Genomic DNA, 46520 nt, shown 5'->3' on the forward strand with positions numbered 1-46520 from the left:
TGCCCTATTATTTTGTCATTTAAAAGGGGCCTACACTCTTAGCGTTGGATTTCTCCAACACCAGAAAGTGTAGACCCTCAATTCCGGCCATCGCGTTCGATAGCAGTAGGGCGCAGGTGACGATGAGAACGTTCCGTTTAGACAAGCAAATTCTTCTTTCCATTAGTAAGTACGGCCAAAAGCAGCCAAATTCTACCTTGCGCCAATTACTTACGGAATACAAATTATTATGGACTTAATTTGCCGTTCAGTTTGCCAATTAGGAGGGTTAAATTAAGTAAATTACCCGGGAAATTAGTTATTTTAGCGCTGGCGGTAAGCTGCCACTAAGTAACCCCCCCTGCGGCCAGAATCACTGATAAATCAAGCTTTTTGAATAGCCAGCAGTCTTATTACCCGGGCAATTACGCATTTCCCGGGTAATAAGCATGAGTGGACACCAAATTCTGTAACACTATATCCGGATAGACCACAAATTGGCTCTCGCCAGCGTAATTTAACCGCTAACGGGAGCCAACTTATTTTGAACTATCTATCACTGTAACAATGGGTAAACTGCGCCCAGCAACCCGGCGTCATTCCGCAAGCCAGCTGCCATGACCTTACCCAGAGCCTTGTCGCGAATGCGATTCAAGCTGCCATGCTGGGTGAGCAAGCGGTCCATCGTGGCCGCTAGATCCGCCATAAACTGCGGGTTCGCGCTGATCCCGCCGCCAATGAGAATCCGGTCCGGGTCGAGCGTCGCAAACAAGTTGATGCACATGATACTAATATCGTGCAGGAAGCGGTGATACTCGGTGTACGCGGTGTAATCACCAGCGGCGCTGCGCTCCAGCACGACCCGCGCGTCAGTCACTTCTTCCGCATCCGGATCAACGCGCTTGTGTGCCGCGTTATACCGCCGCAGCAGGCCCATCACTACGGACGCGCTGAAGGTCAGCGAGGCGTCTTCCAGGTCGCCAGTCGCATCGTCATCACGGGTAACCATCCACCCTAGTTCTCCGGCCATCCCGTGGGCGCCACGGTAAGGTTTACCATTGATGACAATACCGCCACCGATCCCAGTGCCGAGCACGATGCAGACGTAATCGTCAATTCCCTGGGAACTGCCCTGCCAGCGTTCAGCTAGGGCCGCGGCATTAGCATCATTTTCGACCACGACCGGCAAGTCCGTCTTGGCTGCCAAGGTGCCGCGCAGGTCGAACTCATAGAATTCCATCAAAGCGCCACCGGTCACCAGGTAGCCATCGCGCCGGACGATGCCAGGTGCACTAACACCGACCCCGACAATTTTGTGCTCAGCCTGATAGGCACTAACGGCGGCGCACATCTTCCCGATAATCTCATCGCGCGCGGTCGGCGTCGCGAAGTGCCCCCGCCCGCTAATATTGCCCTGATCATCCACCAGCGCGTACTTAATGCTGGTCCCGCCAATGTCAAAAGCTACATATTCACTCATCCTAATTCCCCCATTTGTGATTACATTCATTTGTCGGCTTAATTGTAACGCTTACATAAGCCGATGCCACTACGTTGATTACAAAACGGCCGCGGTTTTGCCCGCGGCCGCTTGCTCATGTTTGTTATTACTGACTAATTAGTTACTGCTTCATTTGGTTTCGGGGCTAGCAGCTTTAAAGTGGATCGAGCTAACCGTGTTCTTGAGTCCGATGACAATGCCGCGTAAGCCGGTAAGGGCAAACCCAGCACCGACCAAGCCGATTACGAGCCGCAGCGGCAAGAGGCTGGTCCAACCGGCAGTGTGCCCCATCCCAACCGCAATCATGATCAGCAGCATGCCGAGGAAAATCCCCGCGCCGCCCTTCCATTCCTGAGCGGTACCGTGGTCCAACATGTAGGTGTGAAACTGCGCCACCGCATCCGCATCAGAGGTTAAGCGCGGCTGCCGGTCACTACGCGTGTAGAGTACGTTGTAAAACATGCCCTTGCTCAGCCGCCCCGTGACCACCTGATCCGCGGCGTTGCGCGCCGTATCCGGATCATTTGTGATGACCAACGTTGCCCGGTAATTTGCACCATCTGGGGCTTTACGGGCGACAAAGTGGTAGCGTGCACCCCGGACCCGCTGCAAAATGTAGCCATTGCTTGCCGCGTGGTTCAGGAACGCTTGCTCCTGCTCAAGATTGTTCCGGATAAAATGATATCTAAACATTGTTGTCGCCCTCCTTGCAGTTACTTAGCGATTGCCGCTAACGCCGTTTTCAACACGTTCGCGCCGTTCATCATGCCGTAATCCTTCATGTCGATGACTTGAACCGGAATCTGCACCTTCTGCTGGATGCCCTTCAGCAGGTAACGGACTTGCGGTCCCAGCATCAGAATATCTGGATGCTCCTGCTCGATTTCTTGATCAATCGAGTCAGCGGAAGTGGCGAAAATTTTGACATCATCGTCCTCCGCCGCAGCGGCCTTTTGCATCTTGTTCACTAGCAAGCTGGTGGACATCCCGGCGTTGCACGCCAGCATGATCGTCTTATCTGCCATAACTAACACTCCAATCTATTTGGTGTACGGTGGCTTAACGTCGCCCAAATCTTCACCGTTAGTCGCAATCACGTGCTTGAACCAGTAGAACGAATCCTTCTTCTTGCGATCCAGGGTCCCTTCACCGGCATCATTCTTATCTACATAAATCATGCCATAGCGCTTGTCCATCTGACCGGTGCCAGCTGAGACGAGGTCGATGAAACCCCATGGTGTGTAACCCAAGAGGTCCACCCCGTCGACGTCGACCGCCAGCTGCATCTGCTTGATGTGTTCGCGCATGTACTCGATCCGGTAATCATCGTGTACGTGCCCATCAGCAGTCAGCTTGTCAATGGCCCCAAAACCATTCTCAACAATGAACTGCGGAACGTCGAAACGATCCTTGAGCCAGTTCATCGCGTAACGCAGGCCTTGCGGGTCGATCTGCCAGCCCCAGTCAGAGGCCGGAACGGTTGGGTTGCGTACGACATCCTCATGCTCGTCATAACGGTAAGAATCGGGTTCATCGGCCTTGGCCGCGACCGCCATCGACATGTAGTAGGAAAAGCCGATGTAATCGACCTTCCCCGCCTGCAGCACGTCGCGATCTTCCAATGTGATATCTAGGTCATAGCCGGCACGTTCTTGGTAACGTTCGAGCCAGCTCGGGTAGGCACCCTTGACCTGCACGTCCGCGAACCAGTAACGGGACTGCATCGCCCGTTCGGCTTTGAAAATATCGGCTGGCTTCGGGCTAGCTGGGTAGAGCGGCACCATCGCAATCATCGCCCCAATTTGGAACTGGGGGTTGATTTTGTGACCAATCTGAACGGCCAACGCGCTGGCAACCAGCTCGTAGTGCGCGGCCTGGTACATCGTTCGCTCCGCATCCTCGCCGGGCTTGATCTGCAAGCCGGAGTTCGTGAACAGGGCAAACGGTGACTTGGTGTCCGTCTGGTTGTTGATTTCGTTGAAAGTCATCCAGTACTTAACTTTATCCTTGTAGCGCTTGAACACAACCTCGGCAAAGTGGGCGAAGAAGCCGATCACTTTGCGGTTGCGCCAGCCGCCGTACTCCTTGACTAAGTGGTAAGGCATCTCGAAGTGGGAGAGCGTAATTACCGGCTGAATGCCATTCTTCAACAATTCGTCAAAAAGATCATCGTAGAACTGCAAGCCAGCTTCATTGGGCTCTTCTTCATCCCCGTTTGGGAAAATCCGGGTCCACGCAATCGACGTCCGAAATGCCTTCAGGCCCATGTCCGCGAACAATTTTATATCGTCCTTGTAGCGGTGGTAGAAATCAATCGCATCGTGGTTCGGGTAATTCTTACCAGGGATAACCCCATCCGTAATTTCGCGTTCCACACCGTTAGCACCAGCAGTCATGACGTCGGCAACGCTGACACCCTTGCCGCCTTCTTGCCAGCCACCTTCAAGTTGATGGGCAGCGACCGCGCCGCCCCATAGAAAATCATCACGTAACTTAGCCATATTTTTACTCCGTTTCTAATGCGAACTGTTACTTTGCAGCTTCTGTCTTAGCACCACCATTAGCTTCTTCAGCAGCCAGGTTGTCCTGTTCCTGCTTGTAGAGCACGTTGTCGTAACGACGGATGAATGGCAGGTAGATGAAGAAGGTCATAACCAGCATCAATGCCTGCCAAATGGCTGTCTTCCAGCCACCGACCAGGAATCCAGAAACAATCGCTGGTGTGGTCCATGGTACGTAAACACCATTGAACAGTGGAATGAGACCGATCTTGATGACAATGTAGGTGAGACCCATGGAGATAGCTGGCGTGATCATGAATGGGACGACCAGCAGTGGGTTCATAACGATTGGTGCACCGAAGAGAATTGGTTCGTTAATGTTGAAAATAGCTGGGGCAATTTCCAAACCACCCAAAGCTTTAAGCTGAGCGGACTTGGCGAACCAGAGCATGTAGACAACCATCCCGATGGTGATACCAGCACCAGTAACGGTCCCGAACTGGTCAAGCAGTGCCTGGGTGAAGATGTGACCACCGTTAGCAATGGTCAGCTTGCCAGCCTTGAACAAAGTAGCGTTTTGGGTACCGTTGGAAAGCAGGATCGCGGTCATAATGCCACTGATGATTGATGAACCGTGAACCCCAAAGAACCAGAGGAAGGAAATCAGCAGTGGTGCAATCAGCGCCCCGGCTAGTGAATCGGTGATCCCTTGTAGTGGTGTCTGAATGACGTTGTAGATCCACTGCAACATTGAGGTGTGGGCAAAGTGGTCAAAGCCCATGTAAACGAGTAACCACATAACGATCAGTGCACCGGCAGGAATCAGCGCGGTGAATGAGTTCGCAACGTTTGCTGGAACCTGTTCAGGCAGCTTGATGGTGATCTTGCTCTTAACGAACCAGCAGTAGATCCAACCAGTAATCAGGCCGACTAAGATAGCGGCGATCATCCCTTTACCAGCAAGCCAGCTGGTGTCGATGAAGCCGGTGAGGTGCCGCACGTTCTTGATCAGTACCTTGCCAGTAGGGCTCATGATTGGTGCGGTTGGCTGGAGAACGATCAGGAAGCTGATCAAACCGGTAATTCCGGCTGGTAATGGGTCAACACCCTCGTTCCGAGCCCACTCGTAAGCAATCCCGATTACGGCAATCAATGCCATGGCGTTGAACGAGAAGTTCGTTGCCTGGTTGAAGTACGGTACCAAGCCGGTGCCGTTCATCCAGGCCGCCCATGATGGAATTGGTAATGAACCGAGAATCAGGAAGATGGAACCAACAATGATGAAGGGAATGACATAAATCATCCCGTTCTTCAGAGCGGTAATAATTTTGCTATTGGTGAATTTCATCACGCCTGGCAAAACTTTGTCATTAATGAAACTATTCATAATTTTTGCTCCTTACTGCGCAGCGATTGAGTTCGCGTACGCTGAATTAACTTGAATAAAAAATTTCCGTGGTTCCGATACAGAATCTAGAATGACTTCGGCCGAAATCATTTGTGATTTATGATCACGTAATTAGTGTATGCGCTAACAAAGGTCCCTGTATACGGTTTCGCGGCCGTTAGGAACAGTTCCGGAAAGTAAAAACACGTCACATTCCTGTGACGTGTTCCGCATCTGTTCTTTAATTGTCGCATTATGTCACGGTTGCTCGTTGGTGTCTTTACCATCAGGCTTATCAACGAGTGCCTGCCGCTGCCGGTCCTCATCGATTCGGTGGGCAATCAGCTCCTCCAGATAAACAACAGGTACCTGCGTCGTAAAATTAAGATCACCGTGTTTTAACTCCGGCATGTAGTAACTGATCACGAGGTCACTCATCCGCGCCAAGCGTGAATTGCCGTGGTTCGTGACGGCAATGATCCGCACATCCTCAGGTTGCACCTTCGTCACCAGCTGAATGACTTCCCGCGTCTCCCCAGACACTGAAAGCAAAATCAGCACGGTCTTGGGCGGCAGGGCGTTGCCAAAGGGAAAGGGCTGGAACACGTCCTCGATCGGCAAGGCCAGCTTGCCGGCGTTCGATAGGTAACGCGCCCCGTACTGCGCCAGTGAATTCCCGGTTCCGATCCCGTAAAAAAGAACCATTGGGGCCGCCTCGATCATTTCGATGGCCTGATCAATCAGTTTGTTGAAGTCGGTCGTGTTCACTTTATTGAAGAAATCAGCTAGCGGCACGGTAATGTCGTAACTGTCGGCGGGCTTGTTGTCCAGCATGTTGCGCCGGTGCTGCTTGATGGCAAAACGGAGCTCAGAGTAACCATCGTAGCCCATTTTGTTGGCGAAACGGATGATGGTGGTCGTGCTGACGTGGGCCGCTTTGGCTAGCGCCCGAATCGGCATCCGTTCGACCTCCTCTTGGTGACGGTTAATGTAGTTGTAGATGACGGTCTCTAGTTCATTGAGCGTTTGTAATTTATCGTATGGAAACAAACCCGCTCCCCCCTTCTGAGTCTAAGCACTGATGTACTGCTACCTGGCCAATAGTAACACAGATGGCAATCATTCTTTAACGTTTACACGTTGCAAAAATGCAGCTAAATCACGATTTTGATTGTCATAATAATCATCAGTGTACCTTTTGCTATTGCCTACCGTTGCCAAAATAAAAGGCCACTTCGTTTAAAGTGGCCTAGTTAGTTAGCTAAACTGTTAATAAATGCAATTAATCGTTTTCCTTTAGCCACTTGTCCAGGACGCTGATGAATTCATCATGCTGGTCCAGCAGGGCCAAGTGGCGGCTGTTGGCGAACAGGTGCCACTTAGCGCCAGGAATGTGGTCGTAAACGGACTTGGCGATGAGTGGCGTGCACAGGTCGTCAGTCCCGTTGGTCACGAGCACTGGTACGTGAATTTTGTGCAGCTCATCGGTGAGCTCAAAATCGCTGATGGTGCCATTTTCGGTGAACTCGTTTGGACCCTCAGCGATCCGACTGGCCCGCTTGCCATTAGTCTCGCGGCGCAATGGCTCTGGTGAGTTCTCATCCGGGTCGTCCCAGCAGTAACGTTCCATGTAACGGTCATTAGCGGCCAAGTACTTGGGACCGGTGAAATCGCCGGTGCGCTCGGCTTCGGCAATCGCCGTGCGGTCCTCATAACTGAGGTAGGAAATCAGCCGGTGCTGTTCCTTGGTCCAGAGCTTAATGGATGCAGGTGAGCCGTCGATCATGACGCTCTTCACGCCCTTCTGATCGTAACGGGTCAGGTAGAGCATTTCGAGCATGCCGCCCCAAGACTGACCGAGCATGTGCAGTTCGTCCAGGTGCAGGTACTTGCGCAGGGCAACCAATTCTTCAGCCCAGGTTTCCTTGACGTAAACAGCAGGGTCTTCAGGCAGTGAGGACTTCCCGCAGCCAACCTGGTCGTACATGATCAGCTGGCGGCCAGTCTCCGCGTAGTCGTCGATCAGCTCAAAGTAATTGTGGGATGAGCCAGGGCCCCCGTGGATCAAAAGCAGTGGCGCCTTGTCGGGATTCGGGTCGCCGACAATCCGGTAGTAAGTCTTGAAACCGTGAAACGGCATGTAGCCTTCTTGAATATGCATCTGCATCAGTCCGTCCTTTAATGGTGAATTTGTACTTCTGCCCTCGATTGTACTACTAAGTAGCCCAGACGGCGGTGCTGATTGTGAAATATCTTGCTTGTTCATCAGCGCCTGAGCCGCGGAACTTTAGTTAGCTTGCTAATAATATTTTTATGATAATTTGTGGACATATTCGCAGTGGGCCATCCCCGGCACGTCCCGCCACGCAACCGGATACCCTGCCCCGTGCGCGCAAAAAACCGAGTCGGGCGTGTTATCGAGGTCCGCCACTGGCTGGTAAGCCTTAGCCGCAATCACTGCCGCGGCGTCGTGAGCGGGCTGATAGCTCGCCACAACGCAATCGAGTTGTCCCTGTCCGTGGGTGTACGCGGCCACTTCCGCCGCATAATCCCGCATCGTGGCCACGGGGGCCGTGCCGCTGATCTGCAACTGACCGCCCGCCGCGACTGGTTCCGCAAACGTTCCGTGCATACGCTGAATATCCGTCAGCGCCCGGCCCACCTGCGTTTGATCCACCGTGAGCGTGAACTGATACCACGGCTCCAGCAACTGGCAAGCATTCCGCGTTGCCAGTTCCATCAGTCCCTGCCGCAGTGCCCGCCAGGTGGCCTCCCGGAAGTCACCACCGACCGAGTGGACGTTGCTGGCCCGCCCGGTCACGAGCGTCACCTTAACATCCGTTAGCGGCGCCCCCGTTAACACGCCCAGCTGCTCCTTGGCCCCCAAACTAGTCAAAACCTGGTGTTGCCAATTACGGCCCAGCACCTCTAGCGGACAGTCAGCAGCGAACATCAGGCCACTACTAGGTGCGACCGGCTCCAGCAACAGGTGGACCTCCGCGTAGTGGCGGAGGGGCTCGAAGTGGCCGACCCCCTCAATGGGCGCCGTGATGGTTTCCTTATACAAAATACTGCCTTGATCAAAACCGACCTGAAGCTGGTAGCGCTCCTGCAACAGCTGCTGCAAAACTTCCAGTTGCACCGCACCCATGAGCTGCACCCGCAGTTCCTGCAGGTGCTCCGACCACTGCACGTGCAACTGCGGATCCTCATCCTCCAGCTGCCGCAAAGCAGCCAAAACTTCGTGCAGATCTTGCCCCTGCAAATCCACGGCGTAATTGAGAACCGGCTGCAGCACCGGCTTTTGGGCGTCTGCTTCTGCACCCAGCCCGCAGCCCGGATAAGTCTGCGTCAGCCCGGTGACCGCACACACCGCCCCGGCGGGAACTTCAGGGACGACATCAAACTTCGCACCGTTGTACACCCGGAGCTGGTTAGCCTTCTCGCCGGCATGCAGGACGTCCTTGGTGTGCAGACTGCCGCCAGTCACGCGCAGCCAGCTCAGTCGTTCACCCTTGTCATCGTGGCTGATTTTGAACACTCGCGCGGCAAAATCCTGGGGCCACGTTTTCTCCGTTGTCCAGTGCGTGAAGCCAGCTAAGAAGTCCGCGACTCCGCTCAGCTTCAGCGCGGCGCCAAAGTAGACGGGGAAGACAAGCCGCTGGTGAACCAGCCGGCGGACGGTGTCATCCGCCAGTGTGTCCGTGGCACTGAACTCATCCAGCGCGGCGGCGTCTTGGAGCGCAATGTCCTCGGCCGCACCCGCAGGCAGTGCCGCGCCGGTAAAAGCAACGCAGCCCTCCGCCAGTTTTGTCTGCAGTTCAGCGAGGATCTGTTGCCGGTCAACATCGGGGGCGTCCATTTTGTTCACAAAAATAAAGGTCGGCACCGCGTACCGCTGCAAAAGTCGCCACAGGGTGCGAGTGTAACCCTGCACACCATCAGTCGCGGACACCACCAGGATGGCGTAGTCAAGCGCGCTCAAAACCTGTTCCGTCTGACTGGCAAAATCCACGTGCCCCGGCGTGTCGAGCAAAGTCAGGGCCAAATCGGCAGTCTGCAGCTGCGCCTGGTGGGCAAAAATGGTGATCCCGCGCCGTTTCTCCAGGGCGTCCGTGTCCAAAAAGGCGTCCCCTTTGTCCACCCGGCCCACCTGCCGCAAGGTGCCACCGCGGTATAGTAAAGCTTCAGAAAGGGTGGTTTTACCCGCATCAACATGCGCAACGATTCCGGCTACAATGTGCTTCATTTCGCTCGCTCCTTTAGGCGGCATCCCGCCCCAGTTAGGTCCTGCTGCTAAGTCTACGGAGATTGCGCGGGGAAAACAAGATATGCACACATTATCAAGCAGCACCAGCGGGTTCAAGTCAAAGAACCGCTGCTATCTACGCAGTTGGTGGGGTCAAAAATATCGGTGTACTTATTTAATAACATGTGTTAGCGTATCCATAGAAGCGACTCATGTTCAGTCACTAAACACTTTGGAGATGTGCAAAATGAATATCGTTCTCAGCATCATTTGCTTCGCACTGGCAATCTGGCAGCTATCCGTTTCATATCATTATTTCAGAGTCTTGCAAACTAAGGGCAGTGCCGGAACCTCAGCTTTTTCCCTGCTGGGTTTGTGGCAGGGAATCGTGGTTGCAGTGATATTCGTAATCATCGGCGCAACCGCAATCTCGGGGTTCTTCAACCCCCTGTTCAAGTGATGCTGGTAGTTATGCCGAGGTTAATTCACCCCGAAAATAGCACTGCTTTGCTTTCTTTAAACTAATAACCAGTTTGTCAGTATCAAAAAGCTCGTCAAGCGTGAAAACTTGACGAGCTTTTTCGGCAAATACAATGCCTTTCAGAAATTTCGACACCACGCTGCTATACTAATCCAGCGTTTCTTCCAGAACTTTGGTCAAGACCTGGTAAAAAATTCAAACCGGTTGTTCTTTCATCCCCTACCAATGATATTTCCCATTTCTACACAGATGTAGTAGAATACAGTTGTAAAAGCAACTAAGCACCCATTTGGGAGGAATAACTCATGACAGATACACACGAAATCGTTACGCTCATTACCGGTGCGGACAAGGGTATCGGCTTTGCCACCGCGGAAGGCCTAGGCAAGCTGGGCCAACACGTACTCGTTGGCTCCCGCAATACCGAGCGCGGTCAGGCCGCAGTCGATAAGCTCACCGCTGAGGGCATCAAGGCCACGCTCATTGTTCTAGATGTGACTGACAAAGACACCATTAAGCAGGCGGTGGATACGATCAACAAACAGTTCGGCTACCTCAGCGTCCTCATTAACAACGCCGGGATCGCGCTTGACCGACACCAAGTCCCATCCAAGCTGTCCACCGACGTCATTCGCAAGGAGTACGACGTCAACTTCTTCGGCATGATTGATGTCACCCAGGCCATGTTGCCACTACTGAAGAAGGACACACCCGCCAAAATCATCAACCTGTCCAGTAACATGGGCTCATTTGGCCTGACCACCGACCCGAACAACCGCCTGTACAATGTGTCGGCGGTCGGTTATCAGTCCTCCAAGGCCGCGGTCAACTTCTTCACCGTTGACCTCAGCAAGGAACTCGCTGATGAAGGCATCACCGTCAACTCGGTCAACCCTGGTTGGACCGCCACCGAATTCGGTGGCCGGCCTAAGGATGCGCCTAAGATTCCCGGCATGCAGGACATCGCCGATGGGGCCCGTCAGTCCATCAAAATGGCCAGTTTGCCACGCGAGGACAAGACAACCGGTACCTTTTCTGAATTCGAAGGCCAGATGCCTTGGTAAGAGCACGACAAAACAGCCAGCGGAAATTTTTCCGCTGGCTGTTTTTTTGCTGCAATTTTTATTTCAGCGGGTAGGTCAACACGTACTGCGTGTCGTAACGGCCGAAACCGCGCTTACGGTATTCCAAACACGTTTTCCGTTAAGACCAATATTTAGCTACCTAAATTAATCAGTTAGTGTAACCGTTGAAGTTGCACCATCAATGGTAACATCTGCTTCCTTGAAACTGAGCGCATAGAAGCTAGAGTGCGCGGCATACTGACCATTTTGCGGATACTTTGCGCTGTACAAAGCAACTTGGTCCTGACTAGGGTTGATCTGCTGCACATCAGCCTTGCGCACGCGGGCAAACCCGCCTTTACCAAGCTGTGGAATCGCAAATGCAGCCTGACTGTGCGCAGCAATTTCTGCCACTTTTTGTGACTTAGGGTTCGTCATGAACAACATTTGCTTGCTCTGCGCGTCGTAGGCACCCAAAACGATGCGCACATCTGGAGCCGCTCCATCTTCAGTCAAGGTCGCAACGGCAATCTGCGTTGCGTCAGTGAGAATTTTTTCCAAATCTGTTTTATCTGCCAAAATAATCCCTCCGAATATTAGTTAACAACTAGGCGGGCACAAAGCGTTCGTCTGTCTAAATGGTAAGCGGCAACATGCGGGATTGCAAGGATTGCGCAAATTAACGGCTGCGCTTACACTTAGCCTGTCGAAGGAGGAATCAGAATGACTACAATTGCCCGCCCGCTAATCACCGTTACCAACATCATTTGGAGCTACGATGCCACTACCAAACAGGTCAACGTGCTGCTCATTCGCCGCAGTGACGCACCCTTTGCCAATTATTGGGCGCTACCAGAAACCGCCCTGCGCACCGACGAAAGTGCCCACGAAGCGGCCCTGCGGCTGGTTCGTGAAAAAATTGGGCTCGCCCTGCCCGCTGTGCACGCTGAACAACTGGCGACCTTCACCGCTCCAGACCGTGTTCCCGGTGAGCGGGCCCTTGCGTTAAGCTACATGACCTTCCTGCCGCAGCGGCCCCAGCTCGTATCGGGGAATGGTGCTAACGACGCCCAGTGGTTTGCGTTGGGCCGGCAGCCAAGCGGAACCTTTACCTTCAGCCACCAAAAGCTGCAGTTCCACACCCTGCAGCCCAATGAATACCTCCGCGACCAGACGCCAACGACCGGACTAGCTTTTGACCACAACTGGATCCTGACCGTTGCCTGCACGCGCATCGCCAACAAATTGGACTATCAACCCACCATTCTCTTAATTTTAGGTATCGCTTTCACACTGAAACAAGCTCGTCACATCTTCGCCGCGTTTGGGCATGACGAGCCTGACAACTCAAACTTTTTACGCGATCATGCCAATTTGTTCAGGCCAACGGGCACAACGACGCGGACCGGTGTGGGCCGGCCAGCTAAAACATATGTCTTGACAGTGTAAAGACAGGGGTGTAATGTCAGTGCCATATTATAAAAGTCAAAAGCACTTTTATTATTTTGGAGGGCACTATCATGCAAGCAAAGAAAACTACTGCACCATCTGTTTGGAAGTTTAAGCTGTCGACCCAGGTCCTGGTTTTGATTCCAGCCGCTGTCGGCATTAACTATGTTGCTAAGGCCTTCGCTGAGGGCTTGAAGTTGCCCCTCTGGCTCGGTTCACTGGGCACATATTTAGCCAGCATGCTCGCCGGCCCAATTGCCGGGGCGATTAGTGGCTTCATCAACAACATTATCTACGGCCTGACGCTTTCCCCAATCTCAACGATTTACTCCATTACCAGTATCGGCATTGGGATTGCGGTCGGCTGGTTGTTCCGCAAGGGCTGGTTTAGTTCTGCCAAGAAGGTTTGGATCGCCGGGATTATCATCGCACTAGTATCCGCAATTATTTCCACCCCGCTGAACGTAATCTTCTATGGTGGCCAGACCGGGGTCGTTTGGGGCGATGCACTCTTTGCGGGCTTAGTCGCACACAGCACCCCCGTTTGGATTGCTTCGTTTATTGACGAATTTGTTCTCGACCTGCTGGACAAAATCGTCGTTGGCTACCTCGCCTACCTGATCTACAAGCAGTTACCGCAAAAGCTGATTTACTCCTTTAAGGATTAGAACGATGAGTAACGCAGAGAGTTCCGTGGGCATCCGCAGCAGCTGGGCCCAAAATGTTGACCCAGTCACCAAGCTGTTACTGATTGCGTGCGTGCTGCTGGGGAGTTTGCTTTACAAATCATTAAGCTATTCGTTAATAGTTTTGGGCCTGAGCGTCATGCTCGTCGTCGCCGCACGGATCGGTCGCAAAGCACTGAAGCTGATTGCATTTAGCCTCCTGCTAATTGCAACGATCGTCGTGATTCAAGGCTTACTGTACCCATTAAACCAGACCGTGGCGGTAACGATTTTTGGCCTGCACTTCTACCGTGAAGGCTTGCTGTACGCCCTGATGCTGAGCAGTCGCCTGCTCAGCATCATTTTCGTGACCAGCTTTTTCATCTTTACCACGACAATTGGCGAAAACACGCATTACCTGGAGCAAATTGGGGTGCCTTACCACACGGTTTATGTACTGATTTCGGTCTGCTACATTTTGCCGCAGATCAATCAGAACATGCACCACATTCAGGTGGCCCAGCGCGCACGCGGCGTGAATCCGCAAAGTAACGTGGCGCAGCGCGTTCGGGCCATCGTGCCGATTCTGGTGCCACTGATTACCAAAACGCTGATGCAATCGGTTGAACGCTCCACCGCGCTGCAACTGCGGGGCTTTAACAACCCGCACCGCAAGCTAACGGGTGAACTGACCTATTATCAAGCGGAAAACGCCCACCGCGGATTGATTTTACTGGCAGTGTTAATAATTGGATGGAAAATATGGACAATCATCAGCAAATTAATTTAAAAAACATCACCGTTTCGTACCCCGGAACCGAGCACCAGCAGCTAAAGAACCTCACCATCCAAACGCCAGCCCAGCAAATCATCGGTATCGTCGGCCCTAGCAATTCCGGTAAGACCACGCTTTGCCGCCTGCTGAGTGGCATTGTCGACCGCCTCATGCACGCAGACGTGACGGGCGAATTTAGTTTGGGCACCGTTAACCCCGCTGACCACTGGACCGAAATCAACCGTTACGTCGGTTACGTTTTCCAGAACCCCAGCGACCAGTTGAGCGGCATGGCGGAGACGGTCTATTCGGAAATGGCTTTTAGCCTCGTTAACCTTGGTGCAACCGCGGAAGATATCGACACGCGGGTGCGACAGCTCGCCCGGCAGTTTCACCTCACCACCCAACTCGACCAAGACCCCACAACGCTGTCTGGCGGGCAAATGCAGCGCCTGGCGATTGCGTGTGCATTGGTGACCGACCCGCCGGTGCTGATTTTTGATGACCCGACCAGCCAGATGGATCCGGCGGGGACCCAGCAATTCTTTGACTGGCTAACTAGCGCCCGCGGTAAGACTATTTTCATCACGTCCACCAATATCGACGCACTGTGCAACACGGTTGATTCGCTCTGGGTGTTGAACGCCGGCACACTCGTCGCTAGTGGGACTCCGCGCGCGCTCTACAACCATGGCACCGTGAACGACATCATCCCCGACCCAGTTGCTTTGCAATTGGCCCGCAAAATGGGCTGGGCTTTTACTGACGGTGAATTCCCGGTCACGCGGACTGAATTAATGGAGGTCAGGCAATGAGCATTGAAATTAATAAGCTGCACTTTGCTTATCCGGACAGTGATTTTGCCTTGCAACTACCAACCCTCAAGCTGGCGGCTGGCCTAACCGCCATCGTCGGCCAAAATGGTGCCGGTAAGTCGACCCTGTTTAAGCTCTTGCTGGGCCTGCAGCCAATGCAAGCGGGCACGATCACCATCAACGGGACTAGCGGCGAACAATTAGTCGGCAGCGCACGTTTACACCAAATCGGCATGCTCTTTCAAAATCCTGACGATCAGCTTTTTAACGCCACCGTTGCCAAAGAAGTCGCCTGGAGTGCCCGACAGATTACTAAAGACCGGACAGAAGTCGACCAAATCGTTCAGAAGACGCTCGCGCAAGTTGAACTGCAGGATTTGGCGGCTGCAAATCCCTTCGATTTATCATTATCGGACCGTAAATTGCTGGCGTTTGCGACCCTCCTTGCGACCAATCCGCAAAGCTACCTGCTAGACGAACCGATGATTGCCTTGGATTGGCACAGCCAAGCCATCGTGCTGCGCATCGTGAAAGAGTTGGCGCAGGCAGGGCACCAAATCATCGTCTCCACGCACGACATGGACTTAGTAGCGGCGAATTTTGGCCGGGTCATCACCTTCGACCACGGCAAAATGCTGTTTGACGGCGCGCCAACAGACTTGTTTGCAGCGCCGGCCATCATGGAGCAAGCGGGATTGCTGCCACCACAGATTATGCAGATCTGTGCGCAATTGGGAGACACAAACGTCTACCTCACGCCAGACGACTATGTAAGCAAGCACCAAACTGCGCAACTACAAACTCAGCATTAGCCATTAAGAGCCGCAAACTGCCAACATTGGTAGTTTGCGGCTCATTTATTGTCAAAAATATCTTGCTTACTTGTGGTACGGCCGCCCAGCATTGATCATGAACACCCGGTAGATCTGCTCAATCAGCACCAACCGCATCAACTGGTGGGGCAAGGTCAGCTTCCCGAAGCTGAGGGTGTCGTTAGCCCGCTGCATAACCTCTGGCGAGAGACCCAGTGAGCCGCCGATCACGAAGGTAATGTCCGGGTGCCCATATGTCCCGAGATCGGCGATTTCCTTGGCGAAAACTTCACTCGCCCGCTGCTTACCCTCAATGGCCAGGGCGATGACGTACTCCCGGTCCTTGATTTTATCCAGGATGCGCTGGCCTTCCTTCTCCTTGACCTCGGCCATCTCGGCTTCAGACAGGGATTCAGGGGCTTTTTCGTCCGCAACCTCGACGATTTCCACCTTGGCAAAAGCGGACAGACGCTTCTTGTATTCCGCAATTCCCGCCTTGAAGTATTTCTCCTTCAGCTTACCAACACCAATGATCTTAATATTCACGATTTCCACCTCACGAGCATTATACCAGAGGCAAAAATAGCCGGTGTTTCGGTATAGTTACTAAAGGCAACTACATCACCAAGCGAAAACGGTTTCTAGTCGATTTTAAAAAATCGTGTCCACAAAAAAAGCCGTCAGAGCGGTATTTTCGCTCTAACGACCTTACTTACGCACGCTTACGCGGTGGTAAACCCGCAATCAAATCGCCATTTTCTTGGGCGTATTCCTTGATGCGGTAGATTTGTTTCCGGTTGATGCCAACCGCCCTAGCAATCTGCGTTACCGGCAGGTTGTCAGCCAACATCGTCAGCACGTCTTGGTAGATGGCGCGTTTGACGGGGTTCGGTGAATCCGGTGCGTATTCTCGCTTACGGCCCCGTTCACCATGGTGCGGTGTTGAAACGCTCAAACCGGCGCCACCGCGGTGTTCACGGTGCTTTGCGAAATCAGCAATGTCCCGGATCACGCAGGTCAACTGCCAGCGTTCGCTGGCATCATGAACTGACGCAAAGCTAGGGAAATTCAGGATGTTGAGACTAACGTTGCGTCCGCAAATTGCGTCCAGCGCATCGCTCAGGTTAGCATTAGTTTCGCCCAACTGGAGGAGACTAGCGACCACAATCTCATCGCCTGTGTGCACGTACGCCAGCATTTCACGGAACCCAGGTCGCTCTAGTGGTGGTAATTCGACCGTATCCGCGAATATTTTACGTGCGTTCGCTGCCCGCAGATTCGCAAAATCGTCATCTTTGTATTTACGATTAGATTTATTCCAACTGTATCCGATTATGATGATTGTTCGCCTCCTCCAAAGAATTCAATTAATGCCTTATTAGTATCTTTATCATAAATGTCACATAAAACTATGTCAATAGTTTGCTTAAATTAGTTCAAGACCAAATAGCACGCTACTGCCCGTATTACGGCGCTCTTTGGCCTCACTCACACTTAACATTTTTTCATAATCTCAATTGTTAACTAATCGATTTTGTCCCACAAGTAAAGCCAGTGCCGGTTCGCTTTTACTAAAGCACCGAATAATTCATATATTTTCCAATCAATTGTTCGTTAAGACTGCATTTACATTTCTTGCTGCACCCCTATTTCTTAAGGTCCGTAAGAAAATTTTGAAAAATAAGTTGTCGCGGCCCTTTTTAAAGTGCAAAATTATATTGTTAAGCCTTCGAAAGGATGGTCCCATGACCGCTGTCAAAACCATCGTCAAAGATCGCGTGTTTCAGATAGCAGCAGCTTTTGCTATCTTGAGCCTTTTCTTAGCTCGCCCGCGCATCGCAGACATTAACTTCACGACTCTATGGTCTCTCCTCGCGATGATGACCATCATTCAAATATTTGAGTACCTGCACGTACTCGACTTCTTAGCGTACCGATTAACGTCCGGGGCACATTCCGCCAGACAACTAACCTGGTTTTTCGTCATGTTGTCCTTCGTTGCGGCGATGTTTCTTACTAATGATATGGCGGTGCTGACGTTCATGCCGCTATACCTCCGCGTCGCCAAGAAAATGGACCTGCCGCAAATCGTGCCCGCGACGGCAATTGCCATCGCCGCCAACCTCGGTAGTGCCATGACGCCATTCGGTAACCCGCACAACATCTTCCTGATGACGAAATTCCATATTTCGCTACTCGACTTCTTACTATGGGTCTTGCCGCTGCTAGTCATCGCCATCATTTTCCTGATTGGCCTCACGCTGACAGTTAAGCCCAAGAAGATTCCCGTTGTGCCAGTTCAGGACTTGCGGATCAACCCGCGCCTCACGACCATCACCTGCTTGGTCGCGGTGCTCGTGTTCGTTGCCGTCTTTGGCGTCCTGCCCGCGTGGGTGGCCGCAATCGCAGCCGTCCTGTACGCATTACTGCTGGATCGCAAAATCCTCGCGCACGTCGACTACGGGATCATCTGCACCTTTGTCTGCTTCTTCATTATTGTAAGCGACATTCAGCAGGTTCCCGCAGTCGTCAGCACCTTGCACACGCTCGAGCACGACCCTATCTCCGTTTACCTGACCGGGATCGCGACCTCGCAGATCATGTCCAACGTACCCGCAACGGTGCTGGTTGCGCAGTTCACCCATCACGTCGCAGCCCTGTTCTACGGAACTAACGTCGGGGGTCTGGGTACGACTATCGCCAGCCTGTGCAACCTGCTCGCATTCAAGCAGTTCCGCGCGCACGCAAGCAGCGATGTGAAGTCCAAGTTCTTCGTACCATTCACGGTCATCAACTTCATCGCCCTGTTCATCATCGGTGGGGTCGGGTTGCTTGCCGTCATCTACTTCAGTTAATAATTGCCATGATATTGGTAAAGCAACACCCGCATTCCAAACGGAAAAGCGGGTGTTTTTTGGTCAAGTCGTTGTAAAACGTCAAATTCATATTCGCACCTTATTTATGTGGCATCTCGTTAAAGAGGCATAGTCAGGTAGAGCTAGTGTTACAAGTATTCAGGCTAGTTGACAGCGGCAACTAGCTGCGCTTTAATGAAAACAAATTTCGAAGACGGTGTTGGCGTAACTGTGGGGGGTACAATGGCATTAGGAGTATGGTTGGGGCGCTTAGTCACCTCAATATTTTTCGTGGCGGGCTATTTGACCTACTACGATTCAAAAATATATCTACGTCTACGTGGCGGCAGTGATCGCTGGCAGCGCCTAATCAACCGCACTTTAAGCCAACTGATTCTAGTCGGCCTGTTGGCGTGCCTGCAAGCTGCAATTTTAACGGTGCGCCAGGGCAGCGAAATGTACGCCAATTTAGTGCTGTTCGCCGCGGCATACCCATTGCTCGATGAAACCACTACGCTCCCAGATTACTTATGGCACTGGGCACTCTTTAGTCTTATCTGGTACATTAATCATCCCTTCCAGGCGCAATTGTTTGTCTTCGTTGCCGGCTGTTTCGTTATCCTATGCGTAGCCGTTCGCCGCTTCCAATACCAATTCCACTACAACGCCGTTCCTAACCTAATTTTGTTCAGCACGCTGGGTATTCTTACCTGGACGACCCACGTTGGGATGACCCCCAGTTCTAGGTTGAGTTTCATCCTCATCTTCATTGCGATGAGCTCTTACGCCTACACCTACATTCGGCGGGTGCACGTCCACACTCAAGAACGGCTAAAGCTGAACGAATCCATAATGTATGACACCTTAACTCACGCCTACAGTCTGTCGCGACTGCGCAAAAATGCGGTCGCGGAGTTTAAGCATTGCCAACAGGACCAGCTACCAATGGCGGCAGCGGTTTTGGACATTGACTACTTCAAGTCGATTAACGACGAGTTCGGCCACGCTGCCGGTGATCAAGTCCTAATTTCCGTAACCAAATTACTGCAAAAGAAGCTGCTGGCTGCCCCCTTTGCCGCAGAACTTTACCGGACCGGTGGCGAAGAGATGACGATCATCATGCCTGATTGCTCTTTGGAGCAGGCCATCAAACTAGTTCGGGACTGCTGGACAACCGTGCGGACGGTGCCGATTCCTTACGAGGAAGACCACTTGCACTGCACCATTTCCATCGGCCTGGCGTACTTGGAACAAAGCGACACCGAACTTGACGACTTGCTCAAGCGTGCGGACGATAGTTTGTACCTTTCCAAGCAAAATGGCCGCGACCGGATCACTGTTGACGGGCAGGCTGATCTACTCAATAACTCGCACTCGGTAATGATCAACTACACCTACTACACCAAACCGGTGATGCGGATCAAAGACTCCGGCGTGGCAACAAACGAGTTACGGCTAGCAGTATACAACGACGGGCACTGGACGGACGCCCCCGATTTTTCGGCAACGGTTGCTACGCTGATGAAACTGATCAAGCAAATTAACGAGCACCTCGAAACACATGCGTTAGCCATCAACTACGAGCTGACACCGCTGTTTAATCCGGATATTAAGGCGGCTTGGCTTGACTATCTGCGGAATCAACAGAACGAATTTATGCTGCACGTTGAATTCAAAACAATGGCTGAACCCACCCTCTTCATTCAAAATGTGGCGGCTTTCAAGGCTTACGGAGCCCACTTTGTAATCGATGATTGTGATTCACCGGAAAAATTCACCGACTTTTTCCCCGTCATCAAGTATTTTGACGTTGTAAAGGTACCGCTGATTGCTAAACCAACGCCTGAGCAAGTTAAGGCCATGCACACCAACCTCGCCTTTTGGCACGGCGTTTGTGTGCAGTACGGAATGACGATGGTTATCACCGGTATCGAGAGCGATGCGGGGTTGCGGATGTGCGATCGCTATCACGCTGAGTTCGGGCAGGGCAATTACTTCAGTCGGCCGGTACTGCCGCGGATCATGTAAAGCCGATTCTCTAAGCGTCCGGCTACTATAGCCGTTACCCGCAACACTTTGGCTCTGAATAACTTCCTAAAGTCATTATTACCCGGGCAATAATTCGCTGCTCAACAAAGAAGCCACACTCGCAGTCTCCGAATGTGGCTTCTTTGTTTGGCTTAATTTTGTTTGCTAGTGACCAGCGCGTTGTGCGCGATGTCGCTGCGGTACGCCAGCTGCCCAGCGTACTGCTGAACAAGTGCGTAGGCCGCCTTAGTTGCACTGCCAGCGTCAGTACCGCTGCCAACTATGGTCAGCACTCGGCCACCGGTACTCACGAGGCCACCAGCCGTTTTGCTGACCGCCGCGGGAATCCAGGCGTGGGCCGCCAACAAGGCCGTGTCCGGCTGAACTACGGGCAATGCCGGCTTGCTGGTGACTGGATAATCCGGATGCGTCAGAACGACGCCGACGTAGGTTTGCCCATCCAACTGCAATTCTGGCTGCTTACCCGCCATCAGGTCCGTGACGAGCGCGTAGAAGTCGTTTTGAATCTGGGGCAGGAGCACCTGCGTCTCCGGATCGCCGAAGCGCATGTTGTACTCCAGAATCTTGGGTTCAGCCGCCGTGAAAATCAGGCCCATGTAGATGACCCCGCAGCTATCAACGCCATCCGCGACCAGCGCAGCCACGGTTTGGCGCATCAGCGCGGTTGCCGCGGCCTGTTCCTGCTGCGTAAACTGCGGCAGTGGACTCACGGCACCCATCCCGCCGGTGTTGGGCCCGCGGTCATCATCATAGCGCCGCTTGTGGTCTTGGGATAAGGGCAAAATCACCGCGTTCTGGCCAGCAAACAGTGCCATCACTGATGCTTCCTGACCGGCCAGAAACTCCTCAATCAGTACCGGGGCCGCAGCATCGGCAGCATAGAGCCGGTCAATGGCCGCACGCGCCGTATCAACATCCTGGGCCACCACGACGCCCTTACCGCCAGCGAGCCCGTCCGCCTTGATGACGATGGGTACACCCCACTCATCCAGCACGGACAATGCCGCACTGAGGGACTGGACACTTTTGGCCCGCGCGGTCGGCAAGTCGTGCTTAGCCATGAAGTGTTTCGCGTAGGTTTTGCTACCCTCAAGCCGGGCCGCCGCCTTGGTGACGCCGAAAATCGGTAAGCCTGCTGCGGTGAAGGCGTCCGTAATACCGGCAACGAGCGGTTGCTCTGGCCCCACGAAAGTCAGCGCCACGTTAGCGGCCGCAAACTCAATGAGCGCCGGAAAGTCCATCACGTCAATCGCCACACTGTGCAGACCGACAATGTCCATCCCGTCGCCGCCCGGGGCAACGTAGACCTGATCAACTTGTGGTGAAGCTAGAAACTTAAGCCCTAGTGCCGTTTCCCGAGCGCCACTACCAACAATCAACACATTTGTCATTGCCCCTACTCCTTTCGCTTAGTGCCGGAAGTGCCGCACCCCAGTGGTGACCATGGCGATACCATACTCGTTCGCCTTGTCAATCGACTCTTGGTCGCGGATGCTTCCACCGGGCTGAATGATGGCCCGGATGCCGTGCTTAGCCGCATAATCAACCGAATCGCCCATCGGGAAGAAGGCGTCACTGGCCAGAACCGCCCCGGCAAAATTCTCATTCTGCTGGGCCTGGGTAATGGCGAGTTCAACGGAACCGACGCGGTTCATCTGGCCGGCCCCGATGCCAAGCGTCTGGTCCTTTTTGGCCACCACGATGGCATTGCTCTTGACGTGCTTGACCACGCTCTGCGCGAACACGAGGGCTTCAATCTGCTCCTGCGTTGGCTTAACGTCAGTTACCACGGTGAGGTCAGCGGCAGTCTCAACCTGCTGATCGCGCTCCTGAACGAGCAAGCCACCGCGCACGGAGATGGTCTCATACTCCGGCTTCGTCTTGTCAGCCGCAGCCATCTCAACCGTCAGCAGCCGCACGTTCTTCTTTTTGCTCAAGATAGCGAGTGCGTCATCATCAAAACCAGGGGCAATAATGATTTCGAGGAAGAGTTTGTGCATCTTGGTTGCCGTTGCCAGATCCACCTGCCGGTTCAGAGCGATGATGCCGCCAAAAATCGAAACGGGGTCCGCGGCAAAGGCCTTGTCCCAAGCCGCCTCGATCGTATCCCCACGGCCAATTCCGCAGGGGTTCATGTGCTTCATGGCCACGACGGTTGGCTGGTCAGCGTACTCCGCCAGCGTCAGCAGTGCGGCGTCGGCGTCCTTGATATTGTTAAAGGATAGTTCCTTGCCGTGCAGCTGTTTAGCCGCGGCAATTGAGGTCGCTGCCGGGTACGGCTCAGCGTAAAAGGCCGCCGCTTGGTGACTATTTTCACCGTAACGCAGCTCCTGCTTGCGCACGTAGGTCGGCGTGAAGGTGGTTGGGAATTCCTCAGTGGTCAGGTAACTAGCAATCTGTGCGTCGTATGCAGCCGTGGTGCGGAAGACTTTGGCCGCGAGCTGGCGGCGCAATTGCAGGTCGTCGGCATCAATCCCCTTCAGCACGGAATCATAATCGGCAGGATCAACGACCGCCCAGACCGCGTCACTGTTTTTCGCTGCGGCGCGCAGTGCGGATGGCCCGCCAATATCAATCTGCTCGATTGCTTCCGACCGGGTCACCCCAGCCTTGTGAATCGTTTCCGCAAATGGGTAGAGGTTCACGCACACCACATCGATCGGCGTAATTTTGTGCTCGTCTAACGCTGCCATGTGTTCCGGCAGATCGCGCCGCGCCAAGATGCCGGCATGAATGCGCGGGTGCAAGGTCTTGACCCGGCCGTCCAGCATTTCGGGGAAGCCGGTGACGTCTTCAACGCCGATCACCGTAACGCCCGCTGCCTGCAATGCCTTTTGCGTCCCACCGGTGGAAACAATTTCGAAGCCACGGGCAATCAGCCCCTGAGCAAAATCCGCGAGACCAGTCTTATCCGATACACTGAGCAATGCACGTTTCATTTATTCTTCTCCTCCGTTAAGTAGTTCCACAACGACTGCTGGCAACAATTTGTGTTCCGCCGCGTGAATCGCGACCTCAAGCTCCGCGAGGCTCTCACCCCGCACAATGCGAACCGGTTCCTGGGCGATGATCTCCCCCGAATCGATTCCAGAATCAACGTAGTGCACGGTGATGCCCGTCACGCGGACACCATAATTATAAGCATCCGCGATCCCCGTGCGGCCGGGAAAACTCGGTAATAACGCTGGGTGCAGGTTGATGATCTGCCGCGGGTAAGCGTTCAGCAGGGTCGGTCCAAGAATGCGCATGTAGCCGGCGAGCACAATCAGGTCAACTGGTGGCAACTGACGCAAAATTGTCGTTTCAGCCTTGGCCTTACTGCCGCACGCCCGGTAATCCACCTTAATGATCGGAATCCCCGCGGCCTGCGCCTTCGTCAGCACCGGCGCCCCCGCCTGGTCACAAACGAGCACGCTGATGTGCACTCCCGCGGCCGCATCACTGAACTTGGCCACGAGTGCCGCAAAATTACTCCCGGTCCCGGAGGCAAAAATTGCAATGTTCTTCATCATTCTTCCTCCCAAATAACGGCTGGACCACCAGCCGGCCGCGCGGTGACCGTCCCAATTTCAATGGCATCCGGAATTGCTTGCCGCACCGCGGCGACATTCGCCGGCGCAACGGCCAGTACCATCCCCACCCCGAGGTTAAAGGTGCGGCGCATGTCCGCGGTACTGAGTTCACCGGCCTGCTGCACGCGCCGAAATAATTCCGGCCACTGCCAGCTGCCGGCTTGGATATTCGCGGTCAATTTTGTCGGCAGCATCCGCGGCACGTTGTCCGTGAAGCCGCCACCGGTGATGTGCGCGGCGCCGTGAATCAGCCCCGCGCTAATCAACGGTGCGAGTTCCGCCACGTAGATTCGCGTTGGCGTCAGCATGGCCGCCCGTACGTCCCGACCGTCTGATAATGGTTGATCACCGAGCGTGGTGGCCGCCAGCAATTTGCGCAGCAACGAGAAGCCGTTGGAATGCGGGCCGGAGCTCGGCAGACCGATTAGCATGTCGCCGGCCGCAACGCCCCGGGGTAAGGTTTTATCCGCATTAGCCACGCCGACCGCAAAGCCGGCGAGGTCGTAGTGCCCCTGTGGGTACATGTCCGGCATCTCGGCGGTCTCGCCGCCAATTAACGCCATGCCGGCCTGCTTGCAGCCGGCGGCGATCCCGCCGACCACGGCTTGCGCCTGCGCAACGTCCAACTGGTCACAGGCCAAGTAGTCCAGGAAGAACAAGGGCTGAGCCCCGTCGGCAAGTAGGTCGTTAGCGACCATCGCGACAAGGTCAATGCCAATGGTGTCGTGCTTGCCGAGCTCCTTAGCCAGCAGCAGCTTGGTACCAACGCCATCCGTAGCCGCGAGTAGAACCGCATTGGCCACGGCGGGCATCCGGTATGCCGCCGCAAACCCGCCCAGGTCACTGAGTACATTCGCGTTACTCGTCGCCGCGGTTAATTTTGCGTACTCCGCGGCCGCCTGGTTGCCGGCGTCCACATTCACCCCTGCGGACTTGTAATCGATTTTCACGCGTGCACCTCCTCAACGTTAATGTGGCGACAAGCAAGCTCGGCCGCAAAACTGGCGGCGTAATCATCCAGTGGCGCCGGGTAATCACCAGTAAAGTAAGCCGTGCACAGGCCGCCGTGCGGCAAGTCTGGTGCCAGCCCGATACCCTCCTCGAGCCCCTTAACGGACAGGAAGCCGAGGGAATCAACATCGAGGATGTCACGCATCTCCTGGACGCTGTGGTTCGCCGCGAACAACTCGTTCATTGATTGAATATCAATGCCGAAGAAACACGGGAAGCGTAGCGGCGGACTGCTAATGCGCAGGTGCACTTCCTTGGCGCCAGCCGCCCGCAGCAGCTTCACGATCTGCATGGAGGTTGTTCCGCGGACGATTGAGTCGTCAACGAGCACGACGCTCTTACCAGCCACAACTTCAGTGATGGCGCTCAGCTTCATGCGCACACTGCGCTCGCGCAGTTCCTGCGTGGGCTGAATGAAAGTCCGCGCAACGTACTGACTTTTGACCAGGCCCATTTCGTAGGGCAACTTGCTCGCGCGGGCGTAACCGATCGCCGCAGACAGTGAGGAGTTCGGGACCCCGCAGACGATATCGGCGTCGGGTGCCGGCTGTTCCTGCGCGAGTCGCTCACCGAGCCGCACCCGCGCCTGGTGGACATTAACCCCATGAATCGTGGAGTCGGGGCGGGCAAAATAAATGTATTCCATTGAGCAGACGGTCAGCTGTGTGTCGTGCGTGTACTGCCGCGTGTGCAGGCCATCGTCATCCACAGTAATCATCTCGCCGGGCTGCACATCGCGCAGAAACTTGGCGCCGACCGCGGTCAAGGCCGCCGACTCGCTGCAAATCACGTACGCACCGGACGGCAAGGTCCCGATAACTAAGGGGCGGAAACCGTGGGGGTCGCTAGCGGCGTACATCGCGTGCTCCGTCAGCAGCATGAACGCGAAACCGCCATGCACGACGTTCAGCGCTGCTGCCAGCTGGTCGGCAAAAGTCTGCTGGTGACTGCGGCGGATCAGGTGCATGAGGACTTCCGTATCCGAGGTGGACTGGAAAATCGCGCCCTGATCTTCAAGTGTGCGCCGCAAACTCTTCGCGTTGGTCAGATTACCGTTGTGGGCCAGGGCAATGGCCTCCGTGCTGAAACGAAACAGTAGGGGCTGGATATTTTCCAAAATCCGCCCGCCCGCCGTTGAGTAGCGCACGTGGCCGAGCGCCGCGCGACCGTGAAGCTGGCTGAGCTGCTCGGGCCGGTTGAAGACTTCGGCCAGCAAGCCAAGTCCATAGTGGCGGCGCATTCCCTCTGGTGTGAGGCCAACGATCCCGGCTCCCTCCTGCCCGCGGTGCTGCAGGGTGTGCAGACCCAGGTGGGTGATCTCAGCGGCGTTGGGGTCGCCCCAAACACCAAAGACGCCGCATTCTTCATTTAGTCCTTTTAGCTCATGCGGCATGGAATCCCCTCCTCGTATGCTTTGCGCAGTTCAGCGCGACTGAATTGGCAATCAACACCACCGCGCAGCTTGACACTCAGGTCAGCTGTGGCGCTAACGGTCCCGATGAGCTCGGCGTTCCCACCGAGCAGTGCGGCAAAATCACCCTGCTTGGCAGTAGGAACGCTCAGCAAGAAGCGACCCTGCGTCTCGGCAAACAGTTCAGCGGGAATTTGTGACCACTCGACACTGGCCCCAAAATCACCGGCCAGAACCATCTCGCTGATGGCGGCCGCAAAGCCACCAACACTCAGGTCGTGGGCGGCGCTGACCAAACCGGTACGAATCGCGCGCAGAACTGCCTTTTGCGTTGCGACTTCGGCATCGAGGTCAAAATCGAACAGGTGCCCACCGATGTCACCCGTCAGCAGTTTCTGCAACTCACTACCGTTGAAATCGGGGCCGGTCTTACCAACGAGGTACAACAGATCGCCAGGATTCTTGAGCGCAATAGTGGTCACGTGCTGCAGGTCCTGAATCAGGCCGACCATTCCGACCATTGGCGTTGGGTAGATGGCCTTGCCGTTAGTTTCGTTGTAAAGTGACACGTTCCCGGAAATCACGGGCGTGTTGAGCGCCTTGCATGCGGCCGTGATCCCCTGGGCGGATTCTTCCAGTTCGTAGAAGTTCTCGGGCTTGGTTGGGTCGCCGTAGTTCAGGCAATCGGTGATGCCGATCGGTTTGGCGCCGGTTGCCACCACGTTACGCGCGGCTTCCGCAACGACCATCGCCCCACCGCGCTTCGGATCAAGGTAGAGGTAACGGCCGTTGCTGTCGGTGCACGCCGCCAGCGCGAGCTTGGTGCCGCGGACCCGGATGACCCCGGCATCACCACCGGGCAGCTGGACCGTGTTCGTTTTGACCTGCGCGTCGTAACGGCGGTACAGACTCTGCTTGCTGGCAACAGTCGGCTGGTTGATCAACGCCAGCCAGGTCTGCTTAACATCAGCGATTTCTGGGACAAAATCCGCTTGCGGCGCAGCCAGCCGGGCGGGCCGTTCACCGTGCTGGTGGTAAACCGGCGCGTCCGAGGTCAGTAGGGACACGGGCACATCGCAGACCAGCTTGCCTTTGTGCGTCAGCCGGAACTGGTGCCCATCGCTAACGTGACCGATCACAACGGCATCCAGTTCGTAGCGCTTGAACAGTTTCAGGATCTCGTCCTCACTGCCGGCGCGCACACACAGCAACATTCGTTCTTGTGATTCGGAGAGCATAATCTCAAAAGGAATCATCCCCGGTTCGCGCTGTGGTACCAGGTCCAAGTTCAGCTCCATCCCGAAACCGGCCTTGTCCGCCATTTCGGCACTAGAGCTGATCAAACCGGCGGCACCCATGTCCTGAATCCCGACGAGGGCGTCGCGGTGCTTACGGGTCACTTCCAGGCAGGCATCCATGAGTAATTTTTCCATGAAGGGGTCACCGACCTGCACCGCCGCCCGGTCAGCCTGCTCGGCATCGGAAAAATCACCGGACGCAAAACTAGCCCCATTGATGCCATCGCGGCCGGTTTTGGCACCAACATAGATAATCGCGTTGCCGACCCCGGAAGCGCGGCCCTTTTGAATCAGGTCTTTGTCCATCACGCCCACGCACATCGCGTTAACTAAGGGGTTGCGCGCGTAGCTGGGGTCAAAATTGGTCTCCCCACCGATAGTAGGAATCCCGATTGAATTACCGTAACCACCGATGCCGGCAACGATTTGGTCAAGTAGGTGCCGCGTGTGCGGTTCGGTCAACTCGCCAAACGCCAGTGAGTCCAGCATGGCGACCGGCTCAGCACCAATGGAGAAGATGTCGCGGATGATGCCGCCAACCCCAGTTGCGGCGCCCTCGTAAGGCTCCACAGCACTCGGGTGGTTGTGGCTCTCGGCCTTGAACACCACGGCCTTACCTTCACCAATATCGATCACGCCGGCACCCTCACCAGGCCCCATCAAGACGCGCTCGTTCTTACTCCAAAATTGCCGCAGCACGGGCTTGCTGTACTTGTACGCACAGTGCTCACTCCACATGCCGCTGGCCAGGCCGATTTCGGTGTAGTTCGGCAAGCGGCCGAGCTTGGTGCGGAAACGGTCGTACTCACAGACACTCAGGCCCCAATCGAGGTAGGGCTTCTTAATGGCAATATCCCGGGGACTCATCTCAACGCGCTGCATTAGTCGTTGCCTCCTCACACTGTGCCTTTAGTGACGCAAAAACTCCCAGTCCGTCCGTGCCGCCAAGCAACTGCTCAACCGCACGTTCCGGGTGGGGCATCATGCCCAAAACGTTCCCCGCCGCGTTGGTCAGACCGGCAATATCATTCAGACTGCCATTCGGATTATCAACGTAGCGGAAAATGACCTGGCCGTTCGCCTCAATTTTGGCGAGCGTGTCTGGGGCGGCGTAGTAATTACCCTCCCCGTGCGCAATAGGCAGGACAATCTCCTGGTCTTGGGAGTAGACATTGCTAAAGGCGGAGTCCGTGTTCACGACCCGCAGTGGCTCCGGCTCGCAAATGAAGTTTAAATTCCGATTCCACTGCAGCGCTCCTGGCAGCAGGCCCGCTTCGCAGAGAATCTGGAACCCGTTGCAGATTCCCAGCACGAGCCCACCACGATCGGCGTGCTCCCGCAAGGAGCTCATCACCGGGCTAAAGCGGGCAATGGCACCGCTGCGGAGGTAATCACCATAGGAAAAGCCTCCGGGCACGCAGACCAGGTCGTAATTGTCTAAGTGCTCGGCGCTAGCGGGCACGAGCTCACTATCAATGCCAGACATGGTGTCCAGCGCCCAGAGCAAGTCCCGGTCACAATTAGAGCCAGGGAAACTAAGTACGGCCGCTCTCATTCCCGCACCTCACTTTGTTCTTCCAGCTCGAAGCGGTAGGTCTCCATGTTGACGTTAGCGAGCAGCTCATCGCAAATACGGTCGACCTGGGTGTTCGCGGCCGCGACACTATCAGCAGTGAGTTCGAGTTCAAAATACTTACCGTAGAGCACTGAACTAACATTATCCATGCTCATTCGGGTCAGCGCAGTTTTGATTGCTTCCGCCTTGGGGTCGAGAACAGACGGTTTGTAGTTAACGTGGATTTTAGCCAAGAAGTTCACAATATGCCTCCTATTGAACACAGAGCGGAGGTTCGCGCATAGAAGCTGAGCATTTACGTACTTTGCGCCAGATGCCGGGTTTTGGCATTTGGTGCAAAGTGGGTAAAGCACAAGCTTCTGCGAACCGCAGCTCGACTACGAACACAGAGCGGAGTGAAGCGGTTTGAAACTGAGCATTTACGTATTTTGAACCAGATACCGAGTTTTGGTATATGGCTCAAAATGTGTAAAGCGCAAGTTTCAGCTTCACGCAGCTCACCTATGAAAACAGAGCATCATTTGCACTAACGAATCATTAATTACTTATTTAATTGCCCTTACTGTTGCCGCATTTTCTTGCAGCCGCCGCAACACTTCGGCGTACACCGGAGTGAGTGGGCCTTCATGCTTGCGGAACACGTCCTTGTCAAGTGATGCGCCTGTATCCTTGTCGACCAGTCGGAAGTTATCAGGCGATAACTCATCGGCGAGTACCAACTGCCCGTCACTAAGAAAGCCAAATTCAAGCTTGAAATCAACCAGCGTAATGCCGATTCCGGCAAACCGGGCGGTCAAGAACTCGTTTACCTGGTCGGTCAGGTCGTGAACCCGAGCTAATGTTGCCGCATCCGTGATGCCAAGAGCGATAATCTGCTCATTGTTAATGAAGGGGTCGTCCAGTTCGTCAGACTTGTAATAGTACTCGTGGATAGCTGGCTTGAAGGGCAAGAGGTGTTTCACGTGGAACTTGGACTCAAAATGCCCCGAAGCGTAGTTCCGAAGCACCGCTTCTAGGGGCAACATTTTGGCCCGCTTGCAGAGCATGCTGTCCGCATCGGGGTCGCTAACAAAATGGGTCGGCACGCCGGCAGCCGTGATTTCCTTGAACAGTAGGGTTGAAATCTGCAGGTTGAGGCGGCCCTTGCCACTGATTTGTTCCTTAACCTTACCGTTCAGCGCGGTCGCCTGATCCTTGTAGATCACCCACAACAGGTCAGGATCATCAGTTGCGTACACCGACTTGGCTTTACCACGGTACAAAAGTTCCTTTTTCACTGGCATTGCAAAATTCTCCTTTTGTTATTCATTCACCACAACGTACTACGCGCGCGGCTGAGTCACCGTGATGTGACCCATCTTGCGGCCAGGACGGACCTCCGCCTTCCCGTAATTGTGCAGGTGCCACTCGGGGTGCTGCGGCCATTCCTTAAGCGCGTTCGGCAGATCATCACCGAGCAGGTTCCGCATCGTCGCGTTTTCCACCAAGCGCACATCAGGAATCGGTAGACCGCAAATACTACGGATGTGGGCGTCAAACTGAGAAATGTTGCAGGCCTCAATTGAATAATGCCCTGAGTTGTGCGGCCGCGGGGCAATTTCGTTTACGAGCACCCCATCCGCGGTGGAAAACATTTCGATGCCGAGGACCCCGCGCAGGGTCAGCGCCGTCGCAATCGTCACCCCCAGCTGCTTGATTTGGGCTGCCAGTGCGGGGGTGATGTTCGGTGCCGGCGCAATTGTTTCGTGCAGGATATGGTGCACGTGGTGATTCTCCACGATCGGGAACACGTGCACATCCCCGGCAACGCCGCGTGTCACCATGATCGACAGCTCGCGGTCAAAATTCTGCCGTTGCTCCAAAATGCAGGGCCCCTTTTGCGTCAGTTCGGCCGCTGCGGGTAAATCAGCTGGTGTGTTCAAGTCCACCTGCCCGTGGCCGTCATAACCCCCGGTCGTCGTTTTAAGAATTGCTGGATAACCGATACTACCAACTGCATCCGCTAAGTCCCCAGGTGCACTGACCGCTGCAAAGTTCGTGACTGGCACGCCGAGGTCCTTCAGAAAACTCTTCTCCCGGACGCGGTCGCGACTGATTGCCAGTAGCTCCGTTCCCTGGGGTACCGCAGTCACCTTAGCAGCGGCCCGCAACGCGGTCAGGTCAACGTTCTCGAATTCATAGGTCAACACGTCACTACGCCGCGCGAGCTCCATTAAAGCATCTTGATCGGCGTAGGGCGCAGTAATTTGAAAATCGGCGACTTGGCCGCATGGTGAATCCGGCGTCGGTTCAAGGGTTCCGACCCGGTAGCCCATCTGTTTGGCGGCAATGGCAAGCATCCGCCCGAGCTGGCCCCCACCAATAATGCCAATCGTTGCGGGCGGCAAAATCACCTTAGTCATCAAGCTCAGCCCCACTTTCGCTGGCACGTTTGGTCTGGGCAGCGCGGTAGTCGGCTAGTTTCGCAGCAATCTCCTGATCGGTAATGGCGAGCATCGCGGCTGCGTACAGGGCGGCGTTGGTTGCACCAGCATCCCCAATTGCCACTGTTCCGACCGGAATTCCGCTCGGCATCTGCACAATTGATAGCAAAGAATCAATTCCGGATAATGTTCGTGTTTTGACCGGAACCCCGATTACCGGCACGGTCGTGTTTGCAGCCAACATTCCGGGCAAATGGGCCGCACCACCGGCCCCCGCGATGATTACATCAACTCCACTAGTGCGGGCACTTTTTGCAAAATTAGCTAGCTCATCCGGCATCCGGTGCGCCGAGATAACCCTGGTTACACGCGGAATACCCAATTCGTCAAGCGTTGCCGCTGCCTTTTGCATCGTCGGCCAATCTGACGTTGATCCCATAACGACTGCCACCTTCGTCACGATAACCCCTCTTTTCATCTTGATGGCCTGAGTCTACCATGCCGCAAGTGCGGATTCAATGGTTAATCTTAACAATCTTGTTACTTCATGTTTATATTGTTCGTATTTACGAATGATTAGCTTGTGCTTTTATACACATAAAGCTGATAATGAATACTTTTTTCACCAAACCAGGTATATCATTACTGTAAGCGCTATTTATTAACGGAGGGATAACCGTGCAGAAATACATCATGGCAATTGACGAAGGGACTACGAGCACCCGCGCAATCATCTTCGATCATGCCGGCAATACAATCGCCGAGGCCCAGCGCGAATTCACCCAGTACTTTCCGCATCCGGGTTGGGTCGAGCACGACGCTAATGAGATTTGGAATGCCGTGCAGGCAACCATTGCGGATATTTTCATTAACGCTGCCGTCCAGCCCAATCAAATTGCTGGGATCGGGATCACCAACCAGCGGGAAACGACCGTCATTTGGGACCGCCAGACTGGGCTGCCCATCTACCACGCAATCGTGTGGCAGTCGCGGCAGACCACGGCGATTGCGGAACAGTTGCGGGCAGACGGCTACGCGGACTTATTTCAGAAACGAACCGGCCTGATTATCGATCCATATTTTTCCGCAACCAAAATTCGCTGGATCCTCGACCAAGTGCCCGGCGCGCAGGAACGCGCCGAGCGCGGGGAACTGCTTTTCGGGACCATTGATAGCTGGCTTACCTGGAAGTTATCCGGGGGTGCGATTCACGTGACGGATTACACAAACGCGAGTCGCACCGCCCTTTTCAACATCCACACCCTAAAGTGGGATGACGATATTTTGCACCTGCTCAACATTCCCAAGGCGATGTTGCCAACAGTCCGGCCCAACGACCGGGTCTACGGCGTGACGGCCAGCTACCACTTTTACGGCACGCAAGCGCCAATTGCCGGGATTGCTGGTGATCAACAGGCTGCACTATTTGGGCAGCTGGCGCTGAACGACGGTGAAGTTAAAAACACTTATGGTACCGGTAGTTTCATCGTCATGAACACGGGCACCAAGGCGGTCAAGTCGGGGCACAACCTGCTAACGACCATCGCGTACGGAATGAATGGCAAGGTTAATTACGCACTCGAAGGATCAGTTTTCGTCGCTGGTTCGGCCATTCAGTGGTTGCGGGATGGGATGCAGCTCGTTGCTAATGCAGCCGACTCTGAAGCCGCAGCCAAACGTTCAACCAGTAACAATGAAGTTTACGTAGTCCCCGCGTTCACCGGACTGGGCGCACCGTACTGGGATCCCGATGCCCGGGGTGCGGTGTTTGGTATCACTCGCGGAACGAACCGCGACGATTTTGTAAAGGCCACCCTGCAGTCACTCGCCTACCAAACTAAAGACGTGGTCACGACGATGGAAGCCGACACCGGGATCGACATTCCCCGCTTGCGTGTCGACGGTGGTGCGGCCCGCAACGACTTCCTGATGCAGTTCCAGGCCGACATTCTGGGCTTACCGCTCGAACGCGCTGCGGTCCTCGAAACCACCGCGCGCGGTGTTGCTTTCATCGCTGGCTTGGCCATTGGCTTTTGGCAAAATACGGACGAACTCAAAGCAATCAACACCGGCAACACTACTTTCAAACCACAAATGGCTGTCGCGACGAGCGAAAAGCTATACATTGGTTGGCAAAAGGCGGTCGCGGCAACCCGTTATTTCAGTAAGCATGATTGAAAATTTTTTTCGTGAAAGAACCATTGTGTTTGTTGTTTACTATGATACAATCAGTGTAAAATGATGTGCATTTATGGGTACAAAAATGATTTTGGCCCATGAACACTTGATTCTCGAGTATTGGCACAAATAAGGGATCAGTTCCAAGGAGGCAGTTAGCATGTTGCGTTTTTACGGACAACCAAAGTTCAATCTTGATAAGACAGACAAAGAACCTGTCGGCTATGAGTTGTTCATTCGCGAGCAACGCGGCGAAAACTGGGTGCTTCCTGATGACTTTACGGCCAGCACTCCCGAACAAATCGCCGACCTGTTGATGCGCACCATCGCCATGCTCCCTGAGCACGTGCAACTGGTATCCTTCAACCTGGAGCAGTGTCAGTTCATCGACCCAGCGTTCACAAAAGCAATCGCTAAGGTTCAAGCGACCACTAACGTTGAGATTTTCACCGAGCTGACAGAGCGAACCGACCCCAACGTAACCAACGACCAGCTCTACGCTGCAGCCCAGCGTTTCCACGCCGCGCACCTGCTTGTTTGCATGGATGACGTTGGGACTGGTGATAACACACCGGAGCTCGTCGTTGCTCTTGATGACTTCATCGATGAATACAAGTTCGCGCTCCAAAACTTCCGGCCCTTCAACCACATCAGCGAAATCAAGGAAACAATCGATTACTGGTACGACATGGCGGAAAAGCACCACAAGATGCTCGCAATCGAGGGTATCGAGACCGCCGAGGACCTAGCTACCATCCAGGAAGACTATCCGTGCAACCTGATTCAGGGTTACTACACGGGGCGCCCATTCCTGATGCCAATTTCTTCAGTTACTGCCGCCAGCTAAGCGTGCGATACTAAAATCTGTTAATTAACTTCGGTCCCCGCAAGGCGGGGGCCGCTTTTTTTGCATGTGGAGCATAACGAAGCAGTGCGCGGCCAGGTTCTTACATAAGCCGCAACCACCTACATACACAAAAAAAGGTTCCCGCACGAGCGGGAACCTTTCGTTTCAATTGTTTATCTCATTCAGGTGCTTTGTACTTAGTTAATGTCGATGGTGCCGTCAATGTCCTTGATGTCATCAGCCTTAGGAAGCGTGATATTCAGGACCCCGTTGTCGAGCTTGGCGCTGATCTTATCGCGGTCAACGTTGAGCAAACGGTAGTTCCGACTCATCTCGCCGTATGAACGTTCACTCATCAAGAGGTCACCGTTCTTGTCGGTGTGATCATCATAACTGTTCTGACGAACACTAATGCTGAGGGTGTCATCATTGTAAGCTAGCTTGATGTCTTCCTTCTTAACTCCAGGAACATCAACTGTTACCTGATAATTCTTGTCGGTTTCTTTAATATCGGTCTTCAGCGCGCGGCTAGGAGCCATACTCCCGAAGAGGTGCCGACCAACCTGCTCAAAGAACGGGTCTGCGAGCCAATCATCGTGTTGCATCAATTCGTTTGCCATGTGCATTCATCCTTTCTATTAACCTTTATCTCTCAACACGTTAAGTATACCACATTTAACACAAAAAGTAAGCGTATAGCGATATTTTTTAAGCAAACACCGTCTATAAAGGGTTTAAAAAGAAACTAACAATCTTAAAATCTATTAAATTCGCATATACCAATATTAAATGAAATCATGAGCAGATATTAATTTATGATTGTCCCCACTAATGTACAGGCAAGCACAGTTTGTCCCCATGACTTATGCACACCGTCCACAAACTTATCCCCAAATCTGGGGGTAAAGCACTTGTTCGGAACAACATTTGGTGCCTACAAAATGCAAGCCCTAATTAGCAAAAAAGCTTTTGTCCACAGCATCTTAATATTCGTTTAAAGTCTGTAAGCGACGTCAAAAGCCTGTCTCCTAGGGCCTTCATGAATGTTCACGCACCTAAAAATTTTTTTGTCCACACCAGTAGCAAATCGGTGGAAAACTCGCAGAAACCCACTTATAAACACTATCCACAGAGTTATCCACAGGAGCGAAATGCACTTGTCCCCCGATTGAATCCCCAGCCCCTTTGCTGATTTACGAACTTTACACGTCAAAATCAATGTATTGTTGGTAAAAAAAGAACCATTAGCGTTTTTTAGGCGCTAATGGTTCCGATTTCTTACTAATTGTTACTATTTAGTGTTGCCGCCTTCCAACTGGTCGGTAGTTTGGCTAAGTTTGATCGTCACGTTCTTCTTACTGCTGCCCCGGTAGTAACTAACCTGAACGGAATCGCCCACCTTGTGTTTATAGAGCTCCGTGTGCAGGTCGGCCATGTTGGTGACCTTCTTACCATCAATGGCAACGATGACGTCGTACTCCTTAAGACCAGCACGCTTAGCAATGCTGGTCCGCGTGTACCCGGCAATCACGACCCCACTGGTGACGGAGCTAGGTAACTTAAGGATCGACTTTTGCTGATCTGCAGACACCTGATCAAGGTCGATCGCGGAAATTCCCAGTGCTGGCCGCACCACTTTGCCGCTGGTTACAAGCTGGTTGATGATTGACACCACTTCATTACTTGGAATCGCGAAGCCCATCCCTTCGACCGTCGCGCTATCGCTACTATCGCTAGACCCGGATAGCTTCATGGAGTTGATCCCAACGATCTGCCCGGAAAGATTGATTAAGGGACCACCGGAATTACCATTGTTAATGGCGGCATCAGTTTGAATAACCGTTGCCTGGCCCGTCGTCTGCCCGTTGTCATCGGTCGTGTCGACCGTCCGGCTCTTAGCGGACACGATTCCCTGGGTAACGGAGGTCGCATACTGGGTGCCCAGTGGGGAGCCAATGGCGAGCACCGTCTGTCCCGCAGCAATTTTGCTGGAGTCACCGAAGCTGGCCACGGTGTTCACCTTCGCACCGTCGATTTTGAGCACGGCAAGGTCGGTAACGGAATCGGCGCCCACTTTGTTAGCGGTCAGTTTGGTGCCATCGCTCAAAATAACTTCCAGTTTGTCGGAACCGGAAATAACGTGGTTGTTAGTGACGATGTAGGCACTGCCATCCTTCTTCTCGTAAATGACCCCGGACCCTTCCGAGTACTCGGTCAACGAATCTGACGACTTGGAACTGCTGGAACCGGAATCGCCACTATCCCCGAACAGGCTCCCCCAGGTACTCTGATCATCGTTTTGCTTTTGCAGGTTGATGACGGAGACAACCGCCCCCTTGACCTTGGAGAAGGCCGCCTGGCTCGCATCAGACTGCTTAACGGAAACATTAGATACTTGGGTCGTCCCCGCCTTATTGCTCGTGTCGGTGACGCCGAGGTTGCCACTGTGGTCAAAACCATAGTAGGCGACCCCACCACCGACACCGCCGCCGATCAGGGCCGCAACGACCGCAACCACAGCCGTCTTACCCACGCCGCCATTGTGGCGTGGTGGCTGCTGTCCCCCCTGATTGCCCTGGTTCTTGACTGGTTCTTCTGAGAATTGGTGTGAGTTATTGTCCATAATCATACGTGGCTACGTAGCCACCACTCCTCCTTTCATTAACTAACTCTGTTCGTCTATGGTTACATCATAGCTAGAAAATGTGCCTAAAATATGACAAACGCGGGAAGAATCCGGAACCGCTACGGAACCGGTCTATTCGTACACCCTTATCTTAATCATACTTGATTGGGAATACTCAAAGATAGGCTAATTTTGTAAAATGTTTAAAAATAAAAACTGCTCCACGACGATTAATAGTCGCGAAGCAGTTTCTACTTTGCTTACTGAGCTAGACCCAGTCTGTAGCGCAGCATCGTGTTCTTGGCGTCACGCGCCTGGCGCGCCGTCTTAGCAGCGGCTGGACTGGCCGAACGCATCTCTTTCCCTTCACTGTCGTGGTAAATCAGCAGTTCTGGCGGCATTGGTACCCACCGCGTTACATCCAAGTCGACATCGAAAGGTTTGGTGTAACGAGCACTGGCATCCGGTGTGCCCGGAATATCACCGCTAGTGCTGATCCGCACAACAAACGGGTGGTCAGCGTCATAATCAGCTGCGGTCTCAGCGTTACTAAAGTCAGCAGAATCAGCAAACTCGGATAAGAAGCGGGGGAACTGGCTACCATCAATTCCGAGGAAGACAGCTTCAGAAATTGGGGACAGGTAGATACTCTTCAGCTCATAACCCCAAGCTTGAATGTAACTGACCCCGTAAAATACCCGGTCCAACAGCATCTCAAATTGGGCCCGCCGGTAGAGCAGCTTAGTCACCCGTAGCATCAGGTCCAGATTTAAGTACTCACTGACCCCACTTTCATTGTGTTCTTCATAGAATTTGCAGGCTTCATCATATGTCAAAGTCCGGAAATTCGTCTCGAAGAACTTCGGGTGGGCCTTTTTAAACACGTTCAGTTTATCTCGGTTACCCCAATACGTTACGTGGCTGAGGCGCCGGACGTCCTTAATAACGTCTTTTTCCGCGCCCGCGATAACATTATCGACTTCCCGCCAGTTTTCGAAGTCTGAATATTTAAGTAATCCCGCCATCTTATTCGCCCCAGTTGTATGTGATTTCACAAAAATAATATTCGCACTTACCTGTTCCCATTATACCAGAGCACAGCGAAATTCCGCATTAAATCAGGTGCTACCGGATAATTGTCGATAAATTGTTAGATACGCAAAGCATTAAACGGTAAATAAACCTTCCGCTTTTTCGCGTTCCGTATCCAGAAGTGCAAAATCATGGTCAACGCCAAGTCCTTCACGTTTTAACAGCTCCGCAACGGTCGTGTGGGCCAGTGGTTTTGTGTTGTTGTGTGCGGAACGGTGACCCAGGTATACGCGCTTGGTCCGCGGCCCGATCACGCTCATTAAAGCATCCGCACCATCCGCGTTGGAGAGGTGACCGTAGTCGGACAGAATCCGCTGCTTCAGTCCCCATGGGTATGGTCCCTCCCGCAGCATCTCCACATCATGGTTCGCTTCCATGACATAGGCATCTGAATCTCTAATCGTGCCCGCCAGCCGGTCGGAAACGTAACCAGTGTCCGTCAAAATGGTAAAGGCCCGGTCATCATGGTGAAACTGGTAGAACTGTGGCTCTGCAGCGTCATGCGACACCCCAAAGCTCTCAACATCTAGGTCCCCCAGTGAAAGGGTGGTCCCCATGTCGAACAGCGCTAGTTGATCGTAAGGAATTTTGCCGACACTCTTCGGTAAATGAGCAAAAGTCCCCTTGTTGGCGTACACGGTCAGCTGCTTATAGCGCCGCGCAAGCACACCCATCCCCGCCACGTGATCCGTGTGCTCATGGGTAATAAACAGGCTGTCAACATCATTTAAATCACGGCCGATACTGGCCATCAGCGCGGCAAGCTTCTTGCCCGAGAGCCCAGCATCCACCAGCACTTTGTGTTCAGGCGTCTCGATGTAAGTCGCGTTACCTGAGCTTGAGCTCGCCAGCACACTAACGCGCATGCCAAAATCTTCTTGAGTCAAAGTGCCACGTCCTTCCTGATAATTCTATTGCCATTGTACCGCAAACGGGGGGCGGGTGTTTACACCTGGGCGTACTAATGTTTGGCGCAGAGACTGGACTGCGCTAAATGCTGATTTATCACCACTTGCGATTGCGCTACAATGAAATAATTAATATCTTGGGGGAGCTAGTCGGATGGATAAAAAGCACGGGATGATCATTGCTATTATTGGGACAACATTTTGGGGCCTGTCCGGAGTTGCTGCACAGGCAGTGCTAGCCGCCGTGTCATCGTTGTGGTTGGTCGGGCTCCGCCTACTACTAGCGGGCGTGTTACTGCTGATCTGGGCCGCGTGCACCGGCACGGACATCTGGGCTATTTTTAAGACCTGGCACACCACCGGCCGGCTCTTGGTGTTTGCAATTCTAGGAATGGTTCCCTCGCAGCTATGCTATTTTCTAGCGATTCACTACGGCAACGCGGCTACAGCGACCGTGCTGCAGTTCCTCGGCCCCCTGTTTATCATCGCAACAGTGGCTGTGGAGACGAAGACCATGCCGCGTCGGATCGACCTGATCTCAATGGCAGTAGCACTGCTTGGCACCATCCTGCTGGTGACGGAGGGTAACTTCACCCATCTCAGTCTAGCACCCCTAGCCGTGTTCTGGGGCGTGCTGGCGGGTGCTAGTCAGGCCAGCTACACCCTCGTTCCCCGCAAACTCCTCCGGGCCTTTGACGCCAAAATTGTTGTCGGTTGGTCCATGGTTATCGGAAGCGTGCTCTTTTGGCCAACATTGTTGATGACGCCATGGCCACTATACCAGCCAAGCTTGCTCCTCGATGTAGCCTTCATCGTCGTCTTCGGGACAATGCTGGCCTACCTGCTCTACCTAGGCAGTTTGCGGGCCCTGAGTCCCCAAACAGTGGGCATGATCAGCGCGTGTGAACCACTCAGTGCAACCCTGTTCAGCTGGCTCCTGCTAGGGACCACTCTAGCCCCCGCGGCACTATTAGGCGGGGCACTGGTCATCTGCACCGTCTTCCTGCAGGCCCTGCCCGTTCGTAAGGCACACCTACGCGAATGATTAGGAGCTTGCAATAACCAAGCCCAGCACCCGGCCCTATCTCTGCACAAAAATAGCACTGCAGGCAATCAACCCGCAGTGCTACTGAAACGCTATCTAGTTTTGATAACCGCCTTGGTAATCGCATTGACCCGCTTAACCGTGACGTTCTTCGAGCTCTTACTCTCGATGCCCACGAACCAAGCCGGTACGTACACCGTGCTCCCCTTAGCGTTAAGCAACCAGGTATAGCCCAGGTGCGTCCAGATGACGCGGGAATTGTTGACGATTTCGTTGCTGCGGTACAAGGTGTAAACCGCATCGCGCGCACTCATAATTTTCTGATTGTTGTCCATCATCTTGAGCTTGTCGATATAGGTCTGCGTATAGCCGGTAATTGAACCGTCATTAACCGTCAGCACCAACATTGCCCTGTCGTCAATGACCCGCACGCCAGCCAGCTTTTGCACAAACACGTAGCGTGAACCGTTGCTCATGTCGGCTTCGTAAACATAATTCTTACCGAAGAGGACATTGTTGGGATTGTTGATAAAGCTTTTTACCTGCCCGAGTACATCCTTCTTCCGCAATCGCAACGGCCGGTTGAGCCGTGCATCCAGCGTTTGGTAAGCCCCGGTGTTGATCGTAACGTTCTGGTCGCCGCTTTTGGCAACCCGCTCGTAATTCTGGCTGAGCATCGTACTGGTTTCACTAGCCGCATAACTCGAACTGACCTGCTTATTGCTGAGTTTGGGCACGGTAATATCGTCCTGCTTGATATCGCGAACGATCTGCGAATTACCACCCGTTGTGCCCGTCGACAAGTATACTTTCTGGTTCTGCGTCACGCTCCAGCCGAGAAAAATGTCAAGGAAGGCGAAGACAACGAGGAAAATCCATTCGATTCGGTGAAAGTCCATGCCTTAGCCTCCTTAATTATTGTCCGCGGTCTGCGCCCGGGTGCCATTAGCAGTCAGTTTAACAGTGCCGTTCAGTACATCCTTGTAATCGTAGTAATCACCGTTCACCTGAATGTAATACGTCGGTGCAAGGTCCGCAACTTGGGTACTGGTCTCATCCTTGTTCCAGTCGTAACCAAGCTGCACATCACTCACACTGCTTGTGTCCAAGCCGTAGTTGCGCAGCTGATCCAGCACCGTTTGCGCGGCCGGCAGCGTTGTATCCGTCTCGCTGGTCGGAATTGCAACGGCGAGGTTGTCTCCGGAAAAGGCAATGCGCTTGCTGTTGCTCGTGTGGGTGACCGTAACCGTCCCGTTCAGCATGTCATTGATAATCGGCAACCCGCCAACATAGGTGCGGAAGGTAACGGTAGAACTGTCGTGTTGATAGCCGAAGTAGGACATGTCATCAACCTCGTTCACGTTCAGCCGCATCATGTCATCGTAGGCCGCACGCAACACAGCGCTATCCGTCTGTTTCGGACCAGACACCACAAAATTCTCATACTGCATCATACTGTCATTCCGGTCCACCGCCAGCCGTTGATTATTGTTGTCGACGGTGTAGACGGTTTGCTCACCTAGTTGCTTCGCATCAACCGCAGATGACATGCGGTTACCACTGCCCATTAGCGCAGTAACGTAATGGTTAGCATTTTGCTTATCAAGCAAATAGGTGTAAGTCGGGATCTTGACATCGCCTTGGAAGAGGGCCACTTCCCGGCTACCCATCCGCTGGTAGTTAAAGGGATAGCTCAAGTTGGCATGACTGAGCGCGCCATTTAAAGCCACCAGATTCAGCTTCTTGCTCATCTGCAGTTTGTGCGTCTGCCGCTGCCGATCGTTGGCCAGCGTCAGCGCCCCACTGCGCAAGTTCACGATGATGCGGTTGAACTCAAAATCATTCGTCTTATCACGCGCGGATTTGCTGAAGTACAGCTTATCAAATAGTTGCCAACTCATCTCGCCGGCATAGGTCATCTGGACCGTGTTGTCGCGGCTGAGCAGCGCCGCATACGCGCTATTACTCAGCTTGGTCGCCGCCCCCACGTGCTGAACGCGGCCAGACTTAACGTTGCGGCGCACCCGTGCGGATAAATCACCCTTGCTTTCCGCGAGCAAGCGCGTGGTCCCGGCCTGGGTCTCAATAATCCGCGTCGGCAAAAACACACCCGTTTCATGATGCTTAACAGCTGAGGTCGTGGTCTTAACGGTGACCTCACTAGTCGCTTTGTGCTCCATGTGGGCAGGGTTGAACCAGATGATCCATGTAAAACCAACGCTCGCCGCAATCAGACCGATTAGTACGATCCGGAATAAAAAGTGTCTAAACCTCATCCCATTCATCCTCCGAATCCATCTGCTCATAAGGGAGGGAAATGTAGAACGTGCTCCCCTTACCTTCTTGCGAGTCGACCCAGATTTGGCCGCCCAGCGCCTCAACGATTTCCTTACTGATGGCTAGGCCCAGACCGGTACCACCCTGCTTCCGGGAGCGGGCCTTGTCGACCCGGTAGAAGCGATCGAAGACATGGTTAATATCCTTTTGCGGAATTCCCAGTCCCTGGTCGGTGATCGAAAGGATAACGTGATTGTGCGTCTCCAGCAACCGGGCCGTGATGACCCCACCGTCTGGTGAGTATTTGATTGCGTTGTTCATAATGTTGTCGACAACCTGCATGAACTTATCCTGGTCGATTTCGACCCACAAATCACGCTTGGTGATCTCCCGGCGAATCGTGTACTGCTTCTTCGGCTTATTTTGGTGCATGTGCTGCGTTTCGCCGGTGTGTTCATTATCGGTCTTCAGCATCATGTCGAAACGATCCAAAATGTAGTTGAAGAACTCGTTGATATCAACGGTTTCCATTTCCATTTTGCTCGTCCCTAAATCAAGCCGTGAGAGTGCGAGTAAGTCATTGATCATCCGGATCATCCGGTCAGTTTCTTCCTGTGTCACCTTCAGAAACTGCGGCGCAATCTCAGGATCCTTCCAAGCACCATCATTCAGGGTTTCAATGTAAGACCGCAGCGAAGTGAGCGGCGTTCGCAGTTCGTGGGAAACATTCGAAACGAATTCCCGCTGTTCACGCTCATTCTTCTGCTGTTCAGTAACATCATGCAGGACAACAACGAGGCCCGAAATAAAGCCCGTTTCCCGCTGAATCAGTGAGAAGTCCGCGCGCAAAATGAGTTTGTGGTGTTCCTCGGTCTCAAAGGTCAGTAACAATTCCTTTTGGTTCTCGAGTAAATCGCGCAGGTTGTAGTCCTTCTCGATTTTGAGCAGCCTCAAGATAGACACACCGATTGCGTCCTCAGTCTTCATCGTCAGAAACTCAAGTGCCGTTTGGTTGATAATGATGACGTTCCCGCGCCGATCGGTGGCAATAACACCATCGGTCATGTGCGCAAGGACAGAATCCAGCCGCCGCCGTTCGGCTTCACTGGCTTCCTGTGCCTCTTCAACGCGAACGGACAGGTTGTTGACGGCAACCGCCAGCTGGCCCAGCTCATCCTGACCATAGATTTTAACCTGACCGGAGTAATCACCCCGGGCCATGCGGATGGCTTGCTGTTTCATCGCGTCAATTGGCCGCGTGATCGCCCGACTGATTACGATCGAAATGAGAATACTCAAAAACGCGGCAATAATCGTGGCAATCAGGAAAATCCTGATGATGCTGTTGATGTTGTCGTACACACTGTCCATGTTCGCCCGGATGTAGATGGCTCCCAGGACATTATTTTCATCGCCGGTCGTATTAGCGTTTTTGATAGGAATGATCTTCGTGTAATTCGAACTACCATTATCCCCATCGTAAATAAAGCCCTCGTAGGTTTGACCTGTGTAGAGGGTGTTCTTCACACGTGAATTAGAACTTTTCTGGCCAATATTGTTCTGTGCGTTAACATTACTATCCCCACGCACGGTCCCCTTGGCGTCAACAACCTGAATGTCAGCCGTATTTGCGATGCTTGATTCATTCAGCAAGTCGCGAATATTTGCGTTGGCAGTGTCAGTATCGCTGTTTTGCAAGTCAGTGGACAACTGGTCCTGAATATAGTTCTCGATGGTGATCCGGCTCTTGAAGCTATCAATGTTCTGTTGTTCCAGCTGCTTAACGAAGTACGCACCGATAATCTCGACGGTAATCATGAGCAAAAGGATAAAGACCAGCGCGATTTTGAAATGAATCGACTGGAAAAACTTGATTTTCTTGTTCATGCCAGAACTGACCGTTCCTTCTTCATAGTCTCAGCGCGTTACAAATTCTGTTCAGTGGCTGGGTTGCGCAGGTAGTAACCAACCCCACGACGGGTAATGAGCCATGATGGGTGGGACGGATTGTCCTCGATTTTCTCACGTAGTCGGCGCACAGTTACGTCAACCGTCCGCACGTCACCGAAGTAGTCATAACCCCAAACGGTTTGCAGCAAGTGTTCCCGCGTCATGACCTGGCCCAAATGCCGGGCAAGGTAGTGGAGCAACTCAAATTCACGGTGTGTGAGTTCGATGTTCTCACCGCGCTTGGTGACCGTGTAAGCGTCTGGGTGAATGATCAGGTCGCCGACGGTCAAATCTGCCTTACCATCGTCAACATCAGAGCTGGTGTTACTGTCACTACGCCGGCGCAGGTTTGCCTTGACCCGGGCAACTAGTTCACGGTTGGAGAAAGGCTTGGTGACGTAATCGTCAGCACCAAGTTCTAGACCGAGAACCTTGTCAATTTCACTGTCCTTAGCCGTCAACATGATAATTGGCGTGTCGTTGTCCTTACGAATCTGGCGGGCAACTTCCAGTCCGTCGATCTTGGGCAGCATGAGGTCTAGCAGCACGAGATCAGGCTTCTCCGCCTTGAACTGGCTGAGCGCCTCTTCACCGTCAAATGCGGTGACAACCGTGTAGCCTTCTTTAGTCAAATTGAATTTTACGATATCAGAGATTGGTTTTTCGTCGTCAACGACGAGTACTTTTTTAGCCATACTATTTACCTCCATTAGTGGGGTTCCATCTCCTATTATACTTGTAAACGCAACCGGCCGCAAAAATTAGCTTTTGTTAAAAAATACCAACTCAACGAACGAGCGCACCCACACCCAACAATTGGGAATGGGTGCGCTCTACCGTTGCTAGTCAGCGATTAATCATAATCGAAGTCGCGAGCTCCAAAATCATCAATCACGGTCAAAATGAAATAATCCGTGGAACCAGTTCCGTAGTTTCTCTGCCGAGGATACTGTCTTAACCATCCGCTCAGGTGCAACGTACTTGCGGACGGCCCGTAGTACTTGGTGGGGATGTTTAGCCGAAAATGTATAATCAATTCCTGTTTTAGTGTGCAGTGCAAACCGCGGAATGCGCTTGCCGCCAGAAAGAACTTCGACGGTTACGTAATCAACGTCTGACCAAGGAATCTGAATGTAATCAGCAACTTTTTGGTGGTTAAAATATTCAAAAGCTGTATCGCCAACTATTACTTTGCCATATGAACCAACACTCATATATGAGGTGCCATCATCAGTTAGGTCCACATTCTTATTCATTGATAAAGCCGCAGTTTCAGCTACTGATTTGGACATTACGATTCCTCCAACTTCACGCGTGATTTTCAATTCATTTAAAAATAAGAGCCCAGGTGGAAGCCACCCAGGCTCTTATTATATAGTATAGCACCATCACAAGTGATGAATTATTGACTACATGAGGCCCCATACGTGGAACAGAACACCGACAACGAAGAGTCCAAGGATAACCCAGATTGGGGAAATCTTCTTCTTCAGAAGCCACATGCAGAGGAAGGTCAGCAGCAGAGCAGCGAGACCAGGAATCAACTGGTCCAAGTTGTTCTGCAGAGTCGTGGTCTTGATCTTGTCAAGAGCCAGACCGCCAGCCTGCTGTGTCAGAGCATCGTGGATACCCTGCGCACCCTTTGGTAGGTGTGCCCAGTCAATGTAAGCACCCTTTGAAAGAGGGGTCTTAGAAACAACTGGGGTGAACTTAACGTTAACCCA

The 46520-nt window shown here is 53.4% G+C and carries 44 protein-coding genes; 12 read left to right on the top strand and 32 right to left on the bottom strand.

The genetic code is table 11. From position 1 onward, the window contains the following. Nucleotides 1-535: 535 nt before the first annotated feature. From GN107_RS09380 to GN107_RS09415, 8 genes are all read right to left on the bottom strand, one after another. A complete protein-coding gene (locus GN107_RS09380; protein ID WP_196246316.1) occupies nucleotides 536-1459 on the bottom strand; it encodes an ROK family protein in 924 nt (307 codons plus the stop codon). 150 nt (nucleotides 1460-1609) lie between these two features. After that, nucleotides 1610-2173: a DUF2812 domain-containing protein gene (locus GN107_RS09385; protein WP_155287636.1), complete on the bottom strand. Its 564-nt coding sequence runs from the start codon at nucleotides 2171-2173 to the stop codon at nucleotides 1610-1612. Between the two features lie 20 nt (nucleotides 2174-2193). Beyond that, the gene (locus GN107_RS09390) at nucleotides 2194-2505 is read right to left on the bottom strand and encodes a PTS sugar transporter subunit IIB (RefSeq protein WP_155287635.1); all 312 of its coding nucleotides are present in this window, start codon (nucleotides 2503-2505) and stop codon (nucleotides 2194-2196) included. A gap of 15 nt (nucleotides 2506-2520) precedes the next feature. Next, complete coding sequence (locus tag GN107_RS09395; RefSeq protein WP_155287634.1) at nucleotides 2521-3981, bottom strand: 6-phospho-beta-glucosidase; 1461 nt, start codon at nucleotides 3979-3981, stop codon at nucleotides 2521-2523. A 28-nt stretch (nucleotides 3982-4009) separates the two neighbouring features. After that, entirely contained in the window at nucleotides 4010-5368 is a 1359-nt protein-coding gene (locus GN107_RS09400; protein ID WP_155287633.1) for a PTS sugar transporter subunit IIC, read from the bottom strand. A 258-nt stretch (nucleotides 5369-5626) separates the two neighbouring features. Continuing rightward, nucleotides 5627-6418 (bottom strand): MurR/RpiR family transcriptional regulator, encoded by a 792-nt coding sequence (locus GN107_RS09405; protein WP_155287632.1) that lies wholly within the window; start codon nucleotides 6416-6418, stop codon nucleotides 5627-5629. A gap of 232 nt (nucleotides 6419-6650) precedes the next feature. Then, the gene (gene pepI / locus GN107_RS09410) at nucleotides 6651-7529 is read right to left on the bottom strand and encodes a proline iminopeptidase (protein ID WP_155287643.1); all 879 of its coding nucleotides are present in this window, start codon (nucleotides 7527-7529) and stop codon (nucleotides 6651-6653) included. 150 nt (nucleotides 7530-7679) lie between these two features. Further along, entirely contained in the window at nucleotides 7680-9617 is a 1938-nt protein-coding gene (locus GN107_RS09415; RefSeq protein ID WP_155287631.1) for a GTP-binding protein, read from the bottom strand. 247 nt (nucleotides 9618-9864) lie between these two features. Here GN107_RS09415 and GN107_RS09420 point away from each other — a divergent pair, with 247 nt between their 5' ends. Further along, entirely contained in the window at nucleotides 9865-10077 is a 213-nt protein-coding gene (locus GN107_RS09420; RefSeq protein ID WP_155287630.1) for a hypothetical protein, read from the top strand. 326 nt (nucleotides 10078-10403) lie between these two features. After that, on the top strand, nucleotides 10404-11162 hold the full coding sequence (locus tag GN107_RS09425) for an SDR family oxidoreductase (RefSeq protein ID WP_155287629.1): 759 nt from the start codon (nucleotides 10404-10406) through the stop codon (nucleotides 11160-11162). 165 nt (nucleotides 11163-11327) lie between these two features. On the opposite strand, the gene GN107_RS09430 is transcribed toward GN107_RS09425, so the two are convergent. Further along, on the bottom strand, nucleotides 11328-11741 hold the full coding sequence (locus GN107_RS09430; RefSeq protein ID WP_196246315.1) for a pyridoxamine 5'-phosphate oxidase family protein: 414 nt from the start codon (nucleotides 11739-11741) through the stop codon (nucleotides 11328-11330). 144 nt (nucleotides 11742-11885) lie between these two features. Between GN107_RS09430 and GN107_RS09435 the strand changes: the two genes are divergently transcribed. From GN107_RS09435 to GN107_RS09455, 5 genes are all read left to right on the top strand, one after another. Further along, complete coding sequence (locus GN107_RS09435) at nucleotides 11886-12611, top strand: NUDIX domain-containing protein (RefSeq protein WP_155287627.1); 726 nt, start codon at nucleotides 11886-11888, stop codon at nucleotides 12609-12611. A 71-nt stretch (nucleotides 12612-12682) separates the two neighbouring features. Further along, nucleotides 12683-13279, top strand: coding sequence for an ECF transporter S component (locus tag GN107_RS09440; protein ID WP_155287626.1), 597 nt, complete (start codon nucleotides 12683-12685; stop codon nucleotides 13277-13279). 4 nt (nucleotides 13280-13283) lie between these two features. Further along, a complete protein-coding gene (locus tag GN107_RS09445) occupies nucleotides 13284-14066 on the top strand; it encodes an energy-coupling factor transporter transmembrane component T (RefSeq protein WP_155287625.1) in 783 nt (260 codons plus the stop codon). After that, nucleotides 14039-14866 carry an energy-coupling factor ABC transporter ATP-binding protein gene (locus tag GN107_RS09450; RefSeq protein ID WP_196246314.1) on the top strand — a complete coding sequence of 276 codons (828 nt, stop codon included), beginning with the start codon at nucleotides 14039-14041 and terminating at the stop codon, nucleotides 14864-14866. The genes GN107_RS09445 and GN107_RS09450 overlap by 28 nt, the downstream gene beginning before the upstream one ends. Next, a complete protein-coding gene (locus GN107_RS09455) occupies nucleotides 14863-15678 on the top strand; it encodes an energy-coupling factor ABC transporter ATP-binding protein (RefSeq protein WP_155287623.1) in 816 nt (271 codons plus the stop codon). The genes GN107_RS09450 and GN107_RS09455 overlap by 4 nt, the downstream gene beginning before the upstream one ends. A gap of 66 nt (nucleotides 15679-15744) precedes the next feature. On the opposite strand, the gene rlmH is transcribed toward GN107_RS09455, so the two are convergent. Both rlmH and GN107_RS09465 read right to left on the bottom strand, forming a co-directional pair. After that, nucleotides 15745-16224 carry a 23S rRNA (pseudouridine(1915)-N(3))-methyltransferase RlmH gene (rlmH, locus tag GN107_RS09460; protein WP_155287622.1) on the bottom strand — a complete coding sequence of 160 codons (480 nt, stop codon included), beginning with the start codon at nucleotides 16222-16224 and terminating at the stop codon, nucleotides 15745-15747. 166 nt (nucleotides 16225-16390) lie between these two features. Then, a complete protein-coding gene (locus GN107_RS09465) occupies nucleotides 16391-17041 on the bottom strand; it encodes a helix-turn-helix domain-containing protein (protein ID WP_308779564.1) in 651 nt (216 codons plus the stop codon). 382 nt (nucleotides 17042-17423) lie between these two features. On the opposite strand from GN107_RS09465, the gene GN107_RS09470 reads away from it, so the two are divergent. Together GN107_RS09470 and GN107_RS09475 are read left to right on the top strand one after the other, a co-directional pair. Continuing rightward, on the top strand, nucleotides 17424-18533 hold the full coding sequence (locus GN107_RS09470) for an SLC13 family permease (RefSeq protein WP_155287620.1): 1110 nt from the start codon (nucleotides 17424-17426) through the stop codon (nucleotides 18531-18533). Between the two features lie 243 nt (nucleotides 18534-18776). Then, nucleotides 18777-20561: a bifunctional diguanylate cyclase/phosphodiesterase gene (locus GN107_RS09475; protein ID WP_196246312.1), complete on the top strand. Its 1785-nt coding sequence runs from the start codon at nucleotides 18777-18779 to the stop codon at nucleotides 20559-20561. 152 nt (nucleotides 20562-20713) lie between these two features. Here GN107_RS09475 and purD read toward each other — a convergent pair whose 3' ends face one another. The 11 genes from purD to purE form a co-directional block, all read right to left on the bottom strand. Beyond that, complete coding sequence (gene purD, locus GN107_RS09480) at nucleotides 20714-21973, bottom strand: phosphoribosylamine--glycine ligase (RefSeq protein ID WP_155287618.1); 1260 nt, start codon at nucleotides 21971-21973, stop codon at nucleotides 20714-20716. Between the two features lie 18 nt (nucleotides 21974-21991). Then, nucleotides 21992-23521 carry a bifunctional phosphoribosylaminoimidazolecarboxamide formyltransferase/IMP cyclohydrolase gene (purH, locus tag GN107_RS09485; protein ID WP_155287617.1) on the bottom strand — a complete coding sequence of 510 codons (1530 nt, stop codon included), beginning with the start codon at nucleotides 23519-23521 and terminating at the stop codon, nucleotides 21992-21994. Continuing rightward, nucleotides 23522-24091, bottom strand: a complete 570-nt coding sequence (gene purN / locus GN107_RS09490) for a phosphoribosylglycinamide formyltransferase (RefSeq protein WP_155287642.1) — start codon at nucleotides 24089-24091, stop codon at nucleotides 23522-23524. After that, nucleotides 24091-25104, bottom strand: a complete 1014-nt coding sequence (purM, locus tag GN107_RS09495; RefSeq protein ID WP_230678597.1) for a phosphoribosylformylglycinamidine cyclo-ligase — start codon at nucleotides 25102-25104, stop codon at nucleotides 24091-24093. The genes purN and purM overlap by 1 nt, the downstream gene beginning before the upstream one ends. Then, the gene (gene purF / locus GN107_RS09500) at nucleotides 25101-26558 is read right to left on the bottom strand and encodes an amidophosphoribosyltransferase (RefSeq protein ID WP_155287616.1); all 1458 of its coding nucleotides are present in this window, start codon (nucleotides 26556-26558) and stop codon (nucleotides 25101-25103) included. Before purF ends, purM begins: the two co-directional genes overlap by 4 nt. Next, nucleotides 26543-28756, bottom strand: a complete 2214-nt coding sequence (gene purL, locus GN107_RS09505) for a phosphoribosylformylglycinamidine synthase subunit PurL (protein WP_155287615.1) — start codon at nucleotides 28754-28756, stop codon at nucleotides 26543-26545. Before purL ends, purF begins: the two co-directional genes overlap by 16 nt. Beyond that, complete coding sequence (gene purQ / locus GN107_RS09510) at nucleotides 28743-29429, bottom strand: phosphoribosylformylglycinamidine synthase subunit PurQ (protein WP_155287614.1); 687 nt, start codon at nucleotides 29427-29429, stop codon at nucleotides 28743-28745. Before purQ ends, purL begins: the two co-directional genes overlap by 14 nt. Continuing rightward, on the bottom strand, nucleotides 29426-29692 hold the full coding sequence (gene purS / locus GN107_RS09515; protein WP_155287613.1) for a phosphoribosylformylglycinamidine synthase subunit PurS: 267 nt from the start codon (nucleotides 29690-29692) through the stop codon (nucleotides 29426-29428). Before purS ends, purQ begins: the two co-directional genes overlap by 4 nt. A 303-nt stretch (nucleotides 29693-29995) precedes the next feature. Further along, nucleotides 29996-30733, bottom strand: a complete 738-nt coding sequence (locus GN107_RS09520) for a phosphoribosylaminoimidazolesuccinocarboxamide synthase (protein WP_155287612.1) — start codon at nucleotides 30731-30733, stop codon at nucleotides 29996-29998. Nucleotides 30734-30772: 39 nt separating this feature from the next. Next, nucleotides 30773-31852: a 5-(carboxyamino)imidazole ribonucleotide synthase gene (gene purK / locus GN107_RS09525; RefSeq protein ID WP_155287611.1), complete on the bottom strand. Its 1080-nt coding sequence runs from the start codon at nucleotides 31850-31852 to the stop codon at nucleotides 30773-30775. Further along, on the bottom strand, nucleotides 31845-32333 hold the full coding sequence (purE, locus tag GN107_RS09530; protein WP_155287610.1) for a 5-(carboxyamino)imidazole ribonucleotide mutase: 489 nt from the start codon (nucleotides 32331-32333) through the stop codon (nucleotides 31845-31847). The genes purK and purE overlap by 8 nt, the downstream gene beginning before the upstream one ends. Nucleotides 32334-32551: 218 nt before the next feature. On the opposite strand from purE, the gene glpK reads away from it, so the two are divergent. Together glpK and GN107_RS09540 are read left to right on the top strand one after the other, a co-directional pair. Next, complete coding sequence (gene glpK, locus GN107_RS09535; RefSeq protein WP_269057691.1) at nucleotides 32552-34051, top strand: glycerol kinase GlpK; 1500 nt, start codon at nucleotides 32552-32554, stop codon at nucleotides 34049-34051. A gap of 160 nt (nucleotides 34052-34211) precedes the next feature. Next, complete coding sequence (locus GN107_RS09540; protein WP_155287609.1) at nucleotides 34212-34898, top strand: EAL domain-containing protein; 687 nt, start codon at nucleotides 34212-34214, stop codon at nucleotides 34896-34898. Between the two features lie 197 nt (nucleotides 34899-35095). Here GN107_RS09540 and GN107_RS09545 read toward each other — a convergent pair whose 3' ends face one another. The 4 genes from GN107_RS09545 to GN107_RS09560 form a co-directional block, all read right to left on the bottom strand. Continuing rightward, the gene (locus GN107_RS09545; RefSeq protein ID WP_155287608.1) at nucleotides 35096-35518 is read right to left on the bottom strand and encodes an Hsp20/alpha crystallin family protein; all 423 of its coding nucleotides are present in this window, start codon (nucleotides 35516-35518) and stop codon (nucleotides 35096-35098) included. A 671-nt stretch (nucleotides 35519-36189) separates the two neighbouring features. After that, complete coding sequence (locus GN107_RS09550) at nucleotides 36190-37521, bottom strand: S1C family serine protease (RefSeq protein WP_155287639.1); 1332 nt, start codon at nucleotides 37519-37521, stop codon at nucleotides 36190-36192. Nucleotides 37522-37784: 263 nt separating this feature from the next. After that, nucleotides 37785-38549 (bottom strand): hypothetical protein, encoded by a 765-nt coding sequence (locus GN107_RS09555; protein ID WP_155287607.1) that lies wholly within the window; start codon nucleotides 38547-38549, stop codon nucleotides 37785-37787. A 141-nt stretch (nucleotides 38550-38690) separates the two neighbouring features. Further along, nucleotides 38691-39482, bottom strand: a complete 792-nt coding sequence (locus GN107_RS09560) for an MBL fold metallo-hydrolase (RefSeq protein ID WP_155287638.1) — start codon at nucleotides 39480-39482, stop codon at nucleotides 38691-38693. A gap of 196 nt (nucleotides 39483-39678) precedes the next feature. On the opposite strand from GN107_RS09560, the gene GN107_RS09565 reads away from it, so the two are divergent. Then, nucleotides 39679-40569 (top strand): EamA family transporter, encoded by an 891-nt coding sequence (locus GN107_RS09565; protein WP_155287606.1) that lies wholly within the window; start codon nucleotides 39679-39681, stop codon nucleotides 40567-40569. Between the two features lie 92 nt (nucleotides 40570-40661). Here the strand turns inward: GN107_RS09565 and GN107_RS09570 are convergent, their stop codons facing one another. From GN107_RS09570 to GN107_RS09595, 6 genes are all read right to left on the bottom strand, one after another. Further along, nucleotides 40662-41468, bottom strand: coding sequence for a two-component system regulatory protein YycI (locus GN107_RS09570; RefSeq protein ID WP_155287605.1), 807 nt, complete (start codon nucleotides 41466-41468; stop codon nucleotides 40662-40664). A gap of 12 nt (nucleotides 41469-41480) precedes the next feature. After that, nucleotides 41481-42845: a YycH family regulatory protein gene (locus GN107_RS09575; protein ID WP_196246311.1), complete on the bottom strand. Its 1365-nt coding sequence runs from the start codon at nucleotides 42843-42845 to the stop codon at nucleotides 41481-41483. After that, complete coding sequence (walK, locus tag GN107_RS09580; RefSeq protein ID WP_155287603.1) at nucleotides 42835-44733, bottom strand: cell wall metabolism sensor histidine kinase WalK; 1899 nt, start codon at nucleotides 44731-44733, stop codon at nucleotides 42835-42837. The genes GN107_RS09575 and walK overlap by 11 nt, the downstream gene beginning before the upstream one ends. Before the next feature lie 38 nt (nucleotides 44734-44771). Next, complete coding sequence (gene yycF / locus GN107_RS09585; protein WP_155287602.1) at nucleotides 44772-45491, bottom strand: response regulator YycF; 720 nt, start codon at nucleotides 45489-45491, stop codon at nucleotides 44772-44774. Between the two features lie 192 nt (nucleotides 45492-45683). Beyond that, nucleotides 45684-46088 (bottom strand): DUF956 family protein, encoded by a 405-nt coding sequence (locus GN107_RS09590; protein WP_155287601.1) that lies wholly within the window; start codon nucleotides 46086-46088, stop codon nucleotides 45684-45686. Between the two features lie 117 nt (nucleotides 46089-46205). Next, nucleotides 46206-46520 (bottom strand): PTS system mannose/fructose/sorbose family transporter subunit IID (locus GN107_RS09595; protein ID WP_196246310.1); only part of this gene is annotated, 315 nt, incomplete at its 5' end.

Origin of the sequence: Lacticaseibacillus zhaodongensis (assembly GCF_009687905.1) — a bacterium.
GTDB classification, from domain to species: Bacteria; Bacillota; Bacilli; order Lactobacillales; family Lactobacillaceae; genus Lacticaseibacillus; species Lacticaseibacillus zhaodongensis.

Excerpts from the sequence above, each read along its gene's own strand:
- GN107_RS09380 (WP_196246316.1), bottom strand. The coding sequence starts at position 1,459 with ATGAGTGAATATGTAGCTTTTGACATTGGCGGGACCAGCATTAAGTAC.
- GN107_RS09385 (WP_155287636.1), bottom strand. The coding sequence starts at position 2,173 with ATGTTTAGATATCATTTTATCCGGAACAATCTTGAGCAGGAGCAAGCG.
- GN107_RS09390 (WP_155287635.1), bottom strand. The coding sequence starts at position 2,505 with ATGGCAGATAAGACGATCATGCTGGCGTGCAACGCCGGGATGTCCACC.
- GN107_RS09395 (WP_155287634.1), bottom strand. The coding sequence starts at position 3,981 with ATGGCTAAGTTACGTGATGATTTTCTATGGGGCGGCGCGGTCGCTGCC.
- GN107_RS09400 (WP_155287633.1), bottom strand. The coding sequence starts at position 5,368 with ATGAATAGTTTCATTAATGACAAAGTTTTGCCAGGCGTGATGAAATTC.
- pepI (WP_155287643.1), bottom strand. The coding sequence starts at position 7,529 with ATGCATATTCAAGAAGGCTACATGCCGTTTCACGGTTTCAAGACTTAC.
- GN107_RS09415 (WP_155287631.1), bottom strand. The coding sequence starts at position 9,617 with ATGAAGCACATTGTAGCCGGAATCGTTGCGCATGTTGATGCGGGTAAA.
- GN107_RS09420 (WP_155287630.1), top strand. The coding sequence starts at position 9,865 with ATGAATATCGTTCTCAGCATCATTTGCTTCGCACTGGCAATCTGGCAG.
- GN107_RS09425 (WP_155287629.1), top strand. The coding sequence starts at position 10,404 with ATGACAGATACACACGAAATCGTTACGCTCATTACCGGTGCGGACAAG.
- GN107_RS09435 (WP_155287627.1), top strand. The coding sequence starts at position 11,886 with ATGACTACAATTGCCCGCCCGCTAATCACCGTTACCAACATCATTTGG.
- GN107_RS09440 (WP_155287626.1), top strand. The coding sequence starts at position 12,683 with ATGCAAGCAAAGAAAACTACTGCACCATCTGTTTGGAAGTTTAAGCTG.
- GN107_RS09445 (WP_155287625.1), top strand. The coding sequence starts at position 13,284 with ATGAGTAACGCAGAGAGTTCCGTGGGCATCCGCAGCAGCTGGGCCCAA.
- GN107_RS09450 (WP_196246314.1), top strand. The coding sequence starts at position 14,039 with ATGGACAATCATCAGCAAATTAATTTAAAAAACATCACCGTTTCGTAC.
- GN107_RS09455 (WP_155287623.1), top strand. The coding sequence starts at position 14,863 with ATGAGCATTGAAATTAATAAGCTGCACTTTGCTTATCCGGACAGTGAT.
- GN107_RS09470 (WP_155287620.1), top strand. The coding sequence starts at position 17,424 with ATGACCGCTGTCAAAACCATCGTCAAAGATCGCGTGTTTCAGATAGCA.
- GN107_RS09475 (WP_196246312.1), top strand. The coding sequence starts at position 18,777 with ATGGCATTAGGAGTATGGTTGGGGCGCTTAGTCACCTCAATATTTTTC.
- purD (WP_155287618.1), bottom strand. The coding sequence starts at position 21,973 with ATGACAAATGTGTTGATTGTTGGTAGTGGCGCTCGGGAAACGGCACTA.
- purH (WP_155287617.1), bottom strand. The coding sequence starts at position 23,521 with ATGAAACGTGCATTGCTCAGTGTATCGGATAAGACTGGTCTCGCGGAT.
- purN (WP_155287642.1), bottom strand. The coding sequence starts at position 24,091 with ATGAAGAACATTGCAATTTTTGCCTCCGGGACCGGGAGTAATTTTGCG.
- purF (WP_155287616.1), bottom strand. The coding sequence starts at position 26,558 with ATGCCGCATGAGCTAAAAGGACTAAATGAAGAATGCGGCGTCTTTGGT.
- purL (WP_155287615.1), bottom strand. The coding sequence starts at position 28,756 with ATGCAGCGCGTTGAGATGAGTCCCCGGGATATTGCCATTAAGAAGCCC.
- purQ (WP_155287614.1), bottom strand. The coding sequence starts at position 29,429 with ATGAGAGCGGCCGTACTTAGTTTCCCTGGCTCTAATTGTGACCGGGAC.
- GN107_RS09520 (WP_155287612.1), bottom strand. The coding sequence starts at position 30,733 with ATGCCAGTGAAAAAGGAACTTTTGTACCGTGGTAAAGCCAAGTCGGTG.
- purK (WP_155287611.1), bottom strand. The coding sequence starts at position 31,852 with ATGACTAAGGTGATTTTGCCGCCCGCAACGATTGGCATTATTGGTGGG.
- GN107_RS09540 (WP_155287609.1), top strand. The coding sequence starts at position 34,212 with ATGTTGCGTTTTTACGGACAACCAAAGTTCAATCTTGATAAGACAGAC.
- GN107_RS09545 (WP_155287608.1), bottom strand. The coding sequence starts at position 35,518 with ATGGCAAACGAATTGATGCAACACGATGATTGGCTCGCAGACCCGTTC.
- GN107_RS09550 (WP_155287639.1), bottom strand. The coding sequence starts at position 37,521 with ATGGACAATAACTCACACCAATTCTCAGAAGAACCAGTCAAGAACCAG.
- GN107_RS09555 (WP_155287607.1), bottom strand. The coding sequence starts at position 38,549 with ATGGCGGGATTACTTAAATATTCAGACTTCGAAAACTGGCGGGAAGTC.
- GN107_RS09560 (WP_155287638.1), bottom strand. The coding sequence starts at position 39,482 with ATGCGCGTTAGTGTGCTGGCGAGCTCAAGCTCAGGTAACGCGACTTAC.
- GN107_RS09565 (WP_155287606.1), top strand. The coding sequence starts at position 39,679 with ATGGATAAAAAGCACGGGATGATCATTGCTATTATTGGGACAACATTT.
- GN107_RS09570 (WP_155287605.1), bottom strand. The coding sequence starts at position 41,468 with ATGGACTTTCACCGAATCGAATGGATTTTCCTCGTTGTCTTCGCCTTC.
- GN107_RS09575 (WP_196246311.1), bottom strand. The coding sequence starts at position 42,845 with ATGAGGTTTAGACACTTTTTATTCCGGATCGTACTAATCGGTCTGATT.
- walK (WP_155287603.1), bottom strand. The coding sequence starts at position 44,733 with ATGAACAAGAAAATCAAGTTTTTCCAGTCGATTCATTTCAAAATCGCG.
- yycF (WP_155287602.1), bottom strand. The coding sequence starts at position 45,491 with ATGGCTAAAAAAGTACTCGTCGTTGACGACGAAAAACCAATCTCTGAT.
- GN107_RS09590 (WP_155287601.1), bottom strand. The coding sequence starts at position 46,088 with ATGTCCAAATCAGTAGCTGAAACTGCGGCTTTATCAATGAATAAGAAT.